The 56,965-nt window shown below is 65.2% G+C and carries 54 protein-coding genes and 1 tRNA gene (2 of these 55 only partly in view); 28 read left to right on the top strand and 27 right to left on the bottom strand.

The features are described from left to right. From K359_RS0129195 to K359_RS0129150, 10 genes are all read left to right on the top strand, one after another. On the top strand, positions 1–218 hold the final stretch of the coding sequence (locus K359_RS0129195; RefSeq protein ID WP_029082504.1) for an SDR family NAD(P)-dependent oxidoreductase. It extends 586 nt beyond the left edge of the window; only the last 218 of its 804 coding nucleotides appear in the window; the start codon falls outside the window, past its left edge; it ends in the stop codon at positions 216–218. Positions 219–254: 36 nt separating this feature from the next. After that, positions 255–1,385 carry a DUF5938 domain-containing protein gene (locus tag K359_RS0129190; RefSeq protein ID WP_029082503.1) on the top strand — a complete coding sequence of 377 codons (1,131 nt, stop codon included), beginning with the start codon at positions 255–257 and terminating at the stop codon, positions 1,383–1,385. Positions 1,386–1,441: 56 nt separating this feature from the next. Then, positions 1,442–2,980, top strand: coding sequence for an AMP-binding protein (locus K359_RS0129185; RefSeq protein ID WP_029082502.1), 1,539 nt, complete (start codon positions 1,442–1,444; stop codon positions 2,978–2,980). A 263-nt stretch (positions 2,981–3,243) separates the two neighbouring features. Beyond that, positions 3,244–3,441 (top strand): hypothetical protein, encoded by a 198-nt coding sequence (locus K359_RS0129180; protein ID WP_029082501.1) that lies wholly within the window; start codon positions 3,244–3,246, stop codon positions 3,439–3,441. Continuing rightward, entirely contained in the window at positions 3,416–3,832 is a 417-nt protein-coding gene (locus K359_RS64635; protein WP_245284750.1) for a type VI secretion protein, read from the top strand. Before K359_RS0129180 ends, K359_RS64635 begins: the two co-directional genes overlap by 26 nt. 204 nt (positions 3,833–4,036) lie before the next feature. Beyond that, a complete protein-coding gene (locus K359_RS0129170; RefSeq protein ID WP_029082499.1) occupies positions 4,037–4,975 on the top strand; it encodes a type I phosphomannose isomerase catalytic subunit in 939 nt (312 codons plus the stop codon). Further along, on the top strand, positions 4,972–7,257 hold the full coding sequence (locus tag K359_RS0129165) for a glycosyltransferase family 4 protein (protein WP_029082498.1): 2,286 nt from the start codon (positions 4,972–4,974) through the stop codon (positions 7,255–7,257). Before K359_RS0129170 ends, K359_RS0129165 begins: the two co-directional genes overlap by 4 nt. A gap of 34 nt (positions 7,258–7,291) precedes the next feature. Then, on the top strand, positions 7,292–8,590 hold the full coding sequence (locus tag K359_RS0129160; RefSeq protein ID WP_029082497.1) for a glycoside hydrolase family 130 protein: 1,299 nt from the start codon (positions 7,292–7,294) through the stop codon (positions 8,588–8,590). A 59-nt stretch (positions 8,591–8,649) separates the two neighbouring features. Next, positions 8,650–8,892 carry a hypothetical protein gene (locus tag K359_RS0129155; RefSeq protein WP_029082496.1) on the top strand — a complete coding sequence of 81 codons (243 nt, stop codon included), beginning with the start codon at positions 8,650–8,652 and terminating at the stop codon, positions 8,890–8,892. Between the two features lie 42 nt (positions 8,893–8,934). After that, positions 8,935–9,135: a hypothetical protein gene (locus K359_RS0129150; RefSeq protein WP_029082495.1), complete on the top strand. Its 201-nt coding sequence runs from the start codon at positions 8,935–8,937 to the stop codon at positions 9,133–9,135. A 53-nt stretch (positions 9,136–9,188) separates the two neighbouring features. On the opposite strand, the gene K359_RS0129145 is transcribed toward K359_RS0129150, so the two are convergent. Continuing rightward, the gene (locus tag K359_RS0129145; protein WP_029082494.1) at positions 9,189–9,746 is read right to left on the bottom strand and encodes a cytochrome P460 family protein; all 558 of its coding nucleotides are present in this window, start codon (positions 9,744–9,746) and stop codon (positions 9,189–9,191) included. A 262-nt stretch (positions 9,747–10,008) separates the two neighbouring features. Here K359_RS0129145 and K359_RS0129140 point away from each other — a divergent pair, with 262 nt between their 5' ends. Further along, on the top strand, positions 10,009–10,356 hold the full coding sequence (locus K359_RS0129140; RefSeq protein ID WP_029082493.1) for a DUF6665 family protein: 348 nt from the start codon (positions 10,009–10,011) through the stop codon (positions 10,354–10,356). A gap of 45 nt (positions 10,357–10,401) precedes the next feature. On the opposite strand, the gene K359_RS0129135 is transcribed toward K359_RS0129140, so the two are convergent. The 9 genes from K359_RS0129135 to K359_RS0129095 all read right to left on the bottom strand — a co-directional run bounded on the left by K359_RS0129135 (position 10,402) and on the right by K359_RS0129095 (position 18,312). Continuing rightward, positions 10,402–10,773 carry a hypothetical protein gene (locus tag K359_RS0129135; protein ID WP_029082492.1) on the bottom strand — a complete coding sequence of 124 codons (372 nt, stop codon included), beginning with the start codon at positions 10,771–10,773 and terminating at the stop codon, positions 10,402–10,404. A gap of 284 nt (positions 10,774–11,057) precedes the next feature. After that, positions 11,058–11,324, bottom strand: coding sequence for a DUF1150 domain-containing protein (locus tag K359_RS0129130; protein WP_029082491.1), 267 nt, complete (start codon positions 11,322–11,324; stop codon positions 11,058–11,060). A 50-nt stretch (positions 11,325–11,374) separates the two neighbouring features. Then, positions 11,375–11,800 carry an Hsp20 family protein gene (locus K359_RS0129125; RefSeq protein WP_029082490.1) on the bottom strand — a complete coding sequence of 142 codons (426 nt, stop codon included), beginning with the start codon at positions 11,798–11,800 and terminating at the stop codon, positions 11,375–11,377. A gap of 171 nt (positions 11,801–11,971) precedes the next feature. After that, positions 11,972–13,054, bottom strand: a complete 1,083-nt coding sequence (locus K359_RS0129120; RefSeq protein WP_029082489.1) for a sn-glycerol-3-phosphate import ATP-binding protein UgpC — start codon at positions 13,052–13,054, stop codon at positions 11,972–11,974. Then, positions 13,054–13,902, bottom strand: coding sequence for a sn-glycerol-3-phosphate ABC transporter permease UgpE (gene ugpE, locus K359_RS0129115; protein ID WP_029082488.1), 849 nt, complete (start codon positions 13,900–13,902; stop codon positions 13,054–13,056). Before ugpE ends, K359_RS0129120 begins: the two co-directional genes overlap by 1 nt. Then, the gene (ugpA, locus tag K359_RS0129110; RefSeq protein ID WP_029082487.1) at positions 13,902–14,783 is read right to left on the bottom strand and encodes a sn-glycerol-3-phosphate ABC transporter permease UgpA; all 882 of its coding nucleotides are present in this window, start codon (positions 14,781–14,783) and stop codon (positions 13,902–13,904) included. The genes ugpE and ugpA overlap by 1 nt, the downstream gene beginning before the upstream one ends. Before the next feature lie 166 nt (positions 14,784–14,949). Next, entirely contained in the window at positions 14,950–16,266 is a 1,317-nt protein-coding gene (ugpB, locus tag K359_RS0129105) for a sn-glycerol-3-phosphate ABC transporter substrate-binding protein UgpB (protein ID WP_029082486.1), read from the bottom strand. Between the two features lie 192 nt (positions 16,267–16,458). Beyond that, positions 16,459–17,664, bottom strand: a complete 1,206-nt coding sequence (locus K359_RS0129100; protein WP_029082485.1) for a CaiB/BaiF CoA-transferase family protein — start codon at positions 17,662–17,664, stop codon at positions 16,459–16,461. Between the two features lie 222 nt (positions 17,665–17,886). After that, complete coding sequence (locus tag K359_RS0129095; protein WP_029082484.1) at positions 17,887–18,312, bottom strand: organic hydroperoxide resistance protein; 426 nt, start codon at positions 18,310–18,312, stop codon at positions 17,887–17,889. 182 nt (positions 18,313–18,494) lie between these two features. Here K359_RS0129095 and K359_RS0129090 point away from each other — a divergent pair, with 182 nt between their 5' ends. Then, entirely contained in the window at positions 18,495–18,956 is a 462-nt protein-coding gene (locus K359_RS0129090) for a MarR family winged helix-turn-helix transcriptional regulator (RefSeq protein ID WP_029082483.1), read from the top strand. A 9-nt stretch (positions 18,957–18,965) separates the two neighbouring features. Here the strand turns inward: K359_RS0129090 and K359_RS0129085 are convergent, their stop codons facing one another. The 3 genes from K359_RS0129085 to K359_RS0129075 form a co-directional block, all read right to left on the bottom strand. Next, complete coding sequence (locus tag K359_RS0129085) at positions 18,966–19,205, bottom strand: GIY-YIG nuclease family protein (protein WP_029082482.1); 240 nt, start codon at positions 19,203–19,205, stop codon at positions 18,966–18,968. Positions 19,206–19,337: 132 nt separating this feature from the next. After that, positions 19,338–19,413, bottom strand: a tRNA-Ala gene (locus K359_RS0129080). A 95-nt stretch (positions 19,414–19,508) separates the two neighbouring features. Beyond that, the gene (locus tag K359_RS0129075) at positions 19,509–19,916 is read right to left on the bottom strand and encodes a TIGR02300 family protein (protein ID WP_029082481.1); all 408 of its coding nucleotides are present in this window, start codon (positions 19,914–19,916) and stop codon (positions 19,509–19,511) included. Between the two features lie 146 nt (positions 19,917–20,062). On the opposite strand from K359_RS0129075, the gene aroA reads away from it, so the two are divergent. Together aroA and cmk are read left to right on the top strand one after the other, a co-directional pair. Further along, entirely contained in the window at positions 20,063–21,400 is a 1,338-nt protein-coding gene (gene aroA, locus K359_RS0129070) for a 3-phosphoshikimate 1-carboxyvinyltransferase (protein WP_029082480.1), read from the top strand. Beyond that, a complete protein-coding gene (gene cmk, locus K359_RS0129065) occupies positions 21,397–22,026 on the top strand; it encodes a (d)CMP kinase (protein ID WP_029082479.1) in 630 nt (209 codons plus the stop codon). The genes aroA and cmk overlap by 4 nt, the downstream gene beginning before the upstream one ends. A 96-nt stretch (positions 22,027–22,122) precedes the next feature. Here cmk and K359_RS61620 read toward each other — a convergent pair whose 3' ends face one another. Beyond that, positions 22,123–22,296, bottom strand: a complete 174-nt coding sequence (locus tag K359_RS61620; protein ID WP_156928709.1) for a hypothetical protein — start codon at positions 22,294–22,296, stop codon at positions 22,123–22,125. 484 nt (positions 22,297–22,780) lie between these two features. Here K359_RS61620 and rpsA point away from each other — a divergent pair, with 484 nt between their 5' ends. The 10 genes from rpsA (at position 22,781) to K359_RS0129010 (ending at position 32,767) form a co-directional block, all read left to right on the top strand. Further along, positions 22,781–24,490: a 30S ribosomal protein S1 gene (rpsA, locus tag K359_RS0129055; RefSeq protein ID WP_029082478.1), complete on the top strand. Its 1,710-nt coding sequence runs from the start codon at positions 22,781–22,783 to the stop codon at positions 24,488–24,490. Positions 24,491–24,761: 271 nt separating this feature from the next. Then, positions 24,762–25,739, top strand: a complete 978-nt coding sequence (gene sppA, locus K359_RS0129050; protein ID WP_029082477.1) for a signal peptide peptidase SppA — start codon at positions 24,762–24,764, stop codon at positions 25,737–25,739. Positions 25,740–25,913: 174 nt separating this feature from the next. Further along, positions 25,914–26,240, top strand: a complete 327-nt coding sequence (locus tag K359_RS0129045; RefSeq protein WP_029082476.1) for an integration host factor subunit beta — start codon at positions 25,914–25,916, stop codon at positions 26,238–26,240. A gap of 87 nt (positions 26,241–26,327) precedes the next feature. After that, entirely contained in the window at positions 26,328–26,714 is a 387-nt protein-coding gene (locus K359_RS0129040; RefSeq protein ID WP_029082475.1) for a lipopolysaccharide assembly LapA domain-containing protein, read from the top strand. Positions 26,715–26,790: 76 nt separating this feature from the next. Further along, positions 26,791–27,450, top strand: coding sequence for a phosphoribosylanthranilate isomerase (locus K359_RS0129035; RefSeq protein WP_029082474.1), 660 nt, complete (start codon positions 26,791–26,793; stop codon positions 27,448–27,450). Next, entirely contained in the window at positions 27,447–28,664 is a 1,218-nt protein-coding gene (trpB, locus tag K359_RS0129030; protein ID WP_029082473.1) for a tryptophan synthase subunit beta, read from the top strand. The genes K359_RS0129035 and trpB overlap by 4 nt, the downstream gene beginning before the upstream one ends. Beyond that, positions 28,661–29,497, top strand: coding sequence for a tryptophan synthase subunit alpha (gene trpA, locus K359_RS0129025; protein ID WP_029082472.1), 837 nt, complete (start codon positions 28,661–28,663; stop codon positions 29,495–29,497). The genes trpB and trpA overlap by 4 nt, the downstream gene beginning before the upstream one ends. Before the next feature lie 104 nt (positions 29,498–29,601). Next, positions 29,602–30,543, top strand: coding sequence for an acetyl-CoA carboxylase, carboxyltransferase subunit beta (accD, locus tag K359_RS0129020; protein WP_029082471.1), 942 nt, complete (start codon positions 29,602–29,604; stop codon positions 30,541–30,543). A 95-nt stretch (positions 30,544–30,638) separates the two neighbouring features. Further along, complete coding sequence (locus K359_RS0129015; protein WP_245284751.1) at positions 30,639–31,883, top strand: folylpolyglutamate synthase/dihydrofolate synthase family protein; 1,245 nt, start codon at positions 30,639–30,641, stop codon at positions 31,881–31,883. A 143-nt stretch (positions 31,884–32,026) separates the two neighbouring features. Further along, entirely contained in the window at positions 32,027–32,767 is a 741-nt protein-coding gene (locus tag K359_RS0129010; RefSeq protein ID WP_029082469.1) for a metallophosphoesterase, read from the top strand. 230 nt (positions 32,768–32,997) lie between these two features. Here K359_RS0129010 and trxA read toward each other — a convergent pair whose 3' ends face one another. From trxA to K359_RS0128990, 4 genes are all read right to left on the bottom strand, one after another. After that, a complete protein-coding gene (trxA, locus tag K359_RS0129005) occupies positions 32,998–33,318 on the bottom strand; it encodes a thioredoxin (RefSeq protein WP_016847387.1) in 321 nt (106 codons plus the stop codon). 114 nt (positions 33,319–33,432) lie between these two features. Next, complete coding sequence (gene addA / locus K359_RS0129000) at positions 33,433–36,909, bottom strand: double-strand break repair helicase AddA (RefSeq protein WP_029082468.1); 3,477 nt, start codon at positions 36,907–36,909, stop codon at positions 33,433–33,435. After that, entirely contained in the window at positions 36,903–40,049 is a 3,147-nt protein-coding gene (gene addB, locus K359_RS0128995; RefSeq protein WP_029082467.1) for a double-strand break repair protein AddB, read from the bottom strand. Before addB ends, addA begins: the two co-directional genes overlap by 7 nt. A gap of 80 nt (positions 40,050–40,129) precedes the next feature. Continuing rightward, on the bottom strand, positions 40,130–41,488 hold the full coding sequence (locus K359_RS0128990; protein ID WP_245284749.1) for a LysR family transcriptional regulator: 1,359 nt from the start codon (positions 41,486–41,488) through the stop codon (positions 40,130–40,132). Here K359_RS0128990 and K359_RS64630 point away from each other — a divergent pair, their 5' ends adjacent. Together K359_RS64630 and K359_RS0128980 are read left to right on the top strand one after the other, a co-directional pair. Then, positions 41,489–42,061 carry a hypothetical protein gene (locus tag K359_RS64630; RefSeq protein ID WP_245284748.1) on the top strand — a complete coding sequence of 191 codons (573 nt, stop codon included), beginning with the start codon at positions 41,489–41,491 and terminating at the stop codon, positions 42,059–42,061. 2 nt (positions 42,062–42,063) lie between these two features. After that, the gene (locus K359_RS0128980) at positions 42,064–43,077 is read left to right on the top strand and encodes a DUF2891 domain-containing protein (RefSeq protein WP_029082465.1); all 1,014 of its coding nucleotides are present in this window, start codon (positions 42,064–42,066) and stop codon (positions 43,075–43,077) included. A gap of 12 nt (positions 43,078–43,089) precedes the next feature. Here K359_RS0128980 and K359_RS0128975 read toward each other — a convergent pair whose 3' ends face one another. The 8 genes from K359_RS0128975 to ubiE form a co-directional block, all read right to left on the bottom strand. Further along, positions 43,090–43,812 (bottom strand): nucleotidyltransferase family protein, encoded by a 723-nt coding sequence (locus tag K359_RS0128975; RefSeq protein WP_029082464.1) that lies wholly within the window; start codon positions 43,810–43,812, stop codon positions 43,090–43,092. Between the two features lie 115 nt (positions 43,813–43,927). After that, entirely contained in the window at positions 43,928–44,248 is a 321-nt protein-coding gene (locus tag K359_RS0128970) for a PilZ domain-containing protein (RefSeq protein ID WP_029082463.1), read from the bottom strand. An 87-nt stretch (positions 44,249–44,335) separates the two neighbouring features. Beyond that, positions 44,336–45,859, bottom strand: a complete 1,524-nt coding sequence (gene tsaE, locus K359_RS0128965; RefSeq protein ID WP_029082462.1) for a tRNA (adenosine(37)-N6)-threonylcarbamoyltransferase complex ATPase subunit type 1 TsaE — start codon at positions 45,857–45,859, stop codon at positions 44,336–44,338. Further along, positions 45,856–48,366: a PAS domain-containing sensor histidine kinase gene (locus K359_RS0128960; protein WP_029082461.1), complete on the bottom strand. Its 2,511-nt coding sequence runs from the start codon at positions 48,364–48,366 to the stop codon at positions 45,856–45,858. Before K359_RS0128960 ends, tsaE begins: the two co-directional genes overlap by 4 nt. Positions 48,367–48,692: 326 nt before the next feature. Then, complete coding sequence (gene dut / locus K359_RS0128955) at positions 48,693–49,151, bottom strand: dUTP diphosphatase (protein WP_029082460.1); 459 nt, start codon at positions 49,149–49,151, stop codon at positions 48,693–48,695. Then, on the bottom strand, positions 49,148–50,572 hold the full coding sequence (gene coaBC / locus K359_RS0128950; protein ID WP_029082459.1) for a bifunctional phosphopantothenoylcysteine decarboxylase/phosphopantothenate--cysteine ligase CoaBC: 1,425 nt from the start codon (positions 50,570–50,572) through the stop codon (positions 49,148–49,150). The genes dut and coaBC overlap by 4 nt, the downstream gene beginning before the upstream one ends. A 102-nt stretch (positions 50,573–50,674) precedes the next feature. Beyond that, the gene (ubiB, locus tag K359_RS0128945; protein ID WP_029082458.1) at positions 50,675–52,249 is read right to left on the bottom strand and encodes a 2-polyprenylphenol 6-hydroxylase; all 1,575 of its coding nucleotides are present in this window, start codon (positions 52,247–52,249) and stop codon (positions 50,675–50,677) included. After that, the gene (gene ubiE, locus K359_RS0128940) at positions 52,246–53,007 is read right to left on the bottom strand and encodes a bifunctional demethylmenaquinone methyltransferase/2-methoxy-6-polyprenyl-1,4-benzoquinol methylase UbiE (protein ID WP_029082457.1); all 762 of its coding nucleotides are present in this window, start codon (positions 53,005–53,007) and stop codon (positions 52,246–52,248) included. The genes ubiB and ubiE overlap by 4 nt, the downstream gene beginning before the upstream one ends. Before the next feature lie 163 nt (positions 53,008–53,170). Between ubiE and mutM the strand changes: the two genes are divergently transcribed. After that, positions 53,171–54,052: a bifunctional DNA-formamidopyrimidine glycosylase/DNA-(apurinic or apyrimidinic site) lyase gene (gene mutM, locus K359_RS0128935; protein ID WP_029082456.1), complete on the top strand. Its 882-nt coding sequence runs from the start codon at positions 53,171–53,173 to the stop codon at positions 54,050–54,052. A gap of 20 nt (positions 54,053–54,072) precedes the next feature. Further along, positions 54,073–55,752 carry a gamma-glutamyltransferase gene (gene ggt, locus K359_RS0128930; protein ID WP_029082455.1) on the top strand — a complete coding sequence of 560 codons (1,680 nt, stop codon included), beginning with the start codon at positions 54,073–54,075 and terminating at the stop codon, positions 55,750–55,752. A gap of 218 nt (positions 55,753–55,970) precedes the next feature. On the opposite strand, the gene K359_RS0128925 is transcribed toward ggt, so the two are convergent. Further along, positions 55,971–56,965 carry the 3' portion of a serine protease gene (locus K359_RS0128925; protein ID WP_029082454.1) on the bottom strand. 376 nt of this gene lie beyond the right edge of the window, so only the last 995 of its 1,371 coding nucleotides appear in the window; its start codon lies beyond the right edge, outside the window; the stop codon is at positions 55,971–55,973.

Below are 56,965 nucleotides of genomic sequence, written 5' to 3'. Positions count from 1 at the left end.
TCCCGACCGATATGGGCCTGCAGCTCGCCAATGACATCGTGAAGATCGGTCTCGCGCCCGACGTCAACGCCGCCGTCGGCTCGGTGGTGGAGCAGACGCCGCTCGGCAAGCTCGCCGAGGTTTCCGACATCGCCGACGCCGCGGTGTTCCTGTGCTCGAACGACGCCCGCTTCATCACCGGCATCGGCCTGCCGGTCGATGGCGGCATGGGCATGTAGCAACAAAGCCGACAACAAGCATTTCGGAGGATCGCAATGAGCGAGAAGAAGCCCGTCATCGTCTATGGCGCTTCCGGCTACACCGGCCGGCTGGTCTGCGAATATCTGCGCGAGTACAACATCCCCTTCATCGCTGCCGGCCGCAGCGCCGAGAAGCTCGACGCCGCGATGAAGTCGAACGTGGCCGGCATCGAGACCGCCGACTATGAGGTGGTGACGGTGCCGCACACCGCGGCCGCACTGACTGAATTGTTCAAGGGCGCCTCGGTGGTGCTCAACACCGTGGGCCCGTTCGCCAAGTTCGGCGTCGAGGTGGTGCAGGCCTGTCTGGCTGCCAAGTGCCACTACACCGACACGACAGGCGAGCAGGACTGGCTGATCACGCTCGAGCACGAGTTTGGCAAGAGGTTCGCCAATGCCGGCCTGCTGCTGGCGCCGGGCATCGCGCAGATGTACACCACCGGCGAGATCGCCGCGCAGCTGTGCCTGGAGACGCCCGGCCTCGACACGCTTGATATCGCCGTGTTCTGGGGCGGGAGCCCGACCATCGCCTCGACGCAGACCATCCTGGTCAACGCCGCGATGGCCAAGGCCTACTACCTGGAGCAAAACAAGTATGTCGAGCATCAGCCCGATGCCGGCCTCTACAACCTCGCCATCCCCGGCCAGCACGAGCTGGCGCTGGCGCTGCCCTGGGGCGGCACCTCGCACCCGGTGTGGTTCAAGCACGATCCGCGCGTGGCCAACGTGAAGGTGCTGGGCGGCGTGTTCAACCGCGCGTTGATGCTGGGCGTGCCGCAGATCGTCGCCGCCGCGCTGGAGGCGACCAAGAACATGAACCCCGACGACCGCTACGCCGCGTTGGCGCAGACTGCTGCCGGCGTGATGAACACCATGCCACCGCGCGAGAACCCGCGCGTCAACAAGTCGATGGATTCGGTGTATGCCTCCGGCCCGCTCGGGCGCGCGCACTGCGTCATCTACGGCAACAGCAACTACAAGCAGACCGGCATGCTGCAGGCCTATGCCGCTGCGCACCTGCTGCAGCAGCCGCCCAAGCGTGTCGGCTTCGCGTCGGGCTGCCAGGCGTTCGGCCATCACGAACTGCTCGGGCAATTGCGCAGTTTCGGGCTTGTCGGCAAGCCGGTCCTGACTGTGCACGACTGAGTCAATCGCGGGTGGCGCGGTTGTTCGCGCCACCCGCCTCTCGCGCGAGGCCCGCCATGCGCTTCATCGACTATCTCGACAAGGGCGCCTCGCTCGGCGCCGAGGCGCCGTGCCTCACCATGGACGGAGGCGACCTCGGCTATGGCGAGGTGCAAAGGCTGAGTTACCGGATCGCGCGCGGGCTCGACCGATCCGGCGTCGCGCCCGGCGACAAGGTCGCGATCCTGTCCGGCAACGATCCGCTCGCCTTCGCCTGCGTGTTCGGCATCTCGCGCGCCGCTGCCGTGTGGTGCCCGATCAACCCGCGCAACGAGGCGGCCGAGAACAAGTTCATCCTCGACCAGTTCGATTGCAGCCTGCTGCTGTTCCATTCGAGCTTTGCGCCGATGGTCGAGGCGGTCAGGCAGGACCTGCCCAAGCTGCGCACGCTGGTCTGCCTCGATACCGAGCTGCCGTTCGCGCCGTCGTTCGACCGCTGGCTGAGCGGTCTCGCCGACGATCACTATGAACGCGGGACGATCGATGATCTCGCGATGATCCCGGGCACCGGCGGCACCACCGGCAAGCCCAAGGGCGTGATGCTGTCGGGGCGCAACATCGAGGCGATGACCGCGCTGACCTTGATGGGCTATCCGTTCAAGGGCCGTCCGGTCTATCTCGCGCTGGCGCCGCTGACGCATGCCGCGGGCGTGCTGTGTTTTCCGATCATGACGCTCGGCGGCCGCATCGTGATCATGCACCACCCTGACATTGGCGAGTTCCTGGCGCTGATCGCCCGTTACAGCGTCACCCACACCTTCCTGCCGCCGACCGTGATCTACATGCTGCTCGATCATCCCAAGCTCGATGCGGCCGAGCTCGGCTCGCTGCAATGCTTCTGGTATGGCGCAGCGCCGATCTCGGCGGCGCGGCTCGCTGAAGCCTTGCGGCGGATCGGGCCGATGGCGCAGCTGTTCGGCCAGACCGAGGCGCCGATGATGATCTCGATGATGGCGCCGGCCGATCACTACAATCCGGACGGCACGATCGCGATGGAGCGGCTATCGTCCGCCGGACGGATCAGCCCGCTGGTGCAGGCCGGCATCATGGATGGCGACGGCAAGCTCGTACCGGCCGGATCGCGCGGCGAAATCGTGGTCCGCGGTTCGCTGGTGATGGAGGGTTACTACAAGAACCCGCAGGCTACGGCGGAAGCCTCGGCGCATGGCTGGCACCATACTGGCGATATCGGCTACATCGACGGCGATGGCTATCTCTACATCGTCGATCGCGCCAAGGACATGATCATCACCGGCGGCTTCAACGTCTACTCGATCGAGGTCGAGAACGCGTTGCGCGCCCACGAGGCGGTGCAGGACTGCGCGGTGATCGGGTTAGCCGATGACAAATGGGGCGAGCGGATCGTCGCGGTGGTGCAGCCGCGCGCCGGCCACCAGGTCGACGCGTCAGCGCTGGCCGCCTTCGTCAAGCAACAGATCGGCAGCATCAAGACGCCGAAGCAGATCGAGGTCTGGGACGATCTTCCGCGCTCCAAGGTCGGCAAGGTGCTGAAGCCGGATATCCGCGCGCGGTTGACGGAGCGTTCAGGCAGCTAGGGCGCTTGCATGGTCCGGGGCGCCATGGACCTGGCGCTGTTGCCGCGCCAGGTTTTAAAAGCTCGCTATTTGCCGGACCTGAGCGTAGAGTCGCGTCATCACCGCCCATCCACGGCATTCACCGGTGACTGAGGGTAACGTAGGGCTCCCGCCAAAAAGACGAGGAGCATACGTGTCTCAATTTCGCCTGGCCGATTGGATCGTGCCGCCGGTGATCGTCCCGTTATTTCTTCTGCTCCTGGTGGCTGCTGCGGCCGCCTTGCATGGATAAGACGACGCAGCTCCAATACCTGGTCAGCGGAAACCATCAATTCGGTCGCGTCAACCTTGGCCGCGCCACGATGGCTGCTGCTTTGTCAAAGGCAAGGGAGCTTCTGCAGGACGGCTATATGGACGTGCGGATATGCACGCCGCGAGGCCAGGTCCTGATGCCTGATGAGTTCGATCAGCTCGAAACGTGAAGAAGCGCCGGCAGCTCGTCAACGGCTGCGTCGATACCTCGCCGGGAGCACTGCTCGACCGAAGGCGAGCGAGGCAGCAGTCGGCGGGCAAAGGAAAGATGATGGGATGTTCAGTTTGAACATTGCCCAGAAAGGCACCAACATGAAGACGCTTGTTCTCGCCTTGGCGCTTGGCACGTTTGCGCAAGGCGCGCTCGCCGCAGAACCGAACTGCCGCGCGATCGAAAGCACGGGCGCGCGCCTCGGCTGTTACGACGCGGCGTTTCCTCCGAAGCCGAGGGAGCCTGCGGCGGTCGATAGCCGCGCGCCGCGAGCTGAATACAAGGATCCGCTGCTTACGGAAGACGCTCGAATCGCGGCAAAGCTAAAGAATATCTGTCGCGGCTGCTGAGGTCTGCGACACCGCCCGCACGAGAGCGCAGCCAGTCCAAAGGTTGCTATCGGGCGTCAGAGTAGCCAATTGAATAGATGACGTCACCGGATCGTTGCGACAGCGCCTGTCGCGAAGTGCGACGTCTTAGCCACGCCAAATCTTCCGAGCGGAATCGACCAACGGCTGTCGTATCGACGTGCGCGTTTTGGGTCAGGACATTAGATGACCGTCGAGCAAGCCTCGATACAGATCACCCGCAAGCCGTGGGGGCGCGTCGATCTGCGTCCCTGGAGCCGCATCGACGCTTCCGCCGATCCCGTTGGAGAATTGTGGCTTGAGCGTACGGGCGACAGCGCGCCGGTTCCGGCACTCCTGTTCAAACTGCTGTTTACCAGCCAACCCCTGTCGATCCAGGTTCATCCGAATGATGAGCTTGCGCACGCCCTCGGTCTGCCGAACGGGAAAACCGAGGCCTGGTACATCCTTTCGGCGGCGCCAGGGGCGCGGGTTGCGCTGGGGCTAAAGCAATATCTTACGCCGCAGGCTTTGCGCGCAGCGATCGGGGACGGCTCGATTGCAGGCCTGGCGCAATGGCATCCTGTCATGCAGGGCGACGTCATCTTCGTCCCCGCCGGCACAATCCACGCTCTCGGAGCTGATATCGTGCTCGCCGAGATCCAGCAGCGCAGCGATACGACATTCCGTTTGTTCGACTTTGGCCGGAATCGCGAGCTGCACGAGGATAGCGCCGTGGCGGCCTCGGTTGCCGGGCCACCCCCAACGCAATCGCCTCCACGACGTCTCACCGATGTCCGAAAGGTTCTCGTCGCAAGTTTGCATTTCATTCTTGAGCGGATCGATCTTCAGGCGAATTCGCATTGGGCGCTCGATACCGATCGGGAAACCTGGATCCTTGTGATCGAAGGGAGCGGGCGCATCGGGTCGACCGCTACCTCCGTTGGGGACGCAATTTTTGCCGAAGCCGACAGCGCCGGCATCGAGGTTGGCCCGGAGGGAATGAGTATTTTGATCGCCTATCCGGGACCTGATCCAATTGCAGCCCTGCTGCAGGATTGCGCAGAACGAACGGCCAAATCTGCCGCCGCATCCGGCGCCGTGCACGCTCCGACATCAAGCCGGATCATCGAGGTACAGACATGACATCGCCCCGCCGTATCGCCTTTATCGGCAACTCGTTGCCGCGCCGATGCGGAATTGCAACCTTCACGACCGACCTGCGAAACGCGATATCGGTTTCGCGCCCGGATCTTGAGGCCTGCATCGTGGCGATGACCGATCGCGGTCAAGTCTATGATTATCCCTTGGCGGTCGCTTTTCAGATCAAGGACGGCAATCTCGAAGATTACACGCGCGCCGCGGATTTCCTCAATGCCGGTCAGTTTGACATCGTGTGCCTGCAGCACGAATTCGGGGTTTTCGGCGGTGAAGCCGGTGCTCATATCCTCGTGCTGCTGTCGCGCCTTACCATGCCGGTGGTGACGACGTTCCATACCGTGCTGGCCGATCCGACGGCCAGGCAACGTATGGTCATGGAGCGCATCGTCGATTTGTCGTCGAAGGTCGTGGTAATGGCCGACAAGGGGCGCGAACTGTTGCGCGGTATCTATCTGGTGCCGGAGGACAAGATCGAGATCATCGCCCACGGCATTCCCGATGTCGCCTTTGTCGAGCCCGACGCAGCGAAGGCGCGGCTCGGATTTGAGGAAAAGTCGGTCATCCTGACATTCGGCCTGTTGTCACCGAACAAGGGCATCGAAGTCATGATCGACGCCATGCCGTCGATCCTGAAACGCTGCGCGGATGCGGTGTACGTCGTGCTCGGCGCAACACACCCCAACCTGGTTCGAAACCAGGGCGAGGGGTATCGCGAGGGCCTGATGGCGCGAGCGCGCGAACTCGGAATAGACGGTCAGGTGGTGTTCCTCGACCGGTTCGTCGATCTGGCGACGCTGCTCGAATTCATCTCGATGTGCGACGTTTACGTCACGCCCTATCTCAACGAGGCCCAGATGACGTCGGGGACCCTGGCCTACAGCTTCGGACTGGGGAGGCCGGTCGTTTCGACGCCCTATTGGCACGCGCGCGAGCTGCTGGCAGATGGATGCGGCGTTCTGGTGCCTTTCGGCAACGCCTCGGCGATCGGCAACGAAATCGCAAAGTTGCTCACCGATGACGCTCGCCGGCAGGCGATGTCGCGGCGCGCCTACGCGGCGAGCCGAACGATGACATGGGAACGCACGGCCGAGCGTTACATCGCGGTCTTCGAGACCGTACGGCAAGCGCACAGGCCGAAGCTCTTCGCGCGCTCCGATGTAGGATCGCCGGAGCTCCGCAGTCCCGCGCCGCCGGACATGCAGATCGGCCACTTCCTGTCGATGTGCGACGATACCGGCCTGTTCCAGCACGCGGTCCATTCGGTGCCCGATCGCGCGCACGGCTATTGCGTCGACGACAATGCCCGCGCACTGCTGCTGGCCTGCGCGCTGAACAATCCGGGCGAACAGCCGCTGCCGGAGCTGTTGACGACTCGCTTTGCGGCTTTCGTGCAGCACGCGTGGAACCCCGATACCAGGCAGTTTCGCAATTTCATGGGCTTCAATCGAAGCTGGCTTGAAGACAAAGGTTCCGAAGACAGCCATGGGCGAACGCTATGGGCCTTGGGCGAGGCCGCGCGCAGTGATCTGAGCCCGTCGCGGCGCCGATGGGCCGCTGCCTTGTTCGCCGAGGCATTGTCGACTGCGGAGAGCTTTCGTTCACCGCGAGCGTGGGCATTCATGCTTCTGGGCCTGGACGCCTATTGCGCAGTGACGCCGGACGATCTCCACGCCAGGGAGATCCGGCTGTCTCTTGCCGACCGCTTGATGTCTTGCCTGGCGTGTGTCGAGACGCCGGACTGGGTGTGGTTTGAAGAAGGGCTGGCTTACGACAACGCGCGGCTGCCGCAGGCCTTGATGCTGACGGGCGTGGCGACGAAAGTGCCAGAATATTTCGATGCTGGATTGAGGTCCCTGCGCTGGCTCATGACGCAACAAACCACAGCAGCAGGTCATTTCCGGCCGGTCGGCACCGCCGGGTTCGGCGAGCAGCGGCAACATCCCCGTGCCTTCGATCAGCAGCCCGTGGAAGCAACGGCGACGATCGCAGCCTGCCTTGCGGCCTGGCGTGCGAGCGGCGATGCCGAATGGAAGGCCATGGCAGCGCGCGCCTTCGGCTGGTTTCTCGGCAGCAACGATCTGTCGGTAGCGTTGGTCGATTCGCAAACTGGAAGTTGCCGCGATGGATTGCACCCCGATCGTGCCAACGAAAACCGCGGTGGCGAATCGGTTGTTTGCTATCTCCTCGGACTTGCAGAGATGCGTCAGCTCGCGCGCGTCAACACCAGCCTGACCAAGCCTGCGGCCTTGCGGGCTGTGGGCGCCTGAATTTCACCCTCCAATCCAGCGAGCCGAGGATACCGTGTCACAAGCTACTTTTCTGAATCGGCAGGCGCTTCATCTGCGCCCCGATCCCGCGCGGGTCATCGTGAGGCCGTTCAAGCCGGCGACCGAACCGCGCGATCTGAATCCGACCGACAAAATACGCGCAAATCATATCGTCGATCGGGTTCTCGCACTCGATCCGGATGCCGTTGCCGCTCAGCTCGCGGACGTCCTGGACAATTTCCAGGGCCGCCATCGGAACCTGTTGGAGACCTTCGAAGCCCGCGCGGATGAAATGGAAGACGCGTTCGCGACGCATGGCGTCTTTTCAAAGACCCAGCGCCAGCTCGTTGGCGCCTATTTTCTCAGTGAGTATTCGTTCGAAGCCTCTGCCTTGTTCAATCCCAGCATCGTGCCGCACCCCGATCAATCGAGTGCGCCGAACGGCGGCATATGCGTCGTCATCAGTCTGCGTGCGATCGGCGAAGGGCACGTGTCGTCACTGACTTTTCGAACCGGAACGATCGCTGCTGATGGCAGCCTGACCGTTGATCCGACGGCTCGCCTCGCCTCGCTACCTCGGATTTCCCATCGCATGTCCGGTCCGGATGGCGAGCGTGTCGAGTTGACTTTCAAGGGTGAGGAAGAGCTCAGCGAGCGCGTCATCTTTCCCATCACCGAATCCCAATCCAACGGCATCGAGGATGCGCGCTTTGTTGAATTCAGCGACGGTGATCGAAAAACCTACTACGCGACCTATACGGCCTACAGCGGACGGGCGATCCGTTCCGAATTGATCGAGACCAGCGATTTCATGTCGTTTCGACTGACGCCCTTGCGGGGCGCCGCGGCACGCAACAAGGGCATGGCGCTGTTCCCGCGCAAGATCGACGGCAGATACGCCATGATCGCGCGACAGGATAACGAGAACCTGTACCTGATCTATTCAGACGACCTCTACACATGGGAAGGCGGTCAGGCCGTTCTGCGGCCGCAATTTCCCTGGGAGTTCGTCCAGATCGGCAATTGCGGGTCGCCGATCGAGCTTGATGAAGGTTGGCTGCTGCTGACGCACGGTGTTGGCCCGGTCCGCAAATACTCGATCGGGGCGGCGCTGCTCGATAAGCGCGACCCATCCAGGGTGCTGGCGCGCTCAAGTGAGCCGTTGTTGCGGCCTGAACCGTCCGAGCGCGAAGGCTACGTCCCCAACGTCGTCTATACCTGCGGTGCGATGAGGCACAATGACCAGATCGTTTTGCCATATGCCGTGTCCGACACCTTTTCCAGTTTCGCCACGATCAAGATTTCTGCGCTCATAGAAGCGATGAAACGCTGAGCGCGGCCGTTCGCAGTCGTTGGCATCAACCGCGTCTCTCGGCGGCTTAAGGAGCCATCATGGCCCGCGAAACAACCTACGTCGTGCAGGCATTCAACGCCGGCAAGGGCGGACATCTGAAGCCCGACTCTCCAATCGTCTGCAAGACGGCAAATGGCGCGCTGCGAACAGCAGAGAGACTGGCTTTGAGCAAGCTCGCCGTCGTTGCATTCTCGTCCACCGGCGATCCCGAAATGGGCGACTATGATGATGAGCCCATGGTCTTCTTCCGGAAGGGCGATCTTCCGGCTGCGTTTGGCTGAAGCCCTGGTTGCGAACGAGAAGGTATGTAAGGGAAAACCCGGATGAGCGAGCGACTTGAAACACTGAAGAAGGCCCGCGATCGCATGATCGAGGAGAGGGACACACATGCGAAAGTGCTGGCCGCTCCCTTTGATCGTGACAAGGCGGAGCGGGCACGCAGCAAGTTCGTCGAGGTTCAAGCGTTGATCGAAGCCCTGGACCGCGCCATCAGCGCGGAAAACTTCGGTTCAGCGAGAAACTGAAGCCGAATATCCGCGCACGGCTGACGGAGCGTTGGTTCGCGCAATCCGGCCTTTCACCGCATTCCGTACTCGGTGAACACGTAGTCGCGGTTCTGCACCACCGTGTGGCACGCATAGCCGCACTTCGCGTCGTTTTCCTGCGGCGGATTGTCCGCCGTGGTGGCGGGCCTGAACACATCGGTCGCCGCGTCATACTCGAACGCGCCGTATCCCCATCCGCCGCTGTCGGCGAATCTCTTGCTGTCCTTCACCATGAAGTCGACGTCGTGCTGGGCGCCAGGCACCGTCGGCTGGCCGGGATATGCTTCCTGCTTTTTCGGGATCCAGTGAATCTTCGCCATCCTGGCGCCGTCCGGGAACGGCTTGCCGTTGCCGGGCACGCCCTCCCGGTAGGCGCCGATCATCGCCGGATTGCCCATGATCACGGCAATGACGCCTTCGTTCTCGCTGATCGCGATCACGGACCAGTCCTCGTATCCCCTGAACTCGGAGAATGCGAGCCCACCGGGCACTTGCAGAGTGTATTTGTCCTGCGCGGAAATCGCGATGCCGGTTGCCAGGATGGCGATCGGCACTGAAGCAACGAGACTCATCAGCGAGCTCTTCTGCATGGTCGCATCTCCCTCATTCGATTTGGCGGCAAATAATCTCTTGCTGGAAATTCCCCTTATCGCGATGCCTCATTCGAGGCTCAGGACTGCGCGGAGCGTTGGTCACGAGGCCTGATTACAGCATGGAATGGGGCCGAGCGAAATGAGGCCGCTGCATGGGTCTGCTGCCTAAAGCACCGGCGTGAGCGCCTATTGACAACCGTTCCATCACGCCAGAAGAATCTGGGGCGCATCATCATGCACGCGGCCCCAGGGAATACCGATGTCCCTCGACTTTCGCTTTCGTACTCCCCTCGACGTCCTCACTTACGAGCTCGCCGAGGAGAAGGCTTCCGCACTCGGACGAATGGGGCGTGCGCTGGAACAAGCCCTAGCCAAATTGCGCGAGTTCGATGCCGCGCAACCGGCTACGGGCGCGCCAGCATCCGGGCTGCAGGCGCGGCGCGTTCTGGTGCGGGAGGCCGGCCACGCGCTCTGGATGTTCGTGGTGCAGCGGGAGGCTTGTGGCACGCGCGACAGCCGCGCGATCATGCGCACCTACAATGTGCCGGGCGAGGTGCAGCTGTGCATGGGCCCGATGCTCGCCGCGTCAACGCGGATCGTCACATGATTGATGCGTTCCGCCGCCTGTCGCGGCCCAGTCTCAGCCCGCGGCTCAAGTAGGAGACCCACCTTCGAGCGGGGGTGGAGTTGTCTGAGCGCCACGCCTTGCGTCCGCGTTCTCCTCCGAGGCAACTTTCGATCCAACAAGGAGGCCCGCGATCATAACCGGTAGCAGCACGGTCGGAAGCAACACATAAACACCCTGCCGCCCTTGCAGCGCTGGAAGGATCCCGCCCGCTATCCAGGACGCGTATGGCACCAGCACTCCCAGGGAAACAAGCCCTCCCAGCAGCGCATAACTCAGCGGTGACGCCTCGATTCGACGCCTGTTGAGGGCAATGATCAAACCGACGATGCCGAACAGAAATCCGCCGGCGATGCCGCCCATGATGGTGACAGCGGGCACGAACAGCACCAGCAACATGACAAAGCTGCCGGGTTCTCTCGACCAAGCAAGAGTGAGGCAGCAGGCGACGACAAGCGAGGCCAGTCCGCCAAACAGAACACCCCAGTTAGACGATCTACTGATCATAGGCACCGCGCACCCATGGCGTCATATCGGGGAAGCCTACCGCGGGCTTCGTTAAAGTTGTGACAACTGCAACTACCCGCAGGACGGAGCCCAAAAATAAGAATGCGCGGGCCGCCTCGACCGGTGTCGAGGCATGCCCGCGCATTGTATCAGCGGATGCTGAATTCAGCGCAGCGTCAGTGGACGCTGACGGCCTGCAGTTCGTTGCTCCAAGCGTTCGCAATCGCGGCTTCGCGGCTGTCGGTCAGCATGATCGGCGTGCCGTCGGCGGCATGCAGTGCGAACAGCTTGAGGCCCGGCGCGATCTTCGGCGCCTGCGGAAAGAGGTCGGGCACGTCCTCGGAACGGACCTGCTTCACATAGGCGATATGGCCTTCGCCCAGATGGGCCAGCGCTTCCGGCGTGACGCTGTCGGACTGGTAGATGATACTCGCTTCACTCATGGTCTCGACTCCTCAGTCAGATAAGCGGTCGAGTCCGCTCCTGGTTTCTATTATTCGTGTTCACTGATAGCGATTGTCTTAACGACCCGCTCAGGTTCTGGCCTGGCCAGGTCGATCGACAACAGCCCGTTCTTCAGATCCGCGCCCAGCACCTGCATCCCCTCCGCCAGCACGAAAGTGCGCTGGAAGTGGCGCGCGGCGATGCCGCGATGGATGTATTGCCGAGCCTTGTCGTCCTGCTGGCGGCCGCGGATGACGAGCTGATTTTCCTCAATGGTCACATCGAGTTGGTCGCGGGTGAAGCCCGCCACCGCCAGCGTGATGCGCAGCCGCTCAGGCTGGCCGTTGGTACGGTCGCACCGCTCGATGTTATACGGAGGATAGCCGTCGGCGCCCTTCACGACGCGGTCGAGCGCACGCTCGATCTCGTCGAATCCCAGAAGGAACGGACTGGACAACGATGGAACACGAGACATTACAAAGTCCTCTCGAAGCGACTTTGAGGGGCCCTTGCGGCACCCCATGCAACCGGCGGGCCGCTTGCCCGTCGGTCACTAGCCAATATGGGAGTGATCTGGATAGCGTTCAAGCGCCTCTGAAACCAGCGTAAATGCCGCGCAGCATGGCTCCCAATCCTTCCCGATTGGTTATTGTCCGACCCGTTGGCGGCCGTCAGCGGTAAAAAGATGCAGTTTGTCCCGCGGGGCGACAGCCCGGATCTGCTCGCCGATGGCGGGGCCGGTAGCACCGGGAACCCGGACGATCACCTCGCCCGGCGGCAGCTCGCCGGGATTGGCGGCCACGCTTTGCTGCTCGCGCTGGCGGCTGCCATAGACGAAGGTCTCGGCGCCGACATGCTCGATCGCCTCGACGGTCAGGCCAAGCGCGACGCCGCCGGATACCGTCTCGTTGGTAATGACGAAATCCTCCGGCCGGATCCCAGCAATGCCGGCGCCGTCGGCGCCGGTGATCTGGGACTTCAGCTCGTCCGAGCGCAGCGGCATCAGGTTCATCGGCGGCGCGCCGATGAACGAGGCGACGAAGGTGGTCGCCGGCCTCTGATAGATGTTGAGCGGATTGCCGATCTGCTCGACCTGGCCGCCATTCATGACCACGAGGATGTCGGCGAGCGTCATCGCCTCGAGCTGGTCGTGGGTGACGTAGATCGAGGTGGTGTTGAGCCGGCGCTGCAGCTTGCGGATCTCGACCCGCATCGCGATGCGCAGCTTGGCGTCGAGGTTCGACAGCGGCTCGTCGAACAGGAACACCTTCGGCTGGCGCACGATGGCGCGGCCCATCGCGACGCGCTGGCGCTGGCCGCCGGAGAGCTGCCGCGGCTTGCGCTCCAGCATCGGCGAGAGCTCGAGGACGCGGGCAGCTTCCTCGACCCGGGTCCTGATCTCGGTCTCGGCCATGCCGCGGTTGCGCAGGCCGTAGGCCATGTTGTTGTAGACGCTCATATGCGGATAGAGCGCGTAATTCTGGAACACCATCGCGATGTCGCGATCGGCCGGCTCGATCTGGTTGACGACGCGGCCGCCGATGTCGATCTCGCCGCCGGTGATGGTCTCGAGCCCCGCGACCATGCGCAGCAGCGTGGACTTGCCGCAGCCGGAGGGACCGACCAGCACGCAGAACTGGCCGTCGCCGACGTCGACATCGACGCCCTTGATGGCCTCGAAGCCGCCGGGATAGGTCTTGCGGACGCTGCGCAGCGTGACGTTAGCCATTACTTTTCCGTCTCCACCAATCCGCGCACGAACAGTTTCTGCATCGCGACCACGACGAACACCGGCGGCAGCATCGCCAGCAGCGCGGTCGCCATCACCACCGGCCATTCGGTCAGCGCGTCGGTCGTGGTGATCATCTTGCGAATGCCGACCTGGATGGTCTGCATGTCGTCGCGCGTGGTGATCAACAGCGGCCAGAGATACTGATTCCAGCCGAGGATAAACAGGATCACGAACAGCGCGGCCATGTTGGTGCGCGACAGCGGCAATAGCGTATCCCAGAAGAAGCGGAACGGGCCCGCGCCGTCGATCCGCGAGGCCTCGAGCAGTTCATCCGGCACGGTCATGAAGAACTGGCGGAACAGCAGCGTCGCGGTCGCCGAAGCGATCAGCGGCAGCGACAGGCCGGCATAGCTGTCGAGCAGATGCAGATCGGCGACGATCTTGTAGGTCGGATAGATGCGCACCTCGACCGGCAGCATCAGGGTGATGAAGATGATCCAGAAGATCGCCATCCGGAACGGAAATCGGAAATACACGATCGCGTAGGCCGAGATGATCGAGATCGCGATTTTGCCGACCGCGATCAGGAGCGCCATGATCAGCGAGTTCAGCATCATGTTGAGCACCGGCTCGCGGGTCGAGCCGCTCGTGCCGACAAACAGCGTCTGGTAGTAGGTCTCGAGGAAATGGCCCCCGGGCAACAGCGACATCTGGCCGTTGGCGATGACCGCGTTGTCCTGGGTCGAGGCGACGATCGCGAGATAGACCGGGAAGGCAACGATCGCGATCCCGATCCACAGGATGGCGTGAGCCAGATAGCGCTGAAAACCTTCCTCCTCGACCATCAGTAGGTCACCTTGCGTTCGACGAAGCGGAACTGGATTCCGGTCAGCACGATGACGATGGCCATCAGGATGACCGACTGCGCCGCCGAGGAGCCGAGATTGCCGCCGAGCAGGCCGTCGGTATAGACCTTGTAGACCAGCGTCTCGGTCGCCTTGCCCGGACCGCCGCGGGTCATGGTATCGATGATGCCGAAGGTGTCGAAGAAGGCGTAGACGATGTTGATGACCAGGAGGAAGAAGATGGTCGGCGACAGCAGCGGGAAGATCACGGTCCAGAACCGTCGCATCGGACGGGCGCCGTCGATCGCGGCGGCCTCGATCACGCTCTTCGGGATGCTCTGCAGGCCGGCGAGGAAGAACAGGAAATTGTAGGAGATCTGCTTCCAGGCCGCGGCGAGGATGATCAGCGCCGCCGCCTGGTCGCCGTTGAGCAGCGGATTCCAGTCGACGCCCATGCCGCGCAGATAGCGCGACAGCACGCCGAGCGAGGGGTGCAGCATGAACACCCAGAGCACGCCGACCACCGGCGGAGCCACCGCGTACGGCCAGATCAGCAGCGTGCGGTAGAGCGTCGAGCCGCGCAGCGGCCTGTCGGCCATCACTGCAAGCAACAGTGCGAACGACAGTGAAGAGACCGCGATCGCGAACGAGAACGCGAAGGTCCTGACGATCGCGGCGAAATAGGCCGGCTCCTTGAACAGTTCGAGATAGTTCTCGAACCAGACGAAGCTGGTGGACAGGCCGAACGCGTCCTGCAGCAGGAAGGACTGGATCACCGCCTGCACGGCCGGCCAGTAGAAAAAGATCAGGACGATCGCGAGTTGCGGAGCAACCAGCGCGTAAGGCAACAGCTTTGATTGGAAAACCGCTTGCTTTTGCATGGTCTCGGCAAAAAGGGCAGGCCGCGAGGTTGCGGCCTGCCGGGGGATGGCCCTAAAGCGCGACGAGATTAGGTTGAATAAGTCGTCGCGCTTTAGCTCGTCGTTTGGGCATGATCTTTCCGGAAAACCGCTTCGCACTTTTCCGGATCATGCCGAAGGCATCATGTCAGCGGACGGCGGTCTTTTCAAACTGCCGCAGCATCTGGTTGCCGCGCTCGACGGCGGCGTCCAGCGCCTGCTTGGCGGTCTTCTTGCCGGCCAGCGCCTGCTCGATCTCCTCCGACCACATGTCGCGCAGTTGCACCATGTTGCCGAGGCGCAGACCGCGGGAATTCTCGGTCGGCTCCTTGTTGGTGAGCTCGAGCAGCGGGGTCTCGAGATAGGGCTGGTCCTTGTAGAAGCCCTCTTCCTTGGCCTTGGCATAGGCTGCCTTGGTGATCGGCAGATAGCCCGAAGCCTTGTGGATCCAGATCTGGCGGTCGGTGTCCGAGAGGAAGGTCAGGAACTTGGCCACGCCCTTGTATTCCTCGGCCGATTTGCCACCCATGACCCAGAGCGAGGCGCCGCCGATGATCGAGTTCTGCGGCGCGCCCTTGACGTCGGGATAGTACGGCATCGGCGCCGCGGTGAAATTGAACTTGGCCTGCGCCTTGACGTTGCCGAAGAAGGCCGACGAGGTCAGGTAGATCGGGCACTCGCCCGAGGTGAAGCGGCCTTCGCCGGTGTTGGTGCGGCCGGCATAGTCGTAGGTCTTGTCCTTCTGCAGCTCGACCAGATTCTCGAGGTGCTTGACCTGCAGCGGGCCGTTGAATTCGAGCACGGTGTCGAAGCCGTCGAGGCCGTTGGCCTTGCTGGCGAGCGGCACGTTGTGCCAGGCCGAGAGCTGCTCGAGATTGACCCAGGTGACCCAGGAGCCGGAGAAGCCGCAGGTGGCGTAGCCGGCCGCCTTCAGCTTCTTGGCGTCGTCGAACACTTGCGGCCAGGTCTTCGGGATCTCCGCGATGTTGGCCTTCTTCAGCGCGTCCAGATTGACCCACATCACGGTCGACGACGAGTTGAAGGGGAATGACAGCATCTCGCCCTTCGAGGTCGAGTAGTAGCCGGTGATCGCGGGCAGATAGACGCTGGGGTCGAACTTTTCTCCGGCATCGGCCATCAGCTTGTAGACCGGTTTGACGGCGCCGGTGGCGGCCATCATCGTCGCGGTGCCGACCTCGAACACCTGCATGATATGCGGCGCGTTGCCGGCGCGGAATGCGGCGATGCCGGCGTTCATGGTGTCGGCGTAGCCGCCCTTGTAGGTCGGGATGACCTTGTAATCGGATTGCGCGGCGTTGAAGTCGTTGGCCAGCTTGACGATGACGTCGTTGTTGGCGCCGGTCATCGCGTGCCACCACTGAATCTCGGTCACCGCAAATGCAGGCGACGCGAATGCAAGCGCGGCAGCGGCTGCCGCAGCAGCGCCGAGTCGTCGAAAGATCATCAAAACCCCTCCCGGTTGGAACGCCATCTTTCGTTGCGCGCGTTAACAGCGCCGGATGACGTTCAAATGAACGAAAGTCATGGTAGGGGGGAAGCCGAAGCAAAGGGAAGCGGTAAAAAAGGCGGAGATTGCGACCGCGTCCGTGCGGTGCAACGCCGGACGCGACGTTGCACCGCAGAGCAGGCGTGAGGATTAACGTTTGCGCTGGGGACCGCAGACCACGCCCTTCTCAACCAGGCCGCTGATCTCGTCCCTGGAGTAGCCGAACTCGCCGAGCACTTCCGCGGCGTGCTGGCTGAACTTCGGCGGCGTGCGGCGCAGGCTCGGCTTGGTGCGTTCGAGGCGGATTGGCGAGGCGACGCCCTTGTACCAATCCTTCTCGATGACGTCGCCGCGGTGGATCGTGTGTGGGTTGGTCAACGCCTGGTCGATCTTCTGCACCGGGCCTGCCGGCAGGCCGGCTGCGAGCAGCCGGTTGCACAGTGGCTCGGCCTCGTGCTGGCTGAACACCGCGGCAAGCTCCGCCCGCAGCGCATCGCGGTTGGCGATGCGGTCCTTGTTGCGGGCAAAGCGCGGATCGGTGCCGAGCTCGGGCTTGCCGATTTCCTTGGCGAGCTTGCGGAAGGTGCCGTCATTGCCGACGCCGATGAAGATGTTGTCGGTCTTGGTCGGGAAGATCGCGTAGGGCACGAGGTTGGGATGCTCGTTGCCCGTGAGCGACGGCGGCTTGCCATGCATGAAATAGTTCGCGGTGTGCGGATGCATGATCGCAAGCCCGGTCTCGTACAGCGTGGTCTCGATGAACTGGCCGAGCCCGGAGCGCTGCCGCTCCGACAGCGCCATCAGGATGCCGATCGCGGCATAGAGACCGGTGGTGATGTCGACCAGCGGCACGCCGATGCGCATCGGGCCGCTCTCGGCTGAGCCGGTCGCCGCGATCATGCCGGTCATCGCCTGGATGATCGCGTCATAGCCGGGATTGCCGCCGCGCGGGCCGTCGGCGCCGAAGCCGGAGATCCGGCAATGCACGAGGCGCGGAAATTTCGCGCGCAGCACCTCGTTGCCGATGCCCCATTTGTCGAGCGTGCCCGGCTTGAAATTCTCGATCAGCACGTCGGCGGTCTCGAGCATCTTCATCAGCACGACGCGTCCGCCCTCGGAGGCGAGGTCGACGCCGATCGAGCGCTTGTTGCGGTTGATGCCGACGAAATAGGCCGCGTCTTCGTCGTGGAAGGGAGGGCCCCAGTCGCGCACCTCGTCGCCGGCGGGCGGCTCGACCTTGATCACGTCGGCGCCGTGGTCGGCGAGGATCTGGGTGCAATACGGGCCGCCGAGCACGCGCGTCAGATCGATCAAGCGCAGTCCGGTCATCGCACCCGTCACCGCTGGGGTATTCATGGAAGCAACCTTCGCTCAGTTGGGACTCAAAAACGAGGTCCCAGAGCTAACGGTCTTCGCGCGGGGCAGCAATGCTCCCGTCTGCGCAGGCCCATGCAGCGGGCCGCGCCTGCGTTCGCCAAGCGAACTGGCATTCGAAATGCAATGCCCTCAAATGAAAAAGTCCGCTCAAATGCAATGGTCCGCCACGCTGATGTGGCGGACCATTGGGCGGAAGGCGAATTAGACGACGCTCAGCTTGACGTCGACATTGCCGCGGGTCGCGTTGGAATAGGGGCACACCTGGTGGGCCTTTTCGACCAGCGCTTCGGCCTCATTGCGGGGAAGGCCGGGCAGCGAGACGGCGAGCTCGACGGCGAGGCCGAAGCCGCCTGCCGAGCGCGGGCCGATACCGACCGTCGAGGTCACCGAGGCATCCGCGGGAACCTTCGGGCCGCCTTGCGAGGCCACGAACTTCATGGCGCCGATGAAGCAGGCGGCATAGCCGGCCGCGAATAGCTGCTCCGGATTGTTGCCGGCGCCACCGCCGCCGCCGAGCTCCTTCGGGGTGGTGAGCTTGACGTCGAGCGCGCCGTCGAGCGTCGCCGCATGGCCGTCGCGGCCGCCGGTTGCCTTGGCGCTGGTCTTGTAGAGCACGTTCACAGACATGGTGGTCTCCCTTGGGTTTGGACTTCGGTGGACTTGAGTTCGTGTTCGACGAGGCATATATTACACGCAATTAGATTGCACACAATATAAAATATGCGGCCTCACATTTAATTGTTCGCAATTGAATCCCGGCTCCCGTGAGCCCAGAATGACCCGGAAACGAGATGGATTCGATGGGAATCATGGTCAGGAAACCAACGGCGGCGGATCAGGCGCTGCGGCTCGACAACCAGATCTGCTTTGCGGTCTATTCGACCGCACACGCCTTCAACCGCGTCTACAAGCCGCTGCTCGACCGGCTTGGGCTGACCTATCCGCAGTATCTCGTGATGCTGGCGCTGTGGGAGCGCGACGACGTGCCGGTGAAGCACCTCGGCGAGCGCCTGTTCCTGGATTCCGGCACGCTGACGCCGCTGCTCAAGCGGCTCGAGGCGGCCGAACTGATCAAGCGGACCCGCAGCACCGAGGACGAGCGCCAGGTCCTGATCGCGCTGACGGCGCAGGGCCACGCGCTGCGCGAAAAGGCCAAGGCCGTTCCGCAGTCGATCCTCGCGGCCTCGGACTGCACGGTCGGCGAGTTACTGGCGATGAAGGATGAGATCGTCGCGCTGCGCGACCGGCTGAATGCAGTGCTGGGGGAGTAGGGGGAGCTGTCAGAGGCGCTTATTGGTGAAGGCGCGGCCGCTGTGGGATTTAAGGTATTTCTCGAATGCCAGGGCTTTGTACTTGTCCGGGAATGCGCAGTACCAAACGAGTTGCCAGGGCCTGAACTTTGAGGTGTGCGCGGATTTGCCGGCATTGTGCTCGGGAATCCGTCGTTTCAGATCCTCGGTGGCACCAACATCTTCCTGATCAGGGAAGTTGGTGCTGCGGATGATGTACACGTACCACATTCGCATCCGCTGGAGCCGGATGGGGATAGAACCCTTGGCAGTCCGTCTTCGCCCTTCGGGCTACGCCGGACACCACGCTTCGCCCTTCAGGCAACTCGTGGCTGCGCCACGCGTAGCCCGAAGGGCGAAGCGTGGTGGAGCCAGGCGGGATCGAACCGCCGACCTCTTGCATGCCATGCAAGCGCTCTCCCAGCTGAGCTATGGCCCCTTATCCAGTTGGGATGACCCTGGGGGATCGATCCCGGCCCGCGCGGCCTAAGCGACTCGCGCGGCAGCACCGTTGATCATAGATCGGCGCCGATCTCAAGTCTCTTCATCACCGCCGACGTCACCAATGATATCGGTCACGTCCTCATCGCCCTCTTCCTCGTCGGCGATGAAGGTCGAATCGTCGTCGTCATCGTCATCGATGGTCTCATCGACCTCGATATCGTCCTCGGATTCGGGAACCACGGCCTTGACCTTACCGGTGTTCTCCTCGGCATCGGCCTCCTCGAGCGAGACCAATTCCTCGGTCTCGGCCGCCTCGGGCATCTCGGCGGCGGTCGCAGGCGAACTGACGGTGGCGCCACGGCCTCGCGGCGGGGCCACGGGTGCGATCGGCACGACCTCGCCGGTGTAGGGCGAGATCACCGGATTCTTGTTGAGGTCGTAGAACTTCTTGCCCGTGGTCGGGCAAATACGCTTGGTTCCGAGCTCGGACTTGGCCAACGTGGTCATCCCAGAATTTTGCTGAAAAACGGTGCTTCACTTGGCTAGTTGAGCCGCCGCTGTCAATAGCGGTTTGCGCGCAAGTGACGGGCGCGTGACGCGGTGTTGCCTATGTGATACCTGCCGCGGCGCGAGAGGACACAATCTTGGCCCATTCTGACACCCCGACCCCGCTGGAATCGCGCGCCTGCGGCCCCCTGGCCGGCAAAGTCCGCGTTCCCGGCGATAAATCGATCTCCCACCGTGCGCTGATCCTGGGGGCGCTTTCGGTGGGCGAAACCCGCATTTCCGGCCTGCTGGAGGGCGAGGACGTCCTCAATACCGCCAAATCCATGCGCGCATTGGGCGCCAAGGTGGAGCGGACGGCCCCGTTTACCTGGTCGGTCGCAGGCGTCGGCGTCGGCGGCTTCGCCCAGCCCACAGCCGCGCTCGATTTTGGCAATTCCGGCACCGGCTGCCGCCTGGTGATGGGCGCGGTGGCCGGCTGTCCGATCGCGGCCATCTTCGACGGCGACGCCTCGCTGCGCACGCGGCCGATGCGCCGCATCCTCGACCCGCTGGAATTGATGGGCGCCCGGACCAGCGACATCAGGGAGGGCGGCCGGCTGCCGCTCACCCTGCATGGCGCCCGCTATCCGGTGCCGATCGTCTACAAGACGCCGGTCGCCTCGGCCCAGATCAAGTCCGCGGTGCTGCTGGCGGGGCTGTCCGCGCCCGGCATTACCACCGTGATCGAGCAGGAGGCGAGCCGCGACCATACCGAGCTGATGCTGAAGCATTTCGGTGCCGAGATCTCCTCGGAGACGGAAGGCAGTCATGGCCGGAGGATCACGCTGAACGGCGAGCCCGAGCTGCACGGGGCCGATGTCGTGGTGCCCGCTGATCCGTCCTCGGCGTCGTTCCCGATCGTGGCGGCGCTGATCGTTGAGGGATCCGACGTGGTGTTCTCCGACGTGATGACCAATCCGCTGCGCACCGGGCTGTTCACCACGCTGCGCGAAATGGGCGCCTCGATCGAGGAGAGCGATGTGCGCGGCGATGCCGGCGAGCCGATGGCGCAATTGCGCGTGCGCGCCTCGAAGCTGAAGGGCGTCGAGGTGCCGCCGGAGCGCGCGCCGTCGATGATCGACGAATATCTGGTGCTGGCGGTTGCGGCCGCCTTCGCCGAGGGCACCACGATCATGCGCGGCCTGCAGGAGCTGCGCGTCAAGGAATCTGACCGGCTTGAAGCCACCGCCGACATGCTGCGGGTCAATGGGGTCAAGGTCGAGGTCTCCGGCGACGACCTGATCGTCGAGGGCCGCGGCCATGTTCCGGGCGGCGGCCTGGTCGCGACCCATATGGACCACCGCATCGCGATGTCGGCGCTGGTGATGGGCTGCGCGTCCGATCGGCCGGTCAAGATCGACGACACCGGCTTCATCGCCACCAGTTTTCCGGATTTCATTCCGATGATGCGCGCGCTCGGAGCTGACTTCGCATGATCATCGCCATCGACGGACCCGCCGCCTCGGGCAAGGGCACGCTCGGCAAGCGGCTCGCCCACCACTACGGCTATCGCCATCTCGACACCGGCGTGATCTACCGCGCGGTGGCCTATGCCATGATCGCCGCCGGTGCCGATCTCGGCGACAAGGTGCTGGCGGTGGCCGCGGCGCTCGAGCTCGATCCCGAAAAATTCGGCAATCCGATCCTGAAGACCCAGAAGGTCGGCGATGCCGCCTCGGTGGTGTCGGCCATTCCCGAGGTGCGCGAGGTGCTGGTGAATTTCCAGCGCCAATTCGCCGCCGATCCGCCCGGTGCGGTGCTCGATGGGCGCGACATCGGCACCGTGATCTGTCCGAATGCCGACGTGAAGATCTTCGTGGTTGCCGACCCCCGGGTGCGGGCGCGGCGGCGCACGCTGGAGGCGCGCGCCCGCGGCGAGGACGCCGACGAGGAAGCCGTGCTCGCCGACATTCTCAAGCGCGACGATCGGGACAAGAACCGGGCGATTGCGCCATTGCGGCCGGCGGCGGACGCCCACACGCTGGATAATTCCAACCTCGACATCGAGGCCGGCGTCCGCGCCGCCATCGCGATCGTCGAGGCGGCGCGCGCCAGGCGCTGATCCGGCGAGGCTCGGACAAGAAAAAGCGCGATGACGGATCATCGCGCTCCGGGTCCGGCAAGGACCAGTTGGATCAGTTTTGGATCAGTTCTTGGTTTAGTTCTTGGACCAGTAGCGGTCGAACGGCAGTTCCTGCTCGGCCATGGTCAGAAGCGGCTGCACTTTTTGGGCCGACGCGGCGTGCCCGGCCGGTACGGCTCGAGGCAGCGCGGCGACGGCATTTCCAATCGTCAGGACGGCAAACACCGCCAGCACCACAAAGCTTTTCATTGGTCGTCCCCCTGTTTTTAACGGTGCCATCGTAGTGGGGGGCTGCTTAAGGGCGGGTTCCAGGGCGCCCCTCCTGCGTCGCATTTCGCGCGATGCGGTCAACAAGGCGTTGAGGCGCAGCCGCGGGCGCGATCAGCCTTAAGCGCCCGTAAATCGGGCATTTCCAGCTTGCCCAAAATGACCTCCGGGGCTATATCAGCGCCGTTCGGAGCGCCATCGACCATGTCGAGGCCATGTCTGAGCGGGCCGGCGCCGGGTTTTAGCCCTCGCCGCATCTGGAGGAACGCCCGCTCCCAGGTCTTGAAGTCGATATTTTCGTTTCAGGCTCCGGACAATTCAAACGTACCGAACGTGCAGTCATGCTGCCGGCCCGCTGTTGCGCCTCCTGCAACAAGCGGTCGTCAGGGTTTGCGGAACCCTGACACTTCACGCGCGGTGCGCCCATCAACCCGAACGGCCGGCAAGATCCCGCACTGGAGAACAAATGGCTTCGAATACTGTGTCTTCCTATACCCCGACCCGCGACGATTTCGCCGCGATGCTTGATGAGTCCTTTGCCGGCGGCAATTTGCAGGAAAGCTCGGTCATCAAGGGCAAGGTGGTTGCAATTGAGAAGGACATGGCCGTCATCGACGTCGGCCTGAAGACCGAAGGCCGCGTCGCGCTGCGCGAATTCGCCGGCCCCGGCCGTGAAAGCGATCTGAAGGTAGGTGACGAAGTCGAGGTGTTCCTCGACCGCATCGAGAATGCGCTCGGCGAAGCCGTGCTGTCGCGCGACAAGGCGCGCCGCGAGGAGAGCTGGGGCAAGCTCGAGAAGGCGTTCCAGAACAACGAAAAGGTCAACGGCGTCATCTTCAACCAGGTCAAGGGCGGCTTCACGGTCGACCTCGACGGTGCGGTGGCGTTCCTGCCGCGCTCGCAGGTCGACATTCGTCCGATCCGCGACGTCGCGCCGCTGATGAACAACTCGCAGCCGTTCCAGATCCTCAAGATGGACCGCCGCCGCGGCAACATCGTGGTGTCGCGCCGCACGGTTCTCGAAGAGACCCGCGCCGAGCAGCGCCAGGAGCTGGTGCAGAACCTCGAAGAGGGTCAGGTGATCGACGGCGTGGTCAAGAACATCACCGATTACGGTGCGTTCGTTGATCTCGGCGGCATCGACGGCCTGCTGCACGTCACCGATATCGCCTGGCGCCGCGTCAACCACCCGACCGAGGTGCTGACCATCGGCCAGACGGTGAAGGTCAAGATCATCAAGATCAACCACGAGACGCACCGCATCTCGCTCGGCATGAAGCAGCTGCTGGACGATCCGTGGCAGGGCATCGAAGCCAAGTACCCGCTGGGTGCCCGCTTCACCGGCCGCGTCACCAACATCACCGACTACGGCGCGTTCGTCGAGCTCGAGCCGGGCATCGAAGGCCTGATCCACGTCTCCGAGATGTCGTGGACCAAGAAGAACATGCACCCCGGCAAGATCGTTTCGACCTCGCAGGAAGTCGAAGTGCAGGTGCTGGAAGTGGATTCGGTCAAGCGCCGTATCTCGCTCGGTCTCAAGCAGACCATGCGCAATCCCTGGGAAGTCTTCGTCGAGAAGTTCCCGGTCGGCTCGACTGTCGAAGGCGAGGTCAAGAACAAGACCGAGTTCGGTCTGTTCCTCGGTCTCGACGGCGATGTAGACGGCATGGTCCATCTCTCCGACCTCGACTGGAAGCTTCCGGGCGAGCAGGTCATCGACAACTTCAAGAAGGGCGACATGGTCAAGGCCGTGGTGCTCGATGTCGATGTCGAGAAGGAGCGGATCTCGCTCGGCGTCAAGCAGCTCGAAGGCGACCCCTTCGCCGAGCCGGGCGACGTCAAGAAGGGCGCGGTCGTGACCTGCGAAGTGCTCGAAGTGAAGGAGAGCGGCATCGAGGTCCGGATCTCGGGCACCGAGTTCACCACCTTCATCAAGCGGTCCGAGCTGGCCCGCGACCGCAACGACCAGCGCGCCGAGCGCTTCGCCGTCGGCGAGAAGGTCGATGCCCGCGTCATCCAGTTCGACAAGAAGGCCCGCAAGGTGCAGGTCTCGATCAAGGCGCTGGAAGTCGCAGAAGAGAAGGAAGCCATCGCGCAGTACGGCTCCTCCGATTCGGGTGCGACGCTCGGCGACATCCTCGGCACCGCGCTGAAGAACCGCGGCACCGACAAGTAAGGCTCGTTCGATTGAGACGATTGGGGCCCCGGCGAAAGCCGGGGCCTTTTTGTCTTGTAGCCCGGATGCAGCGCAGCGAAATCCGGGGCTCTGCACCCGCGGTAAGGCCTTCCAGGATTACGCTTCGCTTCTTCCGGGCTACAATGCGGGCAATGTCGCGGGCCTTGTTTTCTTCATATTGCGTCGCAATTGATGTATTTGGCTAAGCTGATAGTGACGCTGCGACTGCAAAAGGCGTCGATTGCGCGCTGACCATTTCTGGAGAGATCGGATGTCGCTGGATTCAGACGTGATCGTCGACCGCCGCCGGATCAGGCGCAAGCTGACGTTCTGGCGCGTCGCCGCTGCGGTCATTGCGATCGCGGCCATCGTAGGCGTGGGCGTGATCGCCGCCGGCGGGCGCGGCACCTTTGCGACCTCGAACGCGATCGCGCGCGTCAGTATCGACGGACTGATCCGCAGCGATCAGGAGCGCGTCGAGGCGCTGGAGCGGCTCGGCAAGTCGAGCTATGCGGCTGTCGTCGTGCATATCAATTCGCCTGGCGGTACCACCGCGGGCTCCGAGCAGCTTTACGACTCGCTGGTGCAGTTGAAGGCGAAGAAGCCGCTTGTCGTCGTGGTCGAGGGATTGGCGGCCTCGGGCGGCTACATCACGGCGATCGCCTCCGATCATATCGTCGCCCAGCAGACCTCGCTGGTCGGCTCGATCGGCGTGCTCTTCCAGTTTCCGAACGTGTCCGAATTGCTCAAGACCGTCGGCGTGAAGATGGAGGAGATCAAATCCTCGCCGCTGAAGGCGGCGCCCAACGGCTTCGAGCCGACCAGCCCGGAGGCCCGCGCCGCGATCGACGGTCTGGTCAAGGACTCCTATGCCTGGTTCCGTGGATTGGTGAAGGAGCGGCGCGGCATGGATGACGCCCTGCTGGAGAAGGTCGCCGACGGCCGCGTCTTCACCGGCCGGCAGGCGGTCGATCTCAAGCTGATCGATCAGCTCGGGGACGAGAAGACCGCGATCGCCTGGCTGGTTGCGGAGAAGAAGGTCAAAAGCGACCTGCCGGTGCGCAATTACAAGCTTAATCCGCGATTCAGCGACCTGACCTTCCTGCGCACGGCGGCGTCCGTGACGCTCGATGCGTTCGGCCTCGGCGGCTTCGCGCGGCGGATCGAGCAGGGCGGCGTGGCCCAGGCGGTCGATCGATTCGGGCTCGACGGCATGTTGGCATTGTGGAGCCCGATGGGAACCGACTAGCCAGCTGTCAAACGCGTACTCATCAGGGTATTCCCGCTCTGCGGGAATCGCCGCATGCCCCAATTGGGCTATTTGTCACGTGATTTCCCGACGCTCTAAATCGATTTAGCGTCTTGACAGTGCACGGCATTTTCACGGAAATGGGTTTCCGCAAGAGCCCGGATCCCATTTTCGATGATCAAATCCGAACTTGTTCAGCGTATCGCCGAGCACAACCCGCACCTCTACCAGCGGGACGTCGAGAACATTGTGAATGCGATTCTCGACGAAATCGTTGCGGCGCTGGCGCGTGGCGACCGCGTCGAGCTGCGCGGTTTTGGCGCATTCTCGGTGAAGCATCGCCCGGCGCGTGCCGGCCGCAATCCGCGAACCGGCGAGCATGTGCCGGTCGATCAGAAGAGCGTGCCGTTCTTCAAGACCGGCAAGGAAATGCGCGAGCGCCTCAATCGCGACGCCGACGCGGAAGCCTCCAAGGTCGACGCGCCCAAAGCTGACGCCTGACAAGGCCGACGCCTAACGCGCGACGTCACGCGTTGCCGTGTTGCGGGCGATCTGCCCGCACTGCCTCCATCGCTGCGAGAGATGGTCATGCGAAAGTTCTTCACGGCATTGGTCGTCATTCCGCTCGGACTGATCTTCATCATCTTTGCGGTCGCCAACCGTCACTGGGTGACGGTGTCGTTCGATCCCTTCAACTCTGTGACGCCTGTGGTTGCGGTCACATTGCCGCTGTTCGTCGTGATCATTGTCTCCGCGATCCTGGGCGTGCTCGCGGGCGGCATCGCGACCTGGTTCAGGCAGGGGCGCTGGCGCCGCGCGGCCCGGCAGCACGAGGCCGACGCCCGCCAAGTCCGCTCGGAGCTCGCCGACCTCAGGGCCGCCGCCTCCCGGGATGACGCGCAGCGCCGCCCGGCGCCGGGGCAGCTCGGGTTTTACGGGCCCAATGGGCGAGACAAGCAGGGCGCGACGTTGTAGAACCCGCCCCGTCGGACCGGGGTGCACCCCGGTTCCGGCCGCCCGAAAACCCGTTTTGAAGCCCCGTTTCGAGACCATGCCCCTGCTCGTCAAAATCTGCGGCCTGTCCACGCGCGAGACGCTCGACGTCGCGCTTGAGGGCGGCGCCGACATGGTCGGGTTCGTGTTCTTTGCCCCATCGCCGCGCCATATCAGCCTCGAGACCGCGCGCGAGCTCGGCAAGCAGGCCAAGGGCCGCGCCGTCAAGGTCGCGCTGACTGTCGATGCCGACGACGCCACCATCGAGAACATCGTCGAGACGCTGCGTCCGGATGTCCTGCAGCTGCACGGCAAGGAGACCACGGCGCGGCTGCGTGATCTCAAGCAGAAATTCGGCCTGCCGTTGATGAAGGCGCTGCCGGTCGAGACCGCAGCCGACCTCGCCCCGCTGCCGGGCTATGCCAGCGTCGCCGACCGCATTCTGTTCGACGCCCGCGCGCCGAAGGATGCCACGCGGCCGGGCGGCCTCGGCGCGCCCTTCGATTGGCACGTGCTTGAAAATCTCGATCTCGCGCTGCCCTACATGGTCTCCGGCGGGCTCAATGCCGAGAACGTCACTGAAGCTGTCCGCGTCACCCGCGCCGGCGGGGTCGACGTCTCGTCGGGCGTCGAGCGCACGCCCGGCGTCAAGGATCCCGAATTGATCCGCGCCTTCATCCGCGCCGCACGCGCAACCCAAGAACTGATGGTTCGATGAATCCTAACCTGCCCAATTCCTTCCGCAGCGGTCCCGACGAGCGCGGGCATTTCGGTATTTTCGGCGGACGCTTCGTCGCGGAAACGCTGATGCCGCTGATCCTCGATCTCGAAAAGGCCTATGCCGACGCCAAGGCCGATCCGGCATTCCAGGCCGAGATGAACGTCTATCTGAAGGACTATGTCGGCCGGCCGTCGCCGCTGTATTTCGCCGAACGGCTCACCGGGCATCTCGGCGGCGCGAAGATCTATCTGAAGCGCGAGGAACTCAACCACACCGGTTCGCACAAGGTCAACAACGTGCTCGGCCAGATCATGGTCGCGCGCCGCATGGGCAAGAAGCGCATCATTGCCGAGACCGGCGCCGGCCAGCACGGCGTGGCGACGGCGACGCTGTGCGCGCGCTTCGGGCTCGAATGCGTGGTCTATATGGGCGCGGTCGACGTCGAGCGGCAGCAGCCGAACGTGATCCGCATGGAGATGCTGGGCGCCACGGTGATCCCGGTGCAGTCGGGCGCGCGCACGCTGAAGGATGCGATGAACGACGCGCTGCGCGACTGGGTCACCAACGTTCACAACACCTTCTATTGCATCGGCACGGTGGCGGGTCCGCACCCCTATCCGATGATGGTGCGCGACTTCCAGTCGATCATCGGCCACGAGACGCGCAAGCAGATGCAGGAGGCCGAGGGCCGCCTGCCGGACTCGCTGGTCGCTTGCATCGGCGGCGGCTCCAATGCGATGGGTCTGTTCCATCCGTTCCTGGACGATCCCTCGGTCGAGATTTTTGGCGTTGAGGCGGCCGGTCATGGACTGACGCAGCTGCATGCGGCTTCGCTCGCCGGCGGCCGTCCCGGCGTGCTGCACGGCAACCGCACCTATCTGCTGATGGACGCCGACGGCCAGATCGAGGAAGCGCATTCGATCTCGGCGGGCCTCGATTATCCCGGCATTGGCCCCGAGCACGCCTGGTTGCACGAGACCGGCCGCGTGAAATATCTCTCGGCCACCGATGAGGAGGCGCTGGCCGCATTCCAGCTGCTGTCGCGGCTGGAGGGCATCATCCCCGCGCTGGAATCCGCGCACGCCATCGCGAAACTTTCCGAACTCGCGCCGCAGCGGCCGAAGGATCACCTGATGGTGGTCAACCTCTCGGGCCGTGGCGACAAGGACGTGCCGCAGGTCGGCGACATCTTGAAGGGCAGGAAGAAGTGAGCACCCGTATCGACGCACGTTTCGCCGCGCTGAAGCAGCAGGGCCGCTCCGCTTTCGTCACCTTCGTGATGGCCGGCGATCCCGACGCAAAGACCTCGCTCGACATCCTCAAGGCGCTGCCGAAGGCCGGCGCCGACGTCATCGAGATCGGCATGCCCTTCACCGATCCGATGGCCGATGGCCCGTCGATCCAGGCCGCCGGCCTGCGTGCGCTCAAGGGCGGCATGACGCTGCGCAAGACGCTGGCGATGGTCCGCGACTTCCGCAAGGACGACAATGCCACGCCGATCGTGCTGATGGGCTACTACAATCCGATCTACATCTACGGCGTCGACAGCTTCCTGGCCGATGCCAAGGAAGCCGGCGTCGACGGCCTGATCATCGTCGACCTGCCGCCGGAGGAAGACACCGAGCTCTGCATCCCCGCGATGAAGGCCGGGCTGAACTTCATCCGGCTGGCGACGCCGACCACCGACGACAAGCGCCTGCCGGCGGTGCTCGCCAACACCTCGGGCTTTGTCTACTACGTCTCGATCACCGGCATCACCGGCGCTGCGACTGCCGATTCGAACGCGGTTTCGGAAGCCGTCGCCCGCATCAAGCGCCACACCAGGCTGCCGGTCTGCGTCGGCTTCGGCATCCGCACCCCGGAAACGGCACGCGCGATCGCCGAAAACGCCAACGGCGCCGTGGTCGGCACCGCGATCGTCGACGTGGTGCGGGGGAGCCTCGATGCCGAGGGCCGCGCGACGCCAAAGACCGTGAGCGCGGTCGCGGACCTGGTGTCCGCGCTGGCGCAGGGGGTCCGGGGCGCCAAACAGGCCGCTGAATAAGCCACATTTTGCGGCAACAAGGCCGCCGACGGCGGCTTGCCGGGTTCGCCCGGCCCGCCATATATCCAGCTGGTGCGGGACCGACCCGCATTTCGGAGCGAACCATGAATTGGCTCACCAACGTCGTCCGGCCGAAGATCCGCAACATCCTGCGCCGCGAGACGCCGGAAAACCTCTGGATCAAATGTCCGGATTCCGGACAGCTCGTGTTCTACAAGGACGTCGAGGCCAACCAGTTCGTAATCCCCGGCTCCAACTACCACATGCGCATGGGCGCGGTGGCGCGGCTGAAGTCGGTCTTCGACAACGAGACCTGGTTCGACGTCGCGCTGCCCGAGGTGACGGCGGACCCGCTGAAATTCCGCGATGAGCGAAAGTATGTCGACCGCATCAAGGACGCCCGCACCAAGACCGGGCTGAACGACGCGATCAAGGTCGGCTACGGCAAGCTCGAAGGCGCTGGCGTCGTGGTCGCGGTGCAGGATTTCGATTTCATGGGCGGCTCGCTCGGCATGGCCGCCGGTGAGGCGATGGTGCGCGGGCTTGAGCTCGCGGTCGAGAAGAAGTCGCCCTTCATCGTGTTCGCAGCATCCGGCGGCGCGCGGATGCAGGAAGGCATCCTGTCGCTGATGCAGATGCCGCGCACCACGGTCGGCGTGCAGATGCTGCGCGAGGCGAAGCAGCCCTATATCGTGGTGCTGACCAATCCGACCACCGGCGGCGTCACCGCCTCCTATGCGATGCTTGGCGACATCCAGATCGCCGAGCCCGGCGCGCTGATCGGCTTTGCCGGCGCGCGCGTGATCGAGCAGACCATCCGCGAGAAGCTGCCGGAAGGTTTTCAGCGCGCCGAATATCTGCGCGAGCACGGCATGGTCGACATGGTCGTGCATCGCCACGAGATGAAGTCCACGCTGGCGCGGCTTTGCCGCCTGCTGACCAAGTCGCCGGCGCCTGAAACCGCCTCCAAGCCAACTGTCGCCGTCACCGAGCCGGCCCAGATCGTCACGGCGCCGGAGACGGTGCCGGCCGCGCCGCACGCGTGACCGCAAGCGCCGCCCCATCGCAGGCCTCGTTCGAGGCGTTGATCGCGCGGATATCGGCGCTGCATCCGAAGCGCATCGATCTCAGCCTCGATCGCATGCGCGGCCTGATGGAGCGGCTCGATCATCCCGAGCGAAAGCTGCCGCCGGTGATCCATGTCGCCGGCACCAACGGCAAGGGCTCGACGATCGCCTATCTGCGCGCGATCCTCGAGGCATCAGGCTTGCGCGTGCACGTCTTCACCTCGCCTTACCTGGTGCGGCTCAACGAATGCTACCGGCTCGGCGCCGTCGGCGGCGGCAAGCTCGTCGGCGACGATGAGCTGCGCGCGACGTTCGAGGATTGCGAGCGCATCAACGCCGGCAACCCCATCACCATCTTCGAGATGGAAACCGCCGTCGCGTTCTGCCTGTTCGCCAAGCATCCGGCCGACGTCGCGTTGCTCGAGGTCGGCCTCGGCGGCCGGCTAGATTCGACCAATGTGGTCGAGACGCCGCTCGCCTCGGTGATCGCACCGGTCAGCATGGATCACATGGAATTCCTCGGCGACACACTGACTTTGATCGCCGGCGAGAAGGCCGCGATCATCAAGCGCAAGGTGCCGGTGGTCTCTGCCGAGCAGGCGCCGGAAGCGATGGCCGTGATCGAGGCGGAGGCGAACCGCATGCGCGCGCCGCTGCATGCGGCCGGCCAGCAATGGCATGTCAGCGTCGAGCGCGGCCGGCTGGTCTATCAGGACGAGCGCGGCTTGATGGATCTGGCCGCGCCAAAGCTGTTCGGCCGGCACCAGTTCGACAATGCCGGCCTTGCGATCGCGACATTGCGCGCGATCGACACGTTCAAGCTCAACATCGCCGCCTATGAGGCCGGCATCGTCAATGCGGAATGGCCGGCCCGGATGCAGCGGCTGGCCTCCGGTACGCTCGTCTGCCAGGGGCCGCAGGGCTCCGAGGTCTGGCTCGATGGCGGACACAATGCCGAGGGCGGCCGCGTTGCGGCCGCAGCGCTCGGCGATCTCGAGGAGCGGGTGTCGCGGCCGCTGGTCGTGATAACAGGCATGATGGCCAACAAGGATGCCAATGCCTTCCTCGCCAATTTCGCCGGGCTGACGCGCCACATCATCGCGGTCCCGGTGCCCGGCCGCGACAACGGCATGGCGCCGGACAAGCTGGCGGACGCCGCGCGTGCGCTCGGGATGCGTGTCGAGATCGCTGGTGGCGTCGACGCTGCCTTGCAGCGGCTCGCCACGCTCGCCTACGAGGTACCGCCGCGCATCCTGATCACCGGTTCGCTGTACCTCGCCGGCCCGGTGCTTGCCGCCAACGGCACGCCTCCTGCATAATCGATCTCGTGTCCCGGACGCGGAGCAGCGCGCAGCGGTGCTCCGCAGAGCCGGGACCCATCTCGACACAATGGGCCCCGGCTCAGCAGCACACCACTGCGTGCTGCGCTGCGTCCGGGGCACGCAAGGGGACGACTGACATCATGCGCTTTGCTGCGATCGCCGACATCCACGGCAACCACCTCGCGCTCGAAGCCGTGCTGTCGGACATTCGCGCCCAGGGAATTCTGGACATCGTCGATCTCGGCGATATGGTGAGCGGGCCGCTCGCCGCCCGGCCGACCATCGACATGCTGATGGCGCTCGACGCCGTCCATCTGCTCGGCAATCACGACCGCTATCTGATCGACCGTCCCCACGAGAAAATGGGCTCATGGGAGCGGCTGACCTATACCCAGCTCGAGCCGCGGCATCTCGACTGGCTGCGCACGCTGCCGGCGAATGCGGTCTATCGCGACGAGGTTTTCCTCTGTCACGCAACGCCTCAAGATGACGAGACCTATTGGCTCGAGACGGTGCTGCCGGGCGGCGAAGTTTTGATGTCCACGCTTGAGACGATCGAAGCGAGGGCCGCCGGCGTGACGCAATCGCTGATCCTATGCGCACACACCCATATCGCCCGCGCGGTGCGGTTGCGCGACGGCCGGCTGATCGTCAATCCTGGCAGCGTCGGTTCGCCCGGCTATCGCGCCGGCAAGCCGCATCCGCATGTGGTCGAGGCCGGTTCGCCCGATGCGCGTTATGCGATCCTTGAACGGGTTGATGGCGATTGGGCCGTGACGTTCCGCCATGTGCCCTACGATCACGCGGCGATGGCAGCGCTGGCGCGGCAGCACGGCCAAGCCGAGCTCGCCTCGGCGCTGGCGACGGGATGGATCAGGTAGTCCGCTTGTCCACGTGGAACATTCGTCACACGCGGGCTTGACCCGCGTGTCCATCGTTCTTCGCAAGAGCACTTTCCGAAGCGGATGGATGGCCGGGCGTAGGCGAGCGGAAGCGACGCCGTCCTTTGGACGGCTATGCCCGGCCATGACGGATTGAGATTTGGTCTCGCACAAAACAAAACGGCCGGCATGACGCCGGCCGTTCCGCAAATCAGCTAATTCGAAACGGATCAGACCGCGGCGGTGATCCACTGCTGCAGCTTGGCCTTCGGAGCGGCGCCGACCTGACGGGACGCCATCTCGCCGCCCTTGAAGATCATCAGGGTCGGGATCGACATCACGCCATATTTCGACGCGGTCTTCGGGCTCTCGTCGACGTTGAGCTTCACGATCTTGACCTTGTCGCCCATCGCGCCGGAGATCTCATCGAGAGCGGGCGCAATCATGCGGCAGGGGCCGCACCACTCGGCCCAGAAGTCGACGACCACCGGCCCGGTCGCCTTGAGCACTTCGGCTTCGAAATCGGCGTCAGAAACCTTGCCAACGGCCATCGGAATACCTCGTTCGGTTGAGACAAAGGGGCGGTTGAGAATCGCGCCCGGGAGCATGGGCCAAACCTATGAACGCCCCCTTGCCGGGTCAAGCTCGCTCACGCCGACATGATCTTATGCCAGCCCGGCGTCCAGCGCGGGGGCCGAAATCTCCATGATTTCAGGCGTTTCGGTCCAAAGCAGCGCGGCCCGGATGGGCTTCTGGGGATAAAGCCTGGCGAGCACCGCGCGGTATAGGGCGAGCTGCCGGACATAGCCCCGCGGGGCCTCGGCGGCGGTCTTTGGCGGGGCGTGGTTGGTCTTGAAATCGACGATCAGGACGTCATTTGGCGTCACCACCAACCGGTCGATCTGGCCCGAAACCAGCGCCTTCGGCTGGCCCGGCCGCTCCAGCCGCCCGACGATCGAGACCTCCGCGCGGCTGCCGGGCGCGAACACGGCGGCAAAGCGCGGATCGGCGATCACGCCGAGTACCTGCTCGGCAAGCGCAGCTTGCTCCTGTTCGTTCCAGCCATCGGCATTGCGCGCGAGATAGCCGAGCGCGGCCGTGCGCCGCCGCTCGCTGGCGACGTCGGGCAGCGACTGCAACAGGCGATGCACCAGCGTGCCGCGCTGCAGGGCGCGGGCGCGCAGCAGCACCGATTCGCCGGTTCGTATCTGATGGCTGTCGTCATCGGCGGGATCGGATGGGCGCAGCACGCCTGCGGCGGAGGCCTCAGGTGCGGCCGCAGCCCGCAGCCAGGACGGCAGCGCGACCGGCGCCGCGGCCGTTGACGCGGCAGCGCCCGTGACATCGGCGACGTCGTCCGGCCGCGAATAGCGCATCACCTTGCCGGCCGGCGTCTCGATCTCCTCGAGCTCGAGCCCGGCATTGGCGAGCCCCTTGGTGATCAGATCGTACCAGGAGGATTTCCGCACCGTGTTCGTGTTGCCCGGCATGCAGCCGCCGACGATCAGCCGGTCGGCCGCACGTGTCATCGCGACATAGAGCAGGCGGCGATATTCGTCCTCGGTGTCGCCGAGCATCGCCTTGCGCGCGTCGGCGACGTTGGGGGGATCCTCGGCCTTCTTGCCGGCCCACACCACGACGCCGGGCGCATTCGGCGCGGCATTGCCCTGTGGCAGATGGATCAACCGCAGCCGCTGGGTGTCCGACGGCGAGGTCGTGGTGTCGACCAGGAACACCACCGAAGCTTCGAGGCCCTTGGCGCCGTGCACGGTCATGACGCGGACCTCGTCGCGCGAAATCTCCATGTCGCGCTTCACCTCGGTGTCGGCGGCGCGCAGCCAGGCGATGAAGCCTTGCAGCGAGGCCGGGGCCTTGCGCTCATAGTTCAGCGCGAGTTCGAGGAATTCGTCGAGCGCGTCGTTGGCTTCGTGGCCGAGCCGGCGCAGGATGCGCGCCCGCCCGCCATCGCCGCCGAGCAGCCAGGCGTAGAACGCGAACGGTGTCTCCTGGGTGAAGCGGCGCTCGCATTGCTCGAGGCGGCGCAGTGCGGACGACAATCGCTCGTCGGCCGGGGCTTGCGCGGCCAGCGCGTCACGCAGCGAGCCGCGGCGCTGATACGCTAGCTTGAACAGGTCGTCGTCGGTGAGGCCGAACAGCGGGCTCTTCAGCGCCACCGCGAGCGCGAGATCGTCCTGCGGCAGCAGCAGCGCGTCGGCGAGGTTCATCAGGTCGATGATCGCGATGTGCTCGGTCAGCTTCAGCCGGTCGGCGCCGGCGACCGGGATGTTGGCATGCTTCAGCGCCTGGATCACCGCGTCGAACGCGTTGCCACGCCGCCGCACCAGGATCAGCATGTCGCCATAGCGCAACGGCCGCCGCGCACCGACGCTGCCGGTCATGGTGCCGCTCGTGACCAGGCGCTTGATCTCCGCCTGGATGCGCCGCGCAAGCTTCACTTCGGGGCTGGTCACCGAGACGCCGTCGAACGGCGCGCGCCAGCCCTCGATGTCCTGCCGGTCATCGGCAACAGCGAGATCCCAGAGCTCGATCAGGCTGGGGCCGGCATCGGCCATCGCATTGTGGATCGGGTAGCCGTTCTCGACCGCATGGATGCTGCGAAAGATCTCTTGCTCGCGGAACACATGATCGACCGAATGCAGGATCACCGGTCCCGAGCGGAACGAATAGGTGAACGACACCGGATCGAATTTCAGCCCGGCCTCCTCGAACCGCCGCTTCAGCTCGCGGCGCCGCAGGTCGAATTCGCGGGGTGCGGCGCCCTGGAACGAGAAGATCGACTGCTTCTCGTCGCCGACCGCGAACACGGTGCGCACGAGGCCGTCGCGCGCGCCGGCGCCGGAGGTGAACTCCGAGATGATGTGGGCGACGATGTCCCATTGCCGCGGGCTTGTGTCCTGCGCCTCGTCGATCAGCACGTGATCGACGCCGCGGTCGAGCTTGTAATGCACCCAGCCCGAGGAGACGCGGTCGAGCATCGCCAGCGTCTTGTCGATCAGATCGTCATAGTCGAGCAGGCCGCGTTCCAGCTTCTCGCGCCGGTAATGCGCGGCGGCTGAGGTCGCGATGTGGATCAGCGCCTCGGTGCGGTCGCGCGCGACCAAGGCGCGGCGCTGTTCGATCAGGGGACCGAGGCGGTCGACCTCCGCCTCGAACCGGTGGCCTGCGACAGCATTCTTCTTGATGAAGTTGTTGGTGATCATGGATGCGCGCGGCGCGCGGTCATCGGTCAGGAAGACGCCGAGATATTCGTCGACCTGGGCTGCCCCGGTGAAATTCAGCGCGCTCCGCAGCCGCTCGGCCTGCTTCTGATCCGCCTTGCTGCTGGTGTCGAGGAGGGTCGCCATCTCCCGCCAGTTCGACCGCGGCAGGTTCGGTCCGTCGACGATCTCGCGCTCGACATCCTCGATACGATCGTCGGAAGAAACGCCGAGCGCGGTCGACATCTGCGCGGCGGCGGCCGCGGCGCTGCCGGCGGCATCGGTCCAGGCCATGAAATGGTCGCGGCTGAGGCAGGCCTCGCGGACTACATCCTTGAAGGTGACGTCGGCCGCACTCGCCATCGCCGTCATCAGCGCGCGACCAATCGGGCTGTCGGGATTGCGCGAGGCCTCCAGGAACACTGCCAGATTGGCGCGCTCCATCATCTCGTTCTGGTCGCGGTCGTCGAGCACGGCAAAGCGCGCCGGCACGTTGGCCTCGAACGGAAACTGTTGCAGCAGGCGGGTGCACAGTGCGTGGATGGTCTGCACCTTCAATCCGCCGGGCGTCTCCAACGCGCAGGCAAACAGCTTGCGCGCCTCGCGCCGCAGCGTGGCGGATGGATGCGCGATGCCGGCCTCGCGGATCGCGGTGTCGAGCGCGGCGTCGTCGAGCGTTACCCAATGGCCGAGCGTCGTGAACACGCGCTCGGCCATATTGGCCGCGGCGGCCTTGGTGAAGGTGATGCAGAGGATCTTTTCCGGCGGCACGCCTGACAGCAACAGGCGGATCACGCGCTGGACCAGCACATGCGTCTTGCCCGAGCCGGCATTGGCCGACACGAAGGTCGACGCCTTCGGATCGGACGCGCGCGCCTGCGCGTCGCGCACCGCGGGCGGAATGGGACGGGGCGCCTTCACCATTCCTCGATCCCCAGGCCGCCGGCCGCGGACCATTCCTTGATGCGCGCGAGATCGTCATAGGCGCCGTAGCGGTTCGCCCACATCGAGAGATTTAGCGAGGTGTAGGCCTGCTGCTCGTCGTCGAAGGCGCGGATCAAGGCTTCCAGCTTGCGCCGCGCGCTGTCGGCGGCTTCATCGGGCGGCTGCGGCGTGTCGCTGGTCTTGATCTTCAGCTCCAGCGAACGCTGCTCGCCCGGCGGGTTGTTGCCGCTCAGCCTGACATAGACGAGGTCGCCGACCGAGGAATCGGCCGGAATCTCGGCAAAGCCGCCCTCGCGCAGGATCGCGGCTTCCAGCGTGAGCTGCGGCGACAGGCCCATGCGCACCTGCTTGCCGGTCGGCGGCTGGCCGGTCTTGTAGTCGAGGATCGCAAAGCTGCCGTCGTCGCGCCGCTCGATGCGGTCGGCACGCGCTGAGAGGGTGAACGTCCTGGCATCGTCGAGGGGAATGCCGATCTCGCCGCGGATCTCGGCTTTGATGGCGTCGATACCACCGCGCCGGGCCTGCTCCCATTCGGCAAACCAGGCCGCGATGCGCTGAAAGCGCGGCCACCACAGCGCGCGCGCCTCGGGCCGCTCCATCAGTGGCGCAAAATATTTGCCGCCGATCTCGCGCAACGTGCGCATGGTGTCGGGGGGCAGCGCGTCGGCATAGACCTGCGTAAACTCGCCGAGCGCCTCGTGGATCGCCGAGCCGCGATCGGCGGCCGACAGCGGCATGTCGACGGGGTCGAGCGGATCGAGCTTCAAGATGTAACGCGCGTAGATCGTGTAGGGATCGCGCAGCCAGTCCTCGATCGCGGTAACAGACATTTTCAGCGGCCGCGCCTCGCGTGGTGGCCGCGGCTCCGGCTGCGGGATCGGCTCGACCTTGTCGGGCCGGTCGAGCTCGGCCGCATATTGCACGTAGGTTTCGCCGGCCGAGGTCGCTGCCTTCCAGCGCGCTTCGCCTGCAACAGCTTCGAGCCGATGCAGGAAGCGCGAAGCAACCGCCGGCGCGCCGCCGACCTTGGCGGCATGGGTGAGGATCACCTCGTCATGGCCGAGCAGCTGGGCAAAGTCGTGCGCGGAGAGGCCGATGCGCCGCTCGGGGAGATCGAGCCCGAGCTCATGCCGCATCGGCCGGCTCAGCCAGGGATCAATCCGCGGCGTCGGCGGCCAGACGCCCTCGACCAGGCCGCCGAGGATGATGCGATCAGACTCCGTGAGACGGGCCTCGAGCTGGCCGTAGATGTTGAGCTGCGCCCGCGCCGATTCCGGCCGCCGTACCATGCGGTCGGCAAACGCGGTCTGGAACACCTCGGGATAATCGGCGAGCGGCGTCATCAGCCCGCTCGGCTGCTGCCTGGCGAGCAGTTCGTCGAACGCGGACGCCAGCGACGCACCGGCGCGCCCCTCGAAGACGACGGCAACAGCGTTCTGGTCGGCCGACAGCGCGATCAGCGCCTCGCGGTGGCGCGATGCCAGCTCCGCGAAATCATAGGGCTTTGCCGACGCCACGCCTTCCAGCGGCGCCAGCGCGGTCTGAAGTTTCTCGATCAGGGCCTGTGCCTGATCGAGCTCGCGGTCCCGCAACCGGGCGCGGGGCTCCATCTTGTGCAGCGACGAGGTCTCGCCGCCATTCAGCTTGACGAGCTCGGCGCGGAAGCGGGCGAAGTCGCGCGCCAGGCCACCGGTTCCGGCTTGCGGCCGTGTGCCGCGCAACAGTGCGATCTCCAGCACCTCGATCGCGCGTTTCAGCGCACCGTGAGCGCCGCCGAGCCGGAACAGCGGATGCTTGAGCAGCGCGAGCAATGTCGGCGGCTCCAGCCCCTTGGCCGCGGCCTCGGCGGTGAGGCGGGCGAACACGCCGGCCGGCGTCTCCATCAGCGCATCGCCGCCGGAATCGTCGAATTCGAGCTTCCAGCGCGTCAGCGAGGCCATCACGCGCCGTGCCAGCGCGCGATCCGGCGTCACCAAGGCGGCTGATTTGCCGAGATGCCGCGCCTCGCGCATCGCGACTGCGATCGCCAGCGCCTCCATCTCCGGATTGGGCGCCTCGACCACGGTGAGGCTGGTCATCCCGGCGGAAATCCGCGCGACGATCTCAGGCCGCTCCAGCCGGTCGTGCCACTGCGCGGTCGCGGTCGACGGGCGCATCGTCTCCGACACCAGCACTTCGCGGCCGAGCGGCGCCGGCTCGGCAAGGCTCTCGACATCGCGGCGCTTGATGCCGAAGCGGTCGAGCAGCGCGTGCATCGCGAATTGCGGGTGGTTCGACGAGGGCGGCGTCGTGAACCGGCCTTCGTCGTTGCGCTCGCCGCCGATCGTGTCCCAGGACTCCTCGTCGAGATCGGTGTCGAGACCGGGCAGCACCACCGCGCCGTTCGCAAGCTTGGCCACCGCGTGGAGGAATTTTGCCGTGGCCGGCATCGAGCCGGTCGAACCGGCCGCGATCACCGGGCCGGCGTGATGCACGGTGAGCCGAGCAGCCTCTGCCTCGATTAGGAGATCGCGGCGCGCCGCCGGCTCGATCCGGCCGATTTCCTTGAGGTAGTTCGGCCAGGCGTCGCGCGCGATGCGCAGGAAGTCGAGCGAGTGCTGCCAGTATTTGTCGAGCTGGTCCGGCACCAGGCGGTCGAGCTCGCGCCAGTCGACGCCGCGCGTCACCATGTCGTCCATCAGCCGCGCCAGGTCGCTGGCGAGTTGCAGCGTCGAGGCAGGACCGCCGACCACGAGCGGCGCCGACACCGGCGTCTTCGCCCAGGCCGCGACCAGATGCGCCAATGTCAGCCGGCGCTCGAGCTCGCCGAGCCTTGGCGGGATCTCCAGCGGCGCGGCGCCTCCGACGTCGTCGCCTTGGTCGGCGAAGGCGAGCTCGTCCTCGTCGATCTCGCCGAGCGCGACGATGCGCGGCAGCACCGCAGCGTCGGAATCGAGCACATCGAGGAAGATTTCGCGCGCCAGCCGTCCGGCGCGTCGGGTCGGCAGATAGAGCGTGGCGTTGGCAAGCTTTGCCGGGTCATTGCGCACGTCAAATCCCGCGACCAACCGTCCCTCGACCAGCGCCGAGATGACGTTGCGCAGGAACGGCGCAGAGACGGGAACGCTGAAAACGCGCATGAGCTGCCTGATTCGAATCAGGCGCCAATATAGGGAGCGGCGGCCGTCGTTAGCCACCCCTGTCGGTCAACCGTCACCGCTCAATAGCGCAGCCGGCTGCCGCTGCGATCGACGGCATCCAGGAACCAGCGCAACGCCGGATCCTGGGCGGCGCGGGTCGTATGGATCAGGTCGATTGCGAAGGCCGGGATGTCGATCGGCGGTGCGACGACGGCAATTTCGGCGAGATGCGTGAAGCGCCGGGCGACGCGCTCGGCCAGCGTGGCGATGAGATCGGTGCCTGCCACAGCGAAGGGAACGGCCACCACATGCGCAAGCGTCACCGCCACCCGCCGCTTCAAGCCGCGGCGCGCCAGCAGCGCGTCGATCACGCTCGGCAGGCCGTCGCCGCCGGCCGCCGAAAACAGCGCGTGCGGCAGGGTCGCATAATCGTCCAGGCTCAGGCGCTCCGATCGGTTCGCGCGGGCCGCGTCGCGGATGCAGACGAAGCGCTCCTCGAACAGCCGATGCCTGATACAGCGCGGCGAGTCCGGCAGGTGGCCGCCGATCAGCGCATCGAGTTCGCCGCGCTCCAGCTTCGCCAAGGCCGCCGTCGCGTCGGTCAACGGGCGCACGGCGAGGTCGATGTTGGGTGCTTCCATTCGCAGCAAACGCGTCAGCTCCGGCACCACAACGAGATCGCCATAATCGGTCGCAGCGATGGTGATGCGCCTTCGCGCGGTGGCCGGATCGAAGGCCAGTTCGGGCGCCAGCGCGCTCCTGACCTGCCGCAGCGCCTCGCCGATCGGTCCGGCCAGCGCCAGCGCCTTTTCGGTCGGCTGCATGCCCGCGCCGGCGCGCAGGAATAACTCATCCGCAAACAGCGCCCGCAGCCGCCGCAACGCGCTGCTCATCGACGGCTGGGCGAGCCCGATGCGCTCGGCCGCGCGGGTGACGTGGCGCTCCTCCATTAGCGCCTCGAAGGCGACCAGCAGGTTGAGATCGACGGCGGCTAAATTCATCGAAGTAATAATGCTTATATAAATAATCGATTTCAACAATGATCTGCTCGAGCCTATGGTCGCCGCGGACATGACGATGAGGCGGAAGGATTTGGGGCGATCATTGGCGAAGCTCGTGCCGCGCGGACCGACACTGCTGATTATCGGTGTTCTGGCCGGGCTGGCTTTCCCTGGCTTGGCGGCCGCCGCGCGCCCGCTGATGGCGGCGGCGATTTTTGTCCTGGTGCTCGGCACCTTTCTCCAGGTCGACGGCGCGCGTTCCGGCGCGCGCTGCGGCGCCCGCTGGTCTGGCTGCTGTTGCCGGCGCTCGCGATGCTGGCCTGTCCGCTTGCGGTCGGTTTCGCGGCGCGCGGCGCCGGACTTCGGCCGGAACTGGTCGTCGCGCTGGTGCTGTCGGTGTGTGCGCCGCCGTCGAGCGGCACGGCGGCGGTCGCGCATATGCTCGGCTTCGATGCGACCGTTCCGCTTGTGGTGACGCTGCTGTCGATGGCGCTGGCGCCGGTCACGGTGCCGTTGATTGCCGCAGGTTTTGCTGATCTCGCGCTCGATCCGCTGGCGCTCGCCACACGCTTGGCGCTGCTGGTCGGCGGCGCCGGCGCGCTGGCGTTGCTGCTTCGCCATCAGTCCGCTGGACAATTGATACGGCATGCGCGCGTCATCGACGCGCTCGTGCTCGCCTCGCTGTTGCTGTTTGCGGTTGCCACCATGGCCGGGGTACGTGCGCAGTTCGAGGCGCAGCCGCTCGCCGCGCTCACCTGCGTCGGCCTTGCCTTCGGCTGCAATCTCGCCCTGCAAGGGCTTGGCGCGCTGCTCACGCCGGGCCCTCTGGCCGCGCGGTTGACCAGCGGTCTCGTGCTCGGCAACCGCAATGTCGGACTGGTCTGGTCGGCAATGGGTGCGGCGGTGTCGCCGATGACGGCACTGTTCTTCGCGGCCACCCAGTTTCCGATCTATATGACGCCGCGCCTGATCGAGATGTTTGTCCGGCGCGAGCGAAAGGAGAATGCCTGACCATGAGCGAGACGATCCTGACCGAACACCTCGCCGTTCGATTCGCTCGCATCGCGCTCGGCCATGTCACGCGCGAATACCCGAACAAGCCGGATCATGTGCTGGCCGGGCCGCAGGACGCGCGCACGCCGCGCGAACTGCATCCGGTGTTCTTCGGCAGCTATGACTGGCATTCCTGCGTCCACAGCTACTGGATGCTCGCGCGGCTGTTGCGGCGATATCCGGCATTCGAAGCCGCGGATGATATCCGCGCTCTGTTCGACGCGCAGTTCGTTGCGGAAAAGGTCGCGGCCGAATGCGCCTATCTCGCGGCTCCGACCGCGCGCGGCTTCAAGCGTCCCTATGGCTGGGGCTGGCTGTTGAAGCTCACGGCGGAGCTCTCATCGCTCGACGACATCAGGTGGCGCGAGCAGATCGCGCCGCTTGCCGAGATATTCGCACAGCGCTTTCGCGATTTCCTGCCGATCTCCACGTATCCGGTGCGGGTCGGCACGCACTTCAACACCGCGTTCGGGCTTCGCATGGCCGCTGACTACGCCACCGCGATGCACGACGATGCGTTCGGCGCGCTGTTACGCCACACCGCACTGCGCTGGTACGGAGCCGATCAGGATTGTCCCGCCTGGGGCGAGCCGAGCGGCGACGACTTCCAGTCTTCCGCGCTGATCGAAGCCGAATGCATGCGCCGGCTGCTCTCGCCCGCCGACTTCCTGCCCTGGTTCGACCGCTTCCTGCCGCGGCTCCTGCAACACGAGCCGGCAACCTTGTTCCGGCCCGCCACTGTCACCGATCGGACCGACGGCAAGCTTGCGCATCTCGATGGGCTCAATCTCAGCCGCGCATGGTGTTGGCGGGCGCTGGCCGGCGCATTGCCGGAGGCCGATGCGCGTCGCCCGCTTCTGCAGGATGTTGCGCGGCGCCAGCTCGACGCCGGCCTGCCGCATATCGCCAGCGACTATATGGGCGAACATTGGCTTGCGAGCTTTGCGGTGCTCGCCATCGAAGCCGATGACTAACGGCGGCGTCGTTTACGCGACGCTTTCCAGGAAAGCATCTTCAGCGGCCTGGATCGCGTCGGGGGTTCCGACATGCATCCAGACGCCGTCGAGGCGCAGGCCGAACAGCCGTTCCTGTTCGTTGACACGGTCGAACACCTTGGTCAGCGAGAACTCGCCGGCCGGGGCGTCGGCGAACAGCGAAGGCTGCATGATCGCGGCGCCGGCATAGACGAACGGCACCACCTGGTGCTCCCGCCGCTTGCGCAGCGCGCCGTCCGGCAACATCGAGTAGTCGCCGCGGCCGCTATAGCCGATGCTCGATGCGGTCGGCGCCATCAGCAGCAGGATATCCATCCGCGCGGGATCGAAAGCTTCCGCCAGCCGCGCCAGATTGGAGCGCACGCCGTCGATCCACATCGTGTCGGCATTGAGATGGAAGAACGGCGCATCGCCGAGCAGCGGCAGCGCCTTCACCACCGCGCCGCCGGTGCCGAGCACCTCGTCGCGCTCGTCCGAGATGATCACGCGCGGGCGGCTGCGGGTCTTGACGTGCTCGATGATCTGGTCGGGCAGATAGTGCACGTTCACGACGGCTTCGCTGACGCCGGCGCCGGCGAGCTTGTCGAGCACATGGTCGAGCAGCGGCTGGCCGGCGACGCTGACCAGCGGCTTCGGCATCGTGTTGGTCAGCGGGCGCATGCGCACGCCGAGGCCCGCAGCGAGCACCATGGCCTTGTGGGGGGTGACGGGCATCTTCCGTATATTCTCGGTCATCATCTCTCGGCGCCGATCATATCACGGCGATTCGGCAAGCACATCGATCAGACGCCATAGTCACCGGACATGACGGCCGTAAGACGGCAACAACCTAGACGTCGGCAGCCTGTGCACCGCGTCTGGCAGTTTTCTTCTTCTTGTCGCCTTGTTTGAGGAAGTTGACGCCGATCTGGTCGCCATTGACCCATGCCAGCTCGCAGCGGCGATAGGCCAATCCTGTGGACGACAGCAGCAGAAAAAACTCCTTCAGGTTCAGGCCCTCGACCGAGCCCTCGACGGTGAGCTTGGCACCCGTCTCGGACACGTCTTCCATGGTGCAGTCGCGCCGCCAGGTGCCGTCAATGCCCATCATGTGCGCGGCGATGCCGCGCTCAAACGTGACACGATCGCCCCTGCGTCGTTCCGTCGCCATCGTGTAGTCCCGCTCCCGATCCGGCCCCGCCATGGATGAGGTGCGGCCTCGGCAACCTTAGGGGACCTGAGGCTAATAACCCGTAAACTACGGTACTGGGGGAGGGACGTTGGCCGTGTACCAGATGCGGAAGCTGGTCAGCGCAGGGTGGGCCAGCGACCGCTCGAGATAGGTCCAGATCCGCGGCTGGTGCTTGAGATATTGCGGCTTGCCATCGCGGCGGTTGAGCCGCGCGAAGGTGCCGAGCAGGCGGGTGTTGCGCTGCGCCGACATGATCGCATAGAGCTCGGCAAAGGCGGCCGGATCGAAGTTTTCGTCGGTCGCGCGCCGCGCCTTGATGTAGCGGGTCAGCAGCGACAGTTCGAGCTGTTCGGGCACGTCGATCCGCGCATCCTGCAGCAGCGACACCACGTCATAGGACGCCGGGCCGAGCAGCGCGTCTTGGAAGTCGATGATTCCGACCCGCAGGATGCCGGTGCGCTCGGCAAGCCAGATGATATTCGGCGAATGGAAGTCGCGGATCACCCAGGTCTGCGGCGCCGCGGCGGGCTTTTCCAGCAGCCCCCGCCACATCCCGAGAAAATCGGCGCGCAGCTCCTCGCTCGGCTGCACACCGCGGTCGGGCAGGTACCATTCCAGCATCAGCCCGATCTCGATCAGCCAGGCGTCGATATCGAACACGGGAATGTCGTAGCTTTCGTCTGATGTCAGCGGCAGCGTGTCGGGCAGCACCTCGCGGTGCAGCGCCGCCAGCATGTCGACGGCGGCCTCGTAGCGCTCGGTGATCGGCTGTGGCGGGTCGCCCTCGATCACGCCTTCGGCGCCGAGATCCTCGGTGATGAGGAAGCCGGATTCGAGGTCAGTATGCCGGATCGCGGGCGCGGAGAAACCATGCTTGCGCAGGCCGTTTCCGATCGCGACGAACGGCCGGACGTCTTCCGCAAGATGCACCGCCGCGCTATACGGCCTGCCGTTGTAGATCGCCGGGCCGTCAGGGCGGCGCGGCGAGTTCATCAGGATCACAGTGCCGTCATCGGCGCGCAGCCGCGCATAGGAGCGCGTCGAGGCATCGCCCGGCATGCGTTCGCGCCGGGCATTGAGGAAGCCCGCGCGGTCGAGGAACTGGCGCAGCTCGTTGAGCCGCGCGACCTTGGCCGCGCCCGTGCCATGGCCGGTGATCTCGGCCGCGCGTGCCGCCGATCCGAGCGCCGGGCGGTGCGTGAATGCAATGTCGATGCGGTCAGCGGGCATCGCGCCGGGCGCGCGCTCCGGCCACTCGATCAGCGCCACGGTGTCGTCGGGCAGCGGCGCCAGCCCGATCTCCTCGAGCTCGCTCGCGTCGCTAATGCGGTAGAGGTCTGCATGGACCAGCGGGAACGACGGCAGCTCGTAGTTCTGTGCCAGCGTGAAGGTCGGGCTCGGGACTTCCAGCGTGTCGTCGGTGGCGAGGTAGCGGATCAGCGCGCGGGCGGCCGCGGTCTTGCCGGCGCCGAGGTCGCCCGACAGCGTGACGACGTCGCCGGCGCCGATCAGGAGCGCGAGATCGGCCATCAGCTCCGCTGTCGCGGTTTCGTTCGCGAGCGCCACCGAGAATGTCGAGGTCGCCGTCATTCTGCGGCGTTGCGATGGGCGGTCTGGTCGATCGGGAAGTCGCAGGTCACGGTCGTGCCTCGACCGACGGTCGAATCGACCCGCACCCGTCCACCATGCAGTTCAACGAAGGAGCGGACTAGCGACAGGCCGAGCCCGGCGCCGCGATGCCGCGAGCCGTGGGAATGGCTCTCGAACCAGTTGAACACCTTGTCGCGCATCTCGGCAGGAATGCCGGGACCGGCATCGGTCACCGCAAACACCACGCTGTGCTCGGTGCGGTGCGCGGTGATCGCGACGGTGGCGTCATGCGGCGAGAAGCCGACCGCGTTGGCGAGCAGATTGTAGAGCACCTGCACCACGCGCCGCTCGTCGCCGACGAAAGCGCCGATATCGGGCGCGATATCGACCTTTAGCGTGATGCGGTCGGTCGCCAGCCGGTCCTGGATGCCTTCGGCGGCGGCCTCGATCGCCTGGCCGATATTGACCGGACCAAGCTCGAGCTTCATCGCGCCGGCGTCGATGGTCGCGAGATCGAGAATGTTGTTGGTCAGCGCCAGCAGCGCGTTGGTCGATTTGGTGACGTAGTCGAGATATTCGGCCTGTTTCGCCGTCAGCGGCCCGGTCGAGGGATCGCTGAGGAAATGTGCAAAGCCGATGATGGTGGTGAGCGGGGCGCGCAGCTCGTAGGAGACGTGGTGGACGAAATCCACCTTCATCTGGTCGGCGGTTTCCAGCGCCTCGTTGCGCTCGCGCAGCGCGCGCTCGACATTCTCGGTGTCGGTGATGTCCTGGAAGGCGAGCAAGGTCTTGCCGTCGGGCAGCGGGATGGTCATGCAATTCAGCACGCTGCCATCCCTGCGCTCCAGCTTCAGCGCGACCTGGGCGCGGTTCTCGATCGCGGTGATCTGCTCGCGCAGCGTCCGCCAGGTCAGCGCATCGTCGAACAGCGGCCTGCACAGCGCTTCCACCGCCTCGATATGCGGCTCGCCCTGCAGCGCATCGGCCGGCAGCTTCCACATCTTGGCGAAGGGCGGGTTGAACAGCTCGGCGCGGCCGTTGCTGCCGAACACCGCGACCGCTTCGCCGAGATTGTCGAGGGTTTCGCGCTGCACCCGCGTCAAGCGGTCATAGCGGCGCGCGAGGTCGAGGCTCTCGGTGACGTTGTCGAACAGATAGGTGACGCCGCCCTCGAGGTTCGGCGTGGTGACGACGCTGATGGCGCGGCCGTCGGGCAGGAACCAGGTGTAGGTCTCGGATTCGACCGCGCGGTAGGCCTCGTGCAGCTTCGCCTTCCAGGCGCGGAAATCCGGCTGCTCCGGCAGCTTGCGGTTGGCGCGCAGCCGATCGAGCACGCTGGAATCGTCGGGATTGCTGTCGAGGAAAGCCTGGTCGAGGCCCCACAGCCGGCGGTAGGACTCGTTGTAGAAGGTCAGCCGCCGGTCGGAATCGAACACCGCGACGCCCGAGGACAATTGGTCGAGGGTACGCCGGTGTGCTTCGACCATGCGCGCGATCGCCGCGCGCAGCGCCGCGGCCTCGCTGGCGTCGATCGCGATCCCGGCGCTGCCGCCGGAGAGCTTGAGCGCCTGCACGTCGTAGATCCGCCGCTCGCCGCTGACCACGATCGGCAGCCGTGCGGCATAATTGGCGTTGTCGTTCAGCGCGCGGGTCAGTTCGGTGCGCTGGTCGCTTTCGAGCAGCTCGAGATTGCGCTGCAGCGCATCGGACACGCTCTTGCCCTCGGTGGCACGGACGTAGGCTGCGTTGGCGTAGCGCAGATTGCCCTCGAGGCTCTTGGCCCAGATCGGCCACGGCGCGGCGGCGGCGAAATCGCGCAGCAGCTCGGTCTCCTCCTGCAGCGTCTTGTAGCGCAGGTTGGATTCGGCGAGGTCGCGACGCAGGCCGCCGAGCTCGCGGATCCGCACAATGGCCTGGCCGCCGATCGCGCGGCCCATCGCCTCGATGGCGCGGCCGGCTGATGTCGAGAGGTTGAGCAGGAACGCCTCGCCCTTTTCGCGCAGCGCATCGACTGCGTGATCCATCTGCAGCGCCGGCTCGGGCGGCAACCAGGTTCCGAAGGCGAGGACGCGCTGCGGCGAGCCTTCCTGCGACATCACCAGCGAGGTATCGCCCGAGATCTGCGGCCGGTTGTCGCCGGCGGCCCACGAGATCAGGACCTGCGGCTCGACGAAAAGCAGCGCGCGCAGCCGGTCCGACTGCGCTTGCAGGTCCGAAATCTCGGACTGCAACTGCTCCTCGTTCCTCGTCGCGCGCACGCGGGTGCGCATCAAAAGGATCGCGGCGACGGCGGAGAAGCCGACCAGCGCAAACGACGTCGCGAGGACCGCGACCTCCTGATGATTGAAGCCGAAATGATCCGACATCGCCTGGGCCACCAGGCTCTCGGCGGCAAACGACGTGCGGGCCGGCAGCAGTGCGGTGATGGCGAGCCCAAGCATGCCGTCGCGCGCCAGTGAGGTGCATGACAGCAGGGTTCGACGCATTGCCGCGACTACGCCCGACATATGTTGCCCCAGAACGCACAAACCCCAGGCATGATCCGGAAAAGAGGAGACCGGTGTTCCCTCACGGCAAACGCATAACGTTCGTCCGGGGATCATGCCCAAGCAGGACCCAGATAGCCCGACGAAGACCCCCCGTCGTGCTCGAATCAAACCAGAATAGTCCTAACGGGACTCGGCGAGTAAGAGTCCAGACCGTGAACGCAGAATCCGCTGTGAAAAAATGCACGCGGGCGGCGTGGATTTTACGCGAATTGACTCCGTATTCGTGCGGTGGCTCGTGCGAGCAGCGTGATCTTTCGGAGTAGTCCGCACACTTCTCCGGTTTTCTAGCGTCCGGTCGAGCCGAAGCCGCCGCTGCCGCGTTCGGTTGACGACAGCACGTCGACCGGAACCAGTTCGGCCCGGGTGACCGGCGCGATCACCAGCTGCGCGATGCGCTCGCCGCGCCGGATCGAAAACGGCTCGTGGCCGTGATTGATCAGGAGCACGTTGATCTCGCCGCGATAGTCGGCGTCGATCGTGCCGGGCGAGTTCAGCACGGTGACGCCGTACTTCGCGGCCAGGCCGGAGCGCGGCCGCACCTGCGCCTCATAGCCCGGCGGCAGCGCGATCGTCAGCCCGGTCGGAACCATCTCGTAGCGTCCCGGCAGCAGAATCAGCGGCGCCGATCGCGGCACCGCGGCCAGCAGGTCGAGCCCGGCGGCCTCGTTGGTCTGATAGATCGGCAGCAGAAGATCTGCGCCGTGCGGCAATTGGTGGACTTCAACCTTGATGGTGGCGCTCACGATGCGGTTCCTACGGCTCTTGCGATGCGCGACACCAGCGCGGTCGCGACTTCCTCCTTGGTCATAACAGGCCAGGAGTCGACGGTGACGTCCTTGCCCTCGCGCGAGAGCAAATGAACGGTGTTGCGGTCGCCGCCCATCACGCCGGTCGCCGGCGAGACGTCATTGGCGACGATCCAGTCGCAGCCCTTGCGCGCGAACTTCGCCTTGGCGTTCTCGATCAGATGTTCGGTCTCGGCGGCAAAGCCGATCACCAGCGGCGGCCGCTTTTCCTTCAGCTTGGAGATTGTCGCGAGGATGTCGGGGTTCTCGACCAGCTGCAGCGGCGGCATCCCGGCCGAGGTCTTTTTCAGTTTCTGGCTGCCTTCGTTGGCGACCCGCCAGTCGGCGACCGCGGCGGCGAAGATCGCGACATCGACCGGCAGCGCGGCCTCGACCCGGTGCAGCATGTCGCGCGCGGACTCCACGCGCATGACCGAGATGCCGGAGGGATCGTCGAGATCGACCGGGCCGGTCACCAGCACGACCTCGGCGCCGGCGGCGCGGGCGGCGGCGGCAATGGCAAAACCCTGCTTGCCGGACGAGCGGTTGGCGATGTAGCGGACCGGATCAATCGCCTCATGGGTCGGGCCGGCCGTGATCAGCACGCGCTTGCCGGCGAGCGGGCGCGGCTGCGGCGGCCGCAGCATGCGGTCGGCAGCGGCGGCGATCTCGGTCGGCTCGGCCATCCGCCCGACGCCGGCCTCGCCGGCCTCCGCCATCTCTCCCGCATTGGGGCCGACGGTGTGGACGCCGTCGCGGCGGAGCTGCAGCACGTTGCGGCGGGTGGCCGGGTTGTTCCACATCAGCGGGTTCATCGCCGGCGCCAGCAGGATCGGCCGGTTGGCCGCGAGAAGCGTGGCGGTGGCGAGATCGTCGGCATGGCCTTGCGCCATCTTGGCCATCAGATCCGCGGTCGCCGGCGCCACCACGATCAGATCGCAGTCCCGCGCCAGACGGATATGGCCGGCGTCGAACTCGCTCTCGGCGTCGAACAGGTCGGTGTAGACGCGCTCATGCGACAGCGCGCTGGCGGCGAGCGACGTGACGAATTGCTGGGCCGCCTTGGTCAGCACGCAGCGGACCTGGATGTGCCGCTCCTTGAGCCGCCGGATCAGATCCAGCGCCTTGTAGGCGGCAATCCCGCCGCCGATGATCAGGGTGACACGGGGCTCGCCGACTGCGCTGGTGGCGCGTGGAATAGGGGCTGTGACTGTCGTGGAACCCGCGCCAGGCGTCTGTACGGGCTCCGTGCCGCCTTCCGCGAGCTCGCGGAGGATGACCCGGATTTCCTCCTCGACCGAGCGGCCGTTTTTGGCGGAGCGCAGCCGCAGATAGGCCTTCAGGGTGTCGTCGAGTTTGCGGATGGTCAGGCTGGCCATGGCATGCCCTCAGGCATGATCCGGAAAAGTGTGAAGCGATTTTCCGAAGAGATCATGCTCAAACAATGATAGCGATGCTATCACACGATGCATGCATTGCAATCAATGCCCGCGGATGGCGAAGAAGATTCCGATCAAGGCGACGGCAATGACCCAAAGGCTGACGGTCTGCAGCCGCGCCTTGCGGGCCTCAGCGCGGGCCATTTCGTCGATGGTATCAGACGAGAGCATGTGGCCCTCCCGCGTCATGGTCTCGAGCTGCTCAAGCACGGTCATGGCGCGGTTGGCGATTGTCGGCAGGTTGGCGACGATGCGGCCGAGCTCGCCCGCGCCCGATATCGCCCCCTGGATCCGTCCGGCCGGGCCGAGATTGTGCGTGATCCATTCGCGCACGACGGGATCGGCGACCTTCCAGATGTCGAGCTTCGGGTCGAAACCACGCGCCACGCCCTCGACCACCACCATGGTCTTCTGCAGCAGGATCAGCTCGGGCCGCGTCTGCATGTCGAACAGGCCGGTGACCTCGAGCAGAAGCGTCAGCAGCTTCGCCATCGAGATTTCCTCGGCGGTGCGATTGTGGATCGGCTCGCCGATGGCGCGGATGGCTTGCGCGAAATTCTCCACCGAATGGTGGCTCGGCACATAGCCGGCCTCGAAATGCACCTCGGCGACGCGGCGATAGTCGCGGGTGATGAAACCGAGCAGGATTTCGGCAAGGAAGCGCCGCTCCTTCAGCCCGAGCCGCCCCATGATGCCGAAATCGACCGCGACCAGCCGGCCGGCCTCGTCGAGGAACAGATTGCCCGGATGCATGTCGGCATGGAAGAAGCCGTCGCGCAGCGCGTGACGCAGAAAGCTCTGGATCACCTTGCGGCCGAGATCCGGCAGATCGACCTCGGCCTGCTTCAGCCGGGCGTGATCGTTCAGCGCGATGCCGTCGATCCACTCCATTGTCAGCACGCTGTGCGCGGTGCGATCCCAATCCACCGAGGGCACGCGGAAATCCGGATCGTCGCGCGTGTTCTCGGCCATCTCGGATAGTGCGGCCGCCTCGAGCCGCAGATCCATCTCCATCGCGACCGAGCGCGACATCGTGTTGATGACCTCGATCAGCCGCAAGCGCCGCGCCTCGGCGGAATGCGCCTCGGCCTTGTGCGCGACAAAGAAGAAGTCGCTGAGGTCGCGGCGGAAGCGCGCGGCGACATTGGGCCGGAGCACCTTGACCGCCACCTGGTGGCGCACGCCATCGCGCTCGACCTCGGCGCGATGCACCTGCGCGATCGAGGCGGCGGCAACCGCCGGACCGAGCTGGACAAAGGCCTGCGACAGCGGCCGTTCCAGCGATTGGGTAAGCACCGCCTCGGCCTCTTCCTGCGCGAAGGGCGGCAGCCGGTCCTGCAGGCTTTCGAGATCGCGCGCCATCGCGACGCCGACCACGTCGGGACGGGTGGCGAGGAATTGCCCGAGCTTGAGATAGGCGGGGCCGAGCCGCGTCAGTGCGCGCGACAGCCGCGGACCGGATTTGGCGCCGGAACGCTCGATCAGCCGCGCCAGCTTCAGCGCGAGCTGCCCGGGCGGCGGCACCAGCGACGGATCGACGACGCCGAACACGCCCTCGCGCGCAAACACGAAACCGGCGCGGGCAAGGCGCGCAATGTGGGTCAGTGCAGAGATCACAAACGCCAGCCCGAATGCAACGCCACGATGCCGCCGGAGAGGCTCTGCCACTTCACGCGGGCAAAGCCGGCGGCGCCGATCATTTCGGCGAACGCGTTCGGCCGCGGGAATTTGCGGATCGACTCGACGAGATATTGATAGGACTCGGCGTCACCGGTGACGGCGCGGCCAAGCGGTGGGATCACCTTGAAGGAGAACAGATCGTAGATCTTGTCGAGGCCGGGCACGTCGACGGTGGAGAATTCCAGGCACAGGAAGCGGCTGCCGGGCTTGAGCACCCGATAGGCCTCGCGCAGCGCGAGGTCGATCTGCGGCACGTTGCGGATGCCGAACGCGATGGTGTAGGCGTCGAACGCGCGGTCGGCGAAGCCCAGCGTCTCGGCATTGCCCTCGACGAACGACACGCGGTCGTCGAGATGCTGCTTGACGGCGCGCTCGCGGCCGACGGCCAGCATGTCGGTATTGATGTCGCAGACCGTGGCATGGAAGCCAGAGCCCGCGGTCTTGGCGGCGCGGAACGCGATGTCGCCGGTGCCGCCGGCGACGTCGAGCAGCGCGAACGGCCGGTCGCCCTTTGGCGGATCGAGCGCCGTGATCATGACGTCCTTCCAGGCCCGGTGCAGGCCCGCCGACATCAGGTCGTTCATCAGGTCGTAGCGCGATGCCACGCTGTGAAACACGTCGTTCACCAGCGTCTGCTTCTCGCCCAGGGGTACATCCCTGAAGCCAAAATGCGTGGTTTGATCCGGCCGATCCATCAACTCATACTCTTACCATTTTGGGTCGCGTTTTCTTCACGCGAACCGATACCCATCCCGCATCAAGTGCGGGACAGGCTTCGCTCGAAAACGCTCCAGCCGGACCATAGCGCGGCGGCCGCAATGGCGCTATCACGTCACTTCCAAAAGGTGAATGCCTGCCATGCCGGAATTACCCGAAGTCGAGACCGTCCGCCGCGGCCTGCAACCGGCCATGGAGGGGTCCCGGATCCTCAAAGCCGAGGCCCGCCGCAAGGATTTGCGGTTTCCGTTTCAAAAAGACTTTATCGCCCGCCTCGAAGGCCAGACCGTCACCGGGCTCGGCCGCCGTGCCAAATATTTGATGGCAGACCTGACGTCAGGCGACGTGCTGCTGATGCATCTGGGCATGTCGGGCTCGTTCCGCGTCTTGAAGGAAGAGGGCACTGCGACGCCGGGGCAATTCCACCATCCGCGCAGCGAGGATCGCGCGCACGATCACGTCGTGTTCCACATGTCGTCGGGCGCAGCCGTCGTCTTCAACGATCCGCGGCGCTTCGGTTACATGAAGATCATCGCCCGCAACGCGATCGAGGATGAACCGCTGCTGAAGGGGCTCGGGCCCGAGCCGCTCGGCAATGAATTCGACGCGGCGATGCTGGCGCGCTCCTGCCACAACAAGAAGACCAGCCTGAAGGCGGCGCTGCTCGATCAGCGCGTGGTGGCGGGACTTGGCAACATCTATGTCTGCGAGGCGCTGTTTCGCTCGCATCTGTCGCCGCGGCGATTGGCCGCGACGCTTGCAACGAAGAAGGCCGAGCCCACCGACCACGCCACGCGGCTGGTCGGCGCGATCCATTCGGTGCTCAACCAGGCGATCAAGGCCGGCGGCTCCTCAATCAGCGACCATCGCTTGACCAACGGCGATCTCGGTTATTTCCAGCATTCCTTCCAGGTCTACGACCGCGAAGGCGAGACATGCCGCACCTCGGGCTGCGAGGGCATCGTCAAGCGTTTCACCCAGAACGGCCGTTCGACGTTCTGGTGCCCGAAGTGTCAAAAATAACAACAATGGGAGTGCGGATCATGGGCAGCAACTGGCGCGATCGCGCCGCGACGAGTTTTCAATGTCAGAAGCAGCCGGCCACCGGCAGCCGCGGCATGGTGGTGAGCAACCATCCGCTGGCATCGAGCGCGGGGGCCGAGATGCTCGCGGCCGGCGGCAATGCGATCGATGCGGCGATTGCCACACTGTTCACGCTGACCGTGGTCGAGCCGATGATGGTCGGCATCATCGGCGGCGGCATGGCGCATATTCGTCTCGCCGACGGCAGCCATCGCTTCATCGACGGCCAGAGCACGGTGCCGCAGGCGGTGCAGCCGGACACCTACACCTCGAAGCCCGGTTCGGCGCATGACGTGTTCGACACCGTCGGCAACGAGAATTTGAACGGGCCGAAGGCGGTGGCGGTGCCGGGCTCGCTGAAGGCGTGGTGCGAAACGCTGCGCCGCTTCGGCACCATGAGCCTGGCCGACGTGATGCAGCCCGCGATCAAGCATGCCGAACGCGGCTATGAGGCGACGCCTTATTTGCACGAATGCATCACCGATGGCGCCGCGGAGATGCTGAAGGACAAGCCGATAGCGGCGATCTATCTGCCGGGCGGCACGCCGTTGAAGCCGGGCGAGCGCGTGGTGCAGGCGGAGTATGCCGAGACGCTGAAATACATCGCTGTTCATGGCGACAACGCGCTCTACCAGGGACCACTCGGCGACATCCTGGTCGACTACATGAAGAAGCACGGCGGCTTCGTCGCGCAGGAGGATCTCGCGGCGTATAAAACCGTCGAGCGGCAGCCGATCCGCTGCGATTACCGCGGCTGGGAAATCCTCGGTCCGCCGCCGCCCGCGGCGTCCGGCGTGCACATCACGCAGATGCTCAATATCCTTGAAGGCTACGACATCGCAGGCCTTGGTTTCGGCACGACCGAGACCATCCACTATCTCGCCGAGGTGCTGAAGATCGCCTTTGCCGATCGCGCGGCCGCCAGCGGCGATCCCGCCTATATCAACGTCCCGGTGGAGCGGCTGACCTCGAAGGCCTATGCCGGGGAGCGCCGCCGCGCGATCGATCCCGACTGCGCGCAGGCATGGAGCGCCGGCGTCACGCAGCTCGAAAGCGCACACACCACGCACATGACCGCGGCCGATGCGATGGGCAATGTGGTCGCGACCACCCAGACCATCAACAATCTGTTCGGCGCCAAGATCCTGATCCCGGGTCTCGGCACCGTGCCGAACAACTATATGAACCTGTTCGATCCGCGGCCGGGGCACGCGCTGTCGCTCGCCGCAGGCAAGCGCGTCACCACCTCGATGTCGCCGATGATGGTGCTACGCGACCGCAAGCTCGCTTACGCACTCGGCCTGCCCGGCGGCAAGCGCATCTTCCCGAGCGCGATGCAGGCGCTGATCAACCTGATCGACCACGGCATGAGCCTGCAGGAAGCGGTCGAGGCGCCGCGGGTCTGGACCGAAGGCAATACGCTGGAGGTCGAGCGAGCGGTGCCGGAGACCGTCCGCGCCGCGCTGTCAGCGAAAGGCCACAGGGTGCAGGTGGTGCCGACGGTGGCCGGCGGCATGAACGCGATCCAGTTCCACGCTGATGGCACGATGTCGGGTGCGGCCTGCTGGCGCGCCGATGGCACCCCGGTCGGCATTGCCGGCGGCCTCGCCCGCCCAGGGGTGCGGTTTGCGTTGGAGTAAGAGCGACTACGCTGTTTGACAGGTTGAACCGAGAACCATCCTTATCGTCGTCCTGGCGAAAGCCAGGACCCATTACCCCAAATCTCATTGTTGTGCGCCGGGGCCGCGATCCAATTTCATCGCCGAATGCGGTGGTTATGGGTCCTGGCTTTCGCCAGGACGACATGTGGGAAGAGCCGTGGATGTCATGCTCCGTGCATGCGGGCGATGACAGCCCACTATTTCCTGACGCAGATCACGCGGACGACGGCGGCCTTGGCGTCCGCCGATTCGCCCGACGCGTTGACGCCGTGCGACTTCAGGAAACTACGCACCGTGTCGGCCGGCACCAGTGCTGCCTGCGCCGGCGCCGCGTTTGCGGGGCCCGCGACGATGACGGGCTTCAGCACCGCGATGCCGGCAAACTTGCCGCCGCTGTCGAGCGCTGCCGCGCCGGAGAACCCGAGCGCGGGCGGCGGTGACAGCGCGGCATCGCCGCCGCCGAGTTGCGCGACGGAGGCCTTCACGCTGCTCGCGGCCGCGCCGCCGCCCTGGCTCTGCGGATCGGCGATGCCGGTGATGTCGAGCGCGGTCTGCGTCGCCGGGCCTGCGATGTTGAGCGGCTTCAGCCCGCGCGCGCCATAGAGGCGCAGCAATGCGAGATCATGATCCTTGTCCTCGGCGACCCGATCGGCATTGCCGAAACCCGGGATCGTCAGCGCGATGCAGTCGTCGGTCGCCACGCGGTCGGTGACAACAGCGCCGTCGTCGCTGACCACGACGCCGGTGCCATACTCCACGGTCTTGCGCGGCGGCGGGCCGGCCTGCACGCCCGACGGAAATGCGTTGAAGGCGCTCGACATTGCGATCACCACCGGCTCGACGGTGGCTTGCGTCGCCTGGTCATAGAGAATGGTGAGGATGCGGACCTCGTCGCCCTTGAAGGTGCCGCGCAGATAGAACTTCTTCAGCCCCTGCATGCCCGACAGCACGAAGAAATCCGGCTTCACCACGGTGTAGTCGATGGTACGGCCGGCCGGCTCCTTCTTTTCCAGTTCGGCAAGCTTGGCGGTGGCCGGGCTTGCTTCCTTGCGCCGCGTCAGCAGCACCTGGACGGTGCCGGTCGGCGAGGTCCATTTGGCGCCGGAGGCGTCGCTGGTGAGCTGCGGCACCAGCTTGGTCGGAATGCCGAGCCGGGCGCCGGTGGCAGGCTCGGTGACGATCTTCCAGCCGA

It is taken from the genome of Bradyrhizobium sp. th-b2, from assembly GCF_000426785.1.
Classification (GTDB): domain Bacteria; phylum Pseudomonadota; class Alphaproteobacteria; order Rhizobiales; family Xanthobacteraceae; genus Bradyrhizobium; species Bradyrhizobium septentrionale.
Note: the sequence above shows the minus strand (reverse complement) of the source record. Positions and strands in the feature narration are given on the sequence as shown.

Coding starts and splice junctions, on each gene's coding strand:
- K359_RS64630 (WP_245284748.1), top strand. CDS start 41,489: ATGCTCGGCTTCGATGCGACCGTTCCGCTTGTGGTGACGCTGCTGTCG.
- coaBC (WP_029082459.1), bottom strand. CDS start 50,572: ATGGCCAGCCTGACCATCCGCAAACTCGACGACACCCTGAAGGCCTAT.
- K359_RS0128990 (WP_245284749.1), bottom strand. CDS start 41,488: ATGCGCGACCGCCGCCGTGCCGCTCGACGGCGGCGCACACACCGACAG.
- tsaE (WP_029082462.1), bottom strand. CDS start 45,859: ATGACGGCGACCTCGACATTCTCGGTGGCGCTCGCGAACGAAACCGCG.
- K359_RS0128960 (WP_029082461.1), bottom strand. CDS start 48,366: ATGTCGGGCGTAGTCGCGGCAATGCGTCGAACCCTGCTGTCATGCACC.
- K359_RS0129085 (WP_029082482.1), bottom strand. CDS start 19,205: ATGTGGTACGTGTACATCATCCGCAGCACCAACTTCCCTGATCAGGAA.
- ugpA (WP_029082487.1), bottom strand. CDS start 14,783: ATGCAAAAGCAAGCGGTTTTCCAATCAAAGCTGTTGCCTTACGCGCTG.
- accD (WP_029082471.1), top strand. CDS start 29,602: ATGAATTGGCTCACCAACGTCGTCCGGCCGAAGATCCGCAACATCCTG.
- K359_RS0129130 (WP_029082491.1), bottom strand. CDS start 11,324: ATGAGTGAAGCGAGTATCATCTACCAGTCCGACAGCGTCACGCCGGAA.
- K359_RS0129045 (WP_029082476.1), top strand. CDS start 25,914: ATGATCAAATCCGAACTTGTTCAGCGTATCGCCGAGCACAACCCGCAC.
- ubiE (WP_029082457.1), bottom strand. CDS start 53,007: ATGGATCGGCCGGATCAAACCACGCATTTTGGCTTCAGGGATGTACCC.
- ugpB (WP_029082486.1), bottom strand. CDS start 16,266: ATGATCTTTCGACGACTCGGCGCTGCTGCGGCAGCCGCTGCCGCGCTT.
- K359_RS0129090 (WP_029082483.1), top strand. CDS start 18,495: ATGGTCAGGAAACCAACGGCGGCGGATCAGGCGCTGCGGCTCGACAAC.
- K359_RS0129140 (WP_029082493.1), top strand. CDS start 10,009: ATGTCCCTCGACTTTCGCTTTCGTACTCCCCTCGACGTCCTCACTTAC.
- K359_RS0129180 (WP_029082501.1), top strand. CDS start 3,244: ATGGATAAGACGACGCAGCTCCAATACCTGGTCAGCGGAAACCATCAA.
- K359_RS0129100 (WP_029082485.1), bottom strand. CDS start 17,664: ATGAATACCCCAGCGGTGACGGGTGCGATGACCGGACTGCGCTTGATC.
- K359_RS0129170 (WP_029082499.1), top strand. CDS start 4,037: ATGACCGTCGAGCAAGCCTCGATACAGATCACCCGCAAGCCGTGGGGG.
- trxA (WP_016847387.1), bottom strand. CDS start 33,318: ATGGCCGTTGGCAAGGTTTCTGACGCCGATTTCGAAGCCGAAGTGCTC.
- K359_RS0129095 (WP_029082484.1), bottom strand. CDS start 18,312: ATGTCTGTGAACGTGCTCTACAAGACCAGCGCCAAGGCAACCGGCGGC.
- K359_RS0129040 (WP_029082475.1), top strand. CDS start 26,328: ATGCGAAAGTTCTTCACGGCATTGGTCGTCATTCCGCTCGGACTGATC.
- trpB (WP_029082473.1), top strand. CDS start 27,447: ATGAATCCTAACCTGCCCAATTCCTTCCGCAGCGGTCCCGACGAGCGC.
- rpsA (WP_029082478.1), top strand. CDS start 22,781: ATGGCTTCGAATACTGTGTCTTCCTATACCCCGACCCGCGACGATTTC.
- K359_RS0129125 (WP_029082490.1), bottom strand. CDS start 11,800: ATGTCTCGTGTTCCATCGTTGTCCAGTCCGTTCCTTCTGGGATTCGAC.
- K359_RS0129010 (WP_029082469.1), top strand. CDS start 32,027: ATGCGCTTTGCTGCGATCGCCGACATCCACGGCAACCACCTCGCGCTC.
- K359_RS0129035 (WP_029082474.1), top strand. CDS start 26,791: ATGCCCCTGCTCGTCAAAATCTGCGGCCTGTCCACGCGCGAGACGCTC.
- mutM (WP_029082456.1), top strand. CDS start 53,171: ATGCCGGAATTACCCGAAGTCGAGACCGTCCGCCGCGGCCTGCAACCG.
- K359_RS61620 (WP_156928709.1), bottom strand. CDS start 22,296: ATGAAAAGCTTTGTGGTGCTGGCGGTGTTTGCCGTCCTGACGATTGGA.
- K359_RS0129120 (WP_029082489.1), bottom strand. CDS start 13,054: ATGGCTAACGTCACGCTGCGCAGCGTCCGCAAGACCTATCCCGGCGGC.
- K359_RS64635 (WP_245284750.1), top strand. CDS start 3,416: ATGAGTTCGATCAGCTCGAAACGTGAAGAAGCGCCGGCAGCTCGTCAA.
- sppA (WP_029082477.1), top strand. CDS start 24,762: ATGTCGCTGGATTCAGACGTGATCGTCGACCGCCGCCGGATCAGGCGC.
- K359_RS0128970 (WP_029082463.1), bottom strand. CDS start 44,248: ATGGCGACGGAACGACGCAGGGGCGATCGTGTCACGTTTGAGCGCGGC.
- cmk (WP_029082479.1), top strand. CDS start 21,397: ATGATCATCGCCATCGACGGACCCGCCGCCTCGGGCAAGGGCACGCTC.
- K359_RS0129185 (WP_029082502.1), top strand. CDS start 1,442: ATGCGCTTCATCGACTATCTCGACAAGGGCGCCTCGCTCGGCGCCGAG.
- K359_RS0129150 (WP_029082495.1), top strand. CDS start 8,935: ATGAGCGAGCGACTTGAAACACTGAAGAAGGCCCGCGATCGCATGATC.
- K359_RS0128975 (WP_029082464.1), bottom strand. CDS start 43,812: ATGCCCGTCACCCCCCACAAGGCCATGGTGCTCGCTGCGGGCCTCGGC.
- K359_RS0129135 (WP_029082492.1), bottom strand. CDS start 10,773: ATGTTGCTGGTGCTGTTCGTGCCCGCTGTCACCATCATGGGCGGCATC.
- K359_RS0129145 (WP_029082494.1), bottom strand. CDS start 9,746: ATGCAGAAGAGCTCGCTGATGAGTCTCGTTGCTTCAGTGCCGATCGCC.
- K359_RS0129190 (WP_029082503.1), top strand. CDS start 255: ATGAGCGAGAAGAAGCCCGTCATCGTCTATGGCGCTTCCGGCTACACC.
- addA (WP_029082468.1), bottom strand. CDS start 36,909: ATGGTGAAGGCGCCCCGTCCCATTCCGCCCGCGGTGCGCGACGCGCAG.
- ggt (WP_029082455.1), top strand. CDS start 54,073: ATGGGCAGCAACTGGCGCGATCGCGCCGCGACGAGTTTTCAATGTCAG.
- K359_RS0129155 (WP_029082496.1), top strand. CDS start 8,650: ATGGCCCGCGAAACAACCTACGTCGTGCAGGCATTCAACGCCGGCAAG.
- ugpE (WP_029082488.1), bottom strand. CDS start 13,902: ATGGTCGAGGAGGAAGGTTTTCAGCGCTATCTGGCTCACGCCATCCTG.
- addB (WP_029082467.1), bottom strand. CDS start 40,049: ATGCGCGTTTTCAGCGTTCCCGTCTCTGCGCCGTTCCTGCGCAACGTC.
- K359_RS0129165 (WP_029082498.1), top strand. CDS start 4,972: ATGACATCGCCCCGCCGTATCGCCTTTATCGGCAACTCGTTGCCGCGC.
- K359_RS0129015 (WP_245284751.1), top strand. CDS start 30,639: ATGCGCGGCCTGATGGAGCGGCTCGATCATCCCGAGCGAAAGCTGCCG.
- K359_RS0128980 (WP_029082465.1), top strand. CDS start 42,064: ATGAGCGAGACGATCCTGACCGAACACCTCGCCGTTCGATTCGCTCGC.